Origin of the sequence: Natronospirillum operosum, assembly GCF_004768465.1 — a bacterium.
GTDB lineage: Bacteria > Pseudomonadota > Gammaproteobacteria > Pseudomonadales > Natronospirillaceae > Natronospirillum > Natronospirillum operosum.
Map to the genome: position 1 here is coordinate 48,399 of NZ_SRMF01000007.1, position 52,718 is coordinate 101,116.

Here is a 52,718-nt window from a genome sequence, read left to right on the forward strand (position 1 = left end):
TGGGTTTTAGTCGACAGATGACGGTCGACAGTAGACAGTGGGTTTTAGTCGACAGATGACGGTCGACAGTAGACAGTGGGTTTTAGTCGACAGATGACGGTCGACAGTAGACAGTGAGGGTTTGACAACCCTTGGAGGTCGTTTAACGATTCTACCGTCTACCGTCTACCGTCTACCGTCTACCGTCTACCGTCTACCGTCTACCGTCTACCGTCTACCGTCTACCGTGCACTGTCTACTAAAAGACTGAACCCCCCGTTTAAACTTCCTGACTATCATCACCCCGGCCACGGGCACTACACTTGAGTCCAGATGTTCATTTGGAGAGTGCCCCATGTCTGCCCCGGATCGTATGCCCACCTATTTTATCTCCCATGGCGGAGGCCCCTGGCCCTGGATGAAGGATCAGTTGGGTGACGCCTATGCGCCGCTGGAGCATTTTCTGCGTGCGTTGCCGGAGCAGTTGCCGGCGCGGCCGAGAGCGCTGCTGGTGATTACCGGCCACTGGGAGACGCCGGATCTGCGGGTCAGCAGTGGTGAGCGCCCGGGCATGATCTACGATTACTACAACTTCCCGCCGCACACCTACGAGATAGAGTACCCGGCTGCGGGCGACCCCGAACTGGCCGAGCTGATCAGTCAGCGTCTGCAGGCGGCGGGCATCACCGTTCGCCAGGACCCGGCGCGCGGTTTCGATCATGGCACCTTTGTGCCGCTGGCGGTGAGCTGGCCCGAGGCCGATGTGCCGGTGGTCATGCTGTCCATGCTGGACCATCGTGACCCGGCGCAGCATATCGCCATAGGCCGGGCTCTGGCCTCGCTGCGTGATGAAGGCGTGCTGATCATCGGCAGCGGTCTCAGCTACCACAACCTGCGGCTGATGAACGCAGCCGGCGCCGAACCGTCACGCCAGTTCGACAACTGGTTGCAGCAGACTCTGACAGGCGCCATCGGCACCGAACGCTCACAGGCACTGACGCAATGGGAAGCCGCTCCGGCAGCCCGTATCGCTCATGCTGAAGAGGACCACCTGGTGCCGCTCTTTGTCGTCGCCGGCGCCGCCGAAAATGACCCGGCGGAATGTGTCCATCATGAAGAGGGCGCCTTTGGACACATCACCGTATCCAGCTTTCGGTTTGGGTAAGAAGTCGCCAGAGGACAGAGAGAGTACCCTGTGCATTGACTGGTCACTCTCCTGAGTCCTGGGCGGCGAGAAGGTCAACCAGGCTTTTTACTGTTTCGTCAAAGGGTTCGTCCCAGTGAGCAGAGAAGTGTTTGAACAAGAACTTGATCAGGCGAGCCTTCGCGGCCGGGCTCAACCGAATACTTCTTGAGTCCAGTTCCTCAAAGGCGGCTCTGGAGACTGCCTCGACAAGCTCCAGATCCCTCGGGCTGGCTTCTTGCCTGTATCCCACAGATAACCCGTCCGGGCTCCCCTCTCCTGTCGCCAGCCATTCCAGTGGCACCTTGCTGACGCGCGCAATGCCAACCAGCTTGCTTCGAGACGGGTCTGAGCGTCCGGCCTTCCACTTTCGTAGTACAGAGCTCGAGACGCCAATCTGTTTTGCTACAATTGTAGCGCCCCCAGCACGATTAATCGCCAGGGCAAGACGGTCCCCAAATGTGTTGAGGTTGTCGGGTTGAGCTTCTGCCTCCTTGTCTTCCGAGGTTTGACGCGTCATGTAGTCACCTGTGATTTGTTGATCTAACTGGATCAAATCCAATATCATCACGAATGGATCGTTTTTCTTGTTGATCGATACATATATGATTGACACGACACATATGTATCGTTACTGTTCGAGTATGGGCACAACAAAACTCGACAGGGACGGTAAGCACATGCCTCAACGAAATACTCTCCAAAAGCCACTGCAACATGAATGGATTCATCATGGTGGTCTGCGCCTGGCGTTGGCGAGCGCCGGCAGGAGTGCCATACCTTGGTTGAGAACCAGTCTGATCTGATTGCGCGCTTTGATCATGCACTGCCCGCTGCTGATCTTGAAGCAGCATGGCCGGTAGCAGGACGAACATCACGTTTTACATTGACCAACCCCAATCGTAGTAGAGTACATCATACATTACATGATCAAAGTGGCCTTGTTTCGCTCCTTGAGTCTCCGTATCCAGATTCTGTTGGTTTTGGCATTGCCCATGACAGGTATGCTGTGGCTGGGTATGACAAATTTTCTCAGCCAGTGGCAACTGTACAACGAAATGCGCCAGATTGACCGCCTGGTCCGTTATGCCATCCACGGCGGGGAACTGGTTCATCAACTACAGCGAGAGCGCGGGGCATCCGCGCTGGTGCTGAGTGGTGGCAACAGCAGTGATCGGGACGCTCTGATCGCACAGCGCCGGTTAACCGATAGTGCGGAGCAGGATCTGGATGAACTTCTGGACGGTCTGGATGCGGCCAGTATTCATTCTGATTTCGGGCGTCTGATCCGGCAGGAGCAACAACAGCGTGAAGGCTTGCATGGCATACGCACCGCGATTGATAACGGCCAACTCAGCCTGTCCAACAGTACCGCATGGTATTCGGACATTATTGACCACCTGCTGCACAACATTATTTTTATCTCCACCGTGACCTCCGATCCGGAGACAGTACTGCAGTTGCGGGCCTACATTGATTACCTTGAAGCCAAGGAACGGGCCGGACTGGAGCGTGCCAACGGTGCAGCTGGTCTGACTGCGGGTCGATTTGATGCAGAGCAACATCAGGCGTTCCAGCGCCTTGTGGCAGAGCAGAACCTCTATCTCTCACTGGCCATAGGGAGCCTGTCGCCGGAGCTTTCGGAGTTTCATCAGCGCACCCTGCGGGACGCTGATAACGATGAAGTGGTGCGCATCCGCCAGTTGATCCTCGACGGCGGGCTGAGTGGCGAACTGGAGCGCGTTGAGCCCAATCATTGGTTCAGCGTGACCACCGCTCGTATTGACCGGATGAAGCAGGTCGAGGATCAGATTGCGACGGCTATAATTGCCCGGGCCGATGAACTGAGGCAGGAGGCGCGGAACGCCCTGATCCTTCATTCGTCGTTGGGATTCGCTGTCTTGTTGCTGACCGTCGGACTTGCCCTGCTGCTGATTCGTGGCATTGTCACCGCGCTGGCCGCTGTGGCCCGGCAGGCAGAGCAACTTGCCGCCGGAGATCTGACCGGCAGGCTCGAAGCCGGCGGGCAGAACGAGATTGGGCAACTCCAGAACGCAATGATACGTATGACCGATACTCTGTCGCAAACCCTGCATGAAATTTCCAGCGCCGCCGACTCTCTGGCAACCGCTTCCGAGCAGGCTTCTGCCGTTACACTTCAGACCAGCCAGGGCGTGCATCAACAGCAACAGGAGGTTGACCAGGTGTCCACCGCGACACAGGAGATGGCTTCTTCGGTCAAGGCTGTCGCGGAAAATACCAGTAGCGCGGCGGAGCAGTCACAGTTGCTGGACAGCAGTGCGCAGGCCAGCCTGGACGAGCTGAATAACGCTGTGACATTGATCAACGGCCTGACCGAACAGGCCACACAGACGTCCGACGCGGTCGGGCGGCTGCAGGAGCAGTGTCAGTCCATTCGCACTGTGCTTGATGTGATCCGAAACATCGCCGAGCAGACCAATCTGCTGGCGCTGAATGCCGCCATTGAAGCGGCAAGGGCCGGTGAGCATGGGCGCGGATTCGCCGTTGTAGCCGATGAGGTGCGCACCCTGGCGCAACGGACGCAAGGCTCGACCGGCGATATTCAGACCATGATTGAGCGTTTGCAGCAGGAGTCGGATCAGGCAGTTAATTATATGCAGCTCAGCCTGGAGCAGTCGCAACAGGGCGCGGAGACCATTCAGCATGCGTCTGAACGTGTGAACCAGATTGTGCAGGGGGTTGTCGCTATCCGCGACATGAATACCCAGATCGCGACGGCAGCTGAACAGCAAAGCCTGGTGGTGGAAGAGGTCAATCAGAACATTGTGCGCATCAGTGATGTCGCCACACAGACCAGCGCCGGGGCAGAGGAAACAGCCGCCACCAGTCAGGAACTGGCGAAGCTGGCGGAAACCCTGCAACAGCAGGTCCGACAATTCAAACTGTCCTGACCTGTCGATGCGGTTGCCGGACTTCACGCCTGACGAAACAGCGCTGTCTGGTGTGACGGGTCGGCTTTCATCCAGGCCAGCAGGCCGAGAGTTGCCAGCCCCAGCGAGACGAAGGCGACCCCTTTCACCAAGTAGAGCCAGATGCTGACCACATCGACAGCGATCCACAGTACCCAGCCTTCGGTTTGGCTAACGTCAAGCCGTTCTGATCAAGCAGGCCGTGACAAGGCGCCTCTCCGCTATTACTCAACCGTGGGTGTGATGTAATATTCACCTCGGATACGTGCCGGGCGCCACCGTCCTGAGGGTTGTTGGTTAACGCCGGTCATAGCGTGATCATTAAGTAATGGGGTATTAATGGGTCAGTATCACGGCGACTCCGGCACGACCAGCGGTATTGGCGCAGTATCGAATGAGGTGCCAGCCGGCAGAGATGCCTGGCGATGGTTGCTTCTGGGTGGGCTGATACTGACGCTGTTTTATGTTGTGATTCCCTACGGTCGCCTGGCCAGCGCGGTTTACGTGGTCACCACTGCGCTGGCGGCGATCGCCGTTATCCTTGCCGTGAAACGCCGGCTGCAGCTGTTTCGTCCGGCGGCGTGGCGCCTGATTGCGAGCGCGCTGGCGCTGGCCGCGTGCGGTCATGCGGTCTGGTACTGGCTGGATCTGCGTGGTCTGGAACCCTTCCCATCGCTTGCCGATGCATTCTATCTCGCTGTCTATCCGCTGTTCATGGCCGCTCTGTGGATGCTGGGGCAAGGCAGTGGACGGGATGAAGGTGCGCTAAGCGATGCACTGATTGTCGGTATCGCGGCGGCCGTTCCGGGTTGGGCGCTGTTGATTGCGCCGTACCTGGAGGACCCCAACCTGACTCTGGTGCAGCTGCTTGTGGCCACGGCGTATCCGGTTGCGGATCTGATTATGTTGCCGCTGGCCCTGAGGCTGGTTTTTCTGCATCGAGGCAGAGTTGCAGCCCACCTTTTCCTGCTTTGGGGCATGTTGGCCTATATGGCCGCTGACTTGTTGTACGCTCATGGAAATTCGGCGGGCTGGTATGGGCCTGGTGGCCTGACCGACGGTCTGTGGCTGGTAGCCTATGTGCTGATTGTGGCTGCGATATGGCATCCGTCGGCGGCGTCCGAGCTGCGCTCCCATGTTTCCATAGCCGAATTGTCGGGACGACGACTTGTCGTTCTTGGGGCGGCGTCCATGCTGGCGCCGTCAGTGATTCTTGTCACCGCCGGTGTCGATGTAGAGGTGGTCCGTGTCGCCGCCATCGGTTCGATACTGCTGTTCCTGCTGGTCATGCACCGCATGGCAGGATTGATGCGAAAGACCCATCGCCAGGCCGATGAACTGGCAAAGCTGTCGCGCACTGACCCATTGACCGGTGCTGCCAACCGCAGGCAACTGGACGTCGAACTGGAACGGGAAATGTCCCGCGCCCGGCGCTCCGGCCTGCCCCTGACACTGGCTTTCATCGACCTGGATCACTTCAAACGCTATAACGACACCCATGGGCACAATGCAGGGGATGCCCTGTTGGAAACATTGGTGGATGGATGGCGCCCAGTCCTGCGCGACCTGGATTTGCTGGCTCGTATCGGCGGCGAAGAGTTTGTCGTGGTGATGCCCGATACGGACGTTGATGAAGCCCGGCGTGTGGTGGAGCGAATGCGGCAACGGATTCCTCAGCAGCAGACCTGTTCAGCCGGTATCGCCGATTACAGAGCCGGCGATACGGCAGAGATGCTCCTGGCCCGGGCCGATCGTGCCATGTACGCGGCAAAGCATAACGGCCGGAACCAGGTTGCCCTCGCTGAAAAGGAAAGCCCGCACTAGCTCACATACTCGCTGGTCAATCTGTGCGAGGGCCTGCCGGCTTTCAGCCAGGCCAGCAGCCCGAGTGTAGCCAGCCCCAGCAGGACCACATACAGCAGCGAGACAAAGGCGACTCCCTTGACGAAGTAGAGCCAGATGCTGACCACATCGACAGCGATCCACAGCACCCAGCTCTCGGTGCGCTTGCGCGCCATCAACCACATGGCCACCAGGCTGGTGACGGTGGTCGCGGCGTCGATCAGCGGGAAGGCTGCCGCTTCCGGAAACAGCGTCGGCGCCCATTCATGCACCCGGGTCATGACAAGGCCGAGCGCCGCCGAGAGCACGACGATAACGCCCAGCCACTTCAGCAGCGTGGGCACCGGGCTGAAACCGACACCTTCCACCCTGCCTGCCTGAATGCCGGACTGTGCCCAGTACCACCAGCCGTAGGTGCAGGCGGCCAGATAGACCATCTGTTCGGCAGCGGCCGAATACAGCCGAATCTGATAGAACAGCACCATGAACAGCAGCACACTGACGATGCCCACGGGCCAGGTCAGCACATGGCGCTTTGCTACCAGATAGACCGATGCCAGATACAGCACGGTGCCGAAAAACTCGATATAACTCAGCGGGTAACCAAGCACGGTGACCAGAATCATTTCCACACTGAATAAATTGCTCATGCCACCACGTTCTCCTTGGGTTGGGGCGGGTTCCTGTACTTGCGAAAGTGTCTCAGTATTTCGGCAACCTGGGCGGCACGCGCTTCCACGGTGCCCTGCAGCAGGGTGAAGGGGATCTCGCGCTGCTTCAGGTCGGCAATGATCTGCTGCTGAAAGGCCCGGCGCTGCATGTCTCCGGAGCGGTCCCATGTGTCCTCGTAGGGTATATCCGCAGCGCAGACAAGGGTCAGGTCGTAACGCGTTGCCGCCTGGTCTGCCAGGGCGGCCAACTGCGGCGGTATGGCGCCGTGGTAGTGGCGGGCGAACTGTGCGGTGGTGAGCGCATTGGTGTCGGTGAACAGGTAGTGGTCTGCCTGCAGCAACAGGGCCTCTTCCCGTGCCAGATGCCCCTCGGCGATGTCCACCAGTTGTTCCGCGCTCAGGCGGCGGTTGATCTGATGCTGTGCCCAGTACTCGCGGCCGTATTCCGGCATCCACAGGGTATGGAACTGCTGCGCCAGTCGCTCGCAAAGCGTGGTCTTGCCGGTGCTCGGCGCACCCAGAACGGCCACCTTGGTGATCAGGTCCCGATAGACCAGGGGATCGAGATAATCACGATACCTGAAAGGGTGTGGTCGGATGCGGCTCGCCGAAATGGGCACCTTGATCCGCGTTGGGTCGACCTGGCGGTCCACGGCGCCGAGCGCCCGGCTGATGTGGTCGCCATAGGGCTCGCTGGAATAGAAATGGGTGATGCCGGAGATGCCCAGCGTGTCGATGATATAGCGCTCATGGGCCCGCATGATGTCGTCGGTGTAACCGACCTGTGTCGGGCCCTCCCACGCCTCGATTACCTGCAAGGCAGGGTAGAGTTCACGGAGCCAGCGCGCACGCACGGGGAGAGGAATGTCGGTGACGTCCGGGGCATCGTAGATCAGCACGACCACCTCGTCCATTTCCGCGAGGGCCGTTTCGATCACCAGTTGATGGCCACGATGGAAGGGCGCGTATTTGCCCAGCGCCAGCCCTCGTCTGATCTTGCGGTCCGCTTCGAGTCGCGTCTTCACGCCCGATGCCATGGGCCACTCCCTGTGCCTGTTCTGTAGTAGCTGCCCGCCCTCGGGGGCGGAACCACGACAGTATCTGGACACACGCAGAAGGCGTCAAGCGGCTACAGGCTCTGGATGTGAACCAGCGCTCACTGTGCCGAGTGCGATTGTACACTCAGACAGCAGCAAGCGCTGGGTATCCTGTTGCCCTAGGCCTTCTGCACCGCCTCAGCCTGCTGACCCTGCCCCTGACTCATCAGCTCGAAATGGTGCATGGTCATGTCTGGCTCCATGCAGGCCATCAGGCGGGGCCCGCTGGGGAAGTCGGAAAAATGCGCATTGGCTTTTTCGAAATCCGCCATGGATTCCCACACAATGTGGTGACACAGCAGGCAGGGGTCTTCTGTCGAGCGGTAGGTGCGGTGCTCGCGCATGCGGCCAAATTTGGCGGCTTCCTGTGGTACCTTCCTGGCCAGCTCAAGACCTTCATCAGCGCAGTCGGGCTTGGTGCGGAACAGGACGATTTCAGTGACGTGCATGGCAGTAGAACCTCGTGTTGTTGAATGGAGCTCTACTATGACGCAGACCACTGACAGCACTGTGTCAGTGCCGTTTTCAGGAAGCTGCGGTTCCTGCCTCTTTCTGTGAGATCGAACGCAAATAAGCCGCCAGAGTGACGCCGGGTGGCAGCGGTGGCGCATCTTCTGCGGCTTGCAGGGCTTCAATGCGATCCAGACGGAAGTCGCGGTAGTCGTGGCGCTGGTGGCACCAGGCCCCCAGCGTCCACTTGCTGCCCCAGAAGGACAGGTTCAGTGGGTGCACCATACGTTCGGTCAGTTGCTGCTGCCCGTCTCTGTAGTTGATCTGCAGGGCAGTGCCCTGGCGAATGGCGTCTTTCACCGAGTCCCAGTAGCCCGCCTCCACTGTGCGCTCGAACATTACCGGGGAAATCACATTCTCGAACAGCAGATCCAGCGCTGGCCCTCTGGCGGTGGCTTCCATCTTGTGCAAGAGGCTGGCTGCCGCCTCGGACATCCTGGCGCCGGTCCATGAGCGCACCAGCTTCACGCCGGTAACCAGAGCATCGAACTCCTCCTGGGTGACGGCCAGTGGTGGCAGTTCAAAGCCATCGAGTAACCGATAGCCCTGTCCGTCATCGTAGTAGACCGGAATGCCTGCCGCCGACAGATCGTCAATGTAACGATAGATGGTGCGCACCGACAGGCCCATCTCTTCGGCCAGGGTGCGGGCAAACAAGGGCTGTCGGCTGCGGATCAGGTTGGTCATCTGAAACAGCCGATCTGATTTTCTCATGCAGGTCTCTCTTGCTGTGGCCTCCGGCCATCATAGCCTGCCACCGAACAGCAGGAATATCACTACCAGCAAAAGAACCATGGTAACGATGAGCCCCAACTGATTCGATACAGGGCAGAACTGGGCGGCCCTTGGTCTGGTCAGGTGTCATTGACCAGACGCTTGCCCAAACCCACGACATGGTCATCGCCATAACCCAGAGCAGCATAGAACTCGATTACCCCAACATTGGTGGCTCTGACCTGAAGATTGATCTTGGGGCATCCACGTTTTTTCAACAGTCTCTCTGCTGTCTCCATCAACTGCCGTGCGTAACCATTGCGCTGATGCATTGGGCTCACCGCCAGATAGTTGATCCAGCCCCGATGCCCCTCATAACCCGCCATGACAGTGGCCACCACTTCGCCATTGATTTCTCCGATCAGAAACAACTCCGGATCGACCCGCAGCTTGCGGTTGATGTCCTCGTCCGGGTCATTCTGTGGGACGGTCAGGCCGGTACCCTGCCACAGCGTAATGACGGCTGATCTGTCTGCTTCCTGAAAGGGTCGGATATTCATGTTGTCGGATGGGATCCTGAACAAGTGGCTGCAAGGTAGGTGGGCCTATCGTAATGCCTGGCGAATGGCTTCTTCAACAGGCACATAATCACCGTCTGCCTTGCCTTCGAGCTGAAATGGCATCTGCAGGTAGAGCGGCGGCTGGGCCATGAATCTGGGTCCAGTACCCCGGTTGAGTTGTGCCGCGTGAACGAGAAAGGGATGACACAGAAATACGGTACCTGCCGGGCCCGTTGCCAGAGTTTCCTTGTACCCCTCTGTAGTGCCGAGATCAAAGGATTCAAGGCCTGCCTCTCCAGCGGGGGCCAGGATGCGTGCGACCTCCTGGTGGGAGCCGACCCGGATGCGTGTTGGTGCGTCCAGCGGGCCGACATCGGAAAACAGGAACAGCATCAGCAATGCCCGGTCGCGGGAGAAGATATTGATGCGCCAACTGGAGAAGTCATTGGGATCGGCATCAGGTCCCGCGAAGCTCGCATCGACATGCCAGCCAGTATCGCCGGTGTCTTCATCGGCAGGGAAGCGCACGGGAAAGGTACCCAGACTGTAGCGTGGCTCCCAGCGACCTGGGCCGACCAGTTGGTCGAAGGCAGTGTGCAGCGCCGGAGTGTTTGCGGCCGCCACAAAGGGTTCCTGATCGTAATCCCACAGCCAGACCACGGGCGCCTTCCAGGTGGCGGGGTCATTCGGATCACAGCCGGTATCGGCCCACAGAATGTCTCGACACTGCCTGGCCAGATCCGGAGCAAAGGCATTCTCCAGCTTGATGAAGCCATCCGTTACAAACTGCCTGATTTGCGCTTCTGTCAGCATATGAGGCCTCTTCATTGTGCTGTTGCAGTAATCCTCGGCAGCTTGACTGACTCTGGCGGGCGGCAATTGTAAAAAATGGACATCCTGAGGTCCCGCGTCGCCTGTGCTGTCACAGCCCGGAATTGTTCAAAGGCTTCGCTATCTCGTTCTACTTCGACAGCCGCAGCCGCAACGGCTTGGTGTTCTCTCGTTGAATAATACCCTTCGCTTCAAGGTCCAGTTGCGTCCCCTTGAGCCACCATCCGGCCTTGGCCCCATCGGGGAACAGCGATTGCGGCAACAAAGGGAGCAGTTGAGCCTTGGCTTCGGCGACAGTCAGCCCCGGTGAGGTGCTGGGCAACACGGACAGCAGCGCTTCCTTCATGGCCATATACTTGGCGCGATCCACACGCTGCACGCGACCCGGAGAATTGGGGTTTTCAACTTCAATCTTGTCAGTGTCACCGGACATCGAGATCTCCTTCAATAAAGTCCAGCCTGGGTGTTCGAAAACGCATCGCCGCCCAGGCCAGCAGAAGTTTGGCAAAAAACGAAAAGTTATGGGTATTGGGGTTGGGAACATCGTCCGGGAGGGCAACACCTTCCGGTCGACTGCGGGCCATGGTTCTGAGCTCCAGGGTGGGCAGGGTTTCCGCTGGCCAGAGACCTCCGTACAGACTGAGCCAATGACCCTGGGTAAACTCCAGAAACACAGGGGTATTGCAACAGCCAGCCACGACACGACGTGTTTTCGAATCCTTCGACAACCGGTGTTCACGCAGCAGGTGCTGCCCCCTGTTCCACCGAATCCTGTCTTTTCTGTACAGCACAAACCGGGTGGCCCCTTTGTCATCTACCAGTGGCGGTGCGTCAGGCAGAGACTGCAAATCAGCCCCCGCGCTCTGGCAGTCGGCACAGAGACACTCCGTACTGACAATGGGCTTGCCCTGAAGCACCAGAGCCACCTGCTCACAATTGCAGGTCAGTTCTTTCTCGACCATAAACCCCTCTCTTGATCCGGACACGGGAAACCGCGAATGGTGCCCCTTCTGTAATGGTCGAGTGAGATACCTTCGATTAGACAGTCGCCAGTGTTTCCTGATACGGATCAAAAACCATGAGCTGATTCTGGCCCTGTGCTGTGGTCAGAATAGCAGCGTTGTAATATGGTCGTTCGAGACTGACTGAAGTTCTGGCTGCCCGGTCAGGCCGCAGTGGTTATGGTGAGTTCCATGAACACACTGTTGGGATCTTCCCTGTAGTCCGCAAAGGGCGGGCAGTACTGAAAGCCGAATTTCTCGTAGAGCCGGCGCGCGGGTTTGAAAAACTCCATGGAGCCCGTCTCGAGGCTGAGCTTGTGATAACCGCGCTGTTCGGCTTCCTGCAGGATATGGGTCAGGAGTTTCGAGGCCAGGCCGCTGCCTCTGAGTGAGGATGAGATCCGCATCGATTTGATTTCCGCATGGGTGGGTGTGAGCTCCTTCAGGGCCCCACACCCGACCAGATCGCTATCAACCCAGGCCGTCCAGAAGGTGACATCAGGCTTTTTCAGCCCATCCAGGTCCAGAGCATGGGTGCTCTCGGGCGGGGAGGTTGCCCTCATGTCGGTGAGGTGTTCGTCCAGAAATGCCGCTATTCTGGGGTCTGACAGATCATCGATTCTGATTTCCATTATTTCCTTTCCTTGCAGTGCCTGACAGATGACGGATCGTCCGCCTTGGAAGGCTGATAATACGACCCCAGTGCCAATAATTATGCTCAGGTTTAGATTGAATTTCCAATGATGGACGTCATGGCGACAGTCAGCGCCGGACTCGTGCCTGGTCGGATGTGCGTGTCGCGCGGTCAGGCAATAATCAGTTGGCCGCCGAATCCTATAAGTAATGCACCGAATACTCCGCGCTGCAAACGCTGCATTATCGGGTATCTGGTTAGCCATTGTCTGAGCAATGAAGCAGTGATGGCATAAAACGTATCAAACAGAATGCCAACACCAACAACAAGCAATCCGAGGATCAGGAATTGCAGCAGAATGTCGCTTCGTCCTGTGTCCAGGAACTGGGGCAGCAGGACAGAACAGAAGAGCAACGATTTGGGGTTCAGCAGGTTGGTCAGCAGACCGCGCTTGCAGGCCGCTTTCAGGTCTGCCGAGGGAATGGGGGGCAGGGTCGAGTCTACGGCAGCGAGATCTGGACCCGAGCGCAGGACCTGAATGCCCAGCCAGATCAGGTAGCCGGCGCCAGCCAGCCGGACGATATCCAGGGCCCAGGGGCTTGCGGCGAAGATGGCGGCAAGCCCGGTCGCCGCCAGCAGAACATGGGCACCCCGTGCCATGGCCAGCCCCGCTGCAGTGGCCAATGCCGGCAGGCGCCCGTTGGCGACACCGGTTTGCAACACCAGGATCATGTCCGGCCCCGGCAACAGGTAGATCATGACCAGTGAGCCGACAAATAACCACAACTCCACGACGCAGTCTCCAATGTTTGATTATTCCTGCGTCAGTTTATGGGGTGTCCTCCAGACATGTCCTTGCGTAGTTGACCAACAATTGGGTTAATATTGGCACACTGTGCCTTTATTTTTACTGTTGCTTTATATTTATGCCAAAAAGAACTCTGGACAACCTTGATCGACGGATTTTGGCCGCGTTGCAGCGCGATGCCCGCCTGACGAATGTTCAGCTTGCCGAAGAGGTGGGACTATCGCCTTCGCCCTGCCTGCGTCGAGTGCGCAGACTGGAAGCCGCAGGGATCATTCGTGGTTACCATGCCGAGTTGGGCCGCAGTGAGACAGGGTTTGGTCTCACCGTTTTTGTAGGCATCAAGGTGGAGCGGCATCACGAGGAGCAGGCGAGTGCTTTTCGGAAAGCCGTTCAGGCCCTGCCGGAGGTGATCTCCGCCCATCTGGTATCAGGGGAGGCCGACTTCCTGCTCCAGGTCGTGGTACCTGACCTGGCTGCCTATGAGTCGTTTCTGACCGAGACATTGCTGAGGCTGCCCTGGGTAAGTGATATACGCAGCAACTTTGCCATCCAGACGGTCAAGCCGGCCGGCCCATTACCGTTGCAGCAGCTGCCGCGAGAGGAGGATACCTGAACGGCAGAGCCGCCCGGACAGATGAGGCCCAGAAGGCGTCAGGGGGGCATTGCACCCCCTGAACCATGCCGGCAAAGGCCGTTAGCGCTTGTAGCGCGCCCGGCGCTCCTGAAGTGCCTTGAGCGCATCCACTTGCAGTGGCAGGCCCAGGGCCCACTGGATGTCGCTGCGCCGGTGCCCCATGTCCTCGAGCATATGGTCGTCATAGGCCAGCAAGGGCTGGAAGCGCTGCCGGAACTGGCGCCGCCGCCGGTAGCGCCACCACCAGAGCTCAAGTGCATGGATAAGCCCAAGCGGCGGCGTGGCTGGCATATAGAGCGCCAGTCGGGTTGGCGGGGTTGGCGCGTTGTCGTCTTGCGACGCTTCATGCTGCAAGGGTTGGTACTGGTTCATATTGCACCTCCGTTGGCCGCCGCAGGTAGGGCGGCTGCGGCAACTCACTGTTTTTGCTGTTTGTGAATGGAGGGTCGCGACCTCTGTGTGACAGCATGGCTGAGCTCTATTGATCAAACAAACGAAAAGAACTACAGTTTCAGTTAAGAAAAATTGAAAGATTCGAGCATGACAGAGATGCCTTCACTCACCGGCCACCGCGCCTTGCCCCTGCTGGACAGCGATGTGCTGCGGACCTTCGTGACCATTGCCGAGAGCGGCAGCTTCACCCGCGCCGCCCAGCAGGTCTTTCGTACGCCGTCGGCGCTGAGCATGCAGATCAAGCGTCTGGAAGAGACCCTGGGCCAGACGCTGTTCATCCGCGAAGCCCGGCAGGTGCGGCTGACCCCGGAAGGGGAGGTGTTGCTGGGTTATGGCAGGCGCCTGCTCAAGCTCAACGAGGAGGCGGTAACGCAGTTTCTGGCTCCGTCACTGGAAGGGCGGGTGAGCCTGGGCACCACCGACGATGTGGGCACGCGCATTTTGCCCGGCGTATTGGCCCGGTTCGCCCGTTCGCATCCGGCCGTGCATGTGGATGTGGTAGTGGGCAACAGCGCCACCATGTTGCAGCGTCTGGACGCCGGCGAACTGGACCTGATTCTGATCACGGCCGGCAACCCGGGTCAGGAGTCACGCGGCGAGATCGTGCACAGCGAGCCGCTGGTATGGGTCGGGCGGGAAGGGGGTGTGGCCGTGCAGCGCTCACCCCTGCCGGTGGCGCTGGCGCATCAGGGTTGCGCCTGGCGGAGCATGGCGCTGGATGCTCTGGACAATGCCGGCATCGCTTACCGCATTGCCTACACCTGTGAGCACTCCGCCGGGCAGGAGGCGGCCATGCTCGCCGACCTGGTGGTGTCACCCTACCCGCGCAGTCTGATTCGTGCGCCATTGCGGCGTATCGAGCAAGATCAGCTGCCACCCCTGGGTGACTACCAGATAGCACTGGTCAAGCGCAGTGACCTCAGCGAGACCGGTGACGCCCTGTCGGGCTATGTGGTGGATGCCTTTGGTGAGCGCCACCACTGACGGATGTCCTCACCGTTGCGCTATTGTATCGCTTTCTGAAAGACGCCGGGTGTAACCCCCATCATCCGGCGAAACCAGCGAGTGAGGTGCGCCTGATCTGCAAATCCTGTCAACATCGCCACTTCACTCAGGGGTCTGTTGTCCCGGATGAGACTCGTGGCGAGCCGCACACGGGCCTGACGTTGATAGGCGTGCGGTGTCATGCCCGTGGACTTCTCGAAAGCGCGATAGAACCTGAAGGGAGGCAAGCCCGCAGCGCCCGCCATTTCCGTCAGGCTGAGATGTTTGTCCAGGCTTTCATCAATAAACCTTCTGGCCATATCGATGGCACGACTCTCTGAGCCAACGACGTCGTCTGTTCGGCCATTTTTCACATAGCGCTCAAACAGTCTTGTTGTGAATGCCAGGTATTGCTCTTCACGGTCTGCCTGTGGCCCGTCAAACTGTGAACAGCGGTGGACGCCATAGAACAATGACGAAAGTTCCCGGTCATTGATGATGGGTCCCATAAAATCCAGAGAACTTTCTGTTCCTTCCGTACCGACAAGAGACCTCAGGTGAGCTGTATCGACATACAATGTGCGCAGGTTCCATCCTGCACTGTCTACAGGCCAGCCAGCATGGGGTTCGTCCGCTTCAATTGCATAGAGGTCACCCTGGCGCGCGGTAAAGGTCTGGCCGCGCATCTTGATACGAATGGCACCTCGAGTAATCAACGACAAGCACGCGGTATCATGTGTATGAATATCATAAGAGAAGTTGGAAAAATGACCGCTGAGCAACTCAGCCTTCAGGTCGCGGGCGCGCCAAAACGAAATTGCGTTGTGTTCTCTTCTCTGCTGCATGAATAGGCACCATTTAGCTCATTGGCTTGAGATGCAAAGTGTCTCCTGGTCAGTCTAGCGTGTTTACATCGAAATTCTCGGTGTGGGTCAAACCAGCACTCCGATACCGCGCAAAGCGAAACGCTGTCGAAAGCACTGATCATCCTCGTGTACCCACAACCTGTCTTGAACGCTATTGCAAAGCCCTTGCCTGCAGGCAGATGTGCCTTGCCACCTGGATGCAACAGCGTTCAAGACAGGTCACGGCGCAGAAGAGATCATCACTGACATGGCTACTGCTTTTTGTGGAGGGATCAAATGACAGATACTTTTCGTGACCGGGCACCCATACCAGAACGTTGCGTTATCGTGGTCGATGATGAACTGGCGGCGGGACAGGCAGCCAACGCGGCAGCGGTAATCGCACTGACGGTAGGACAAAGGCACCCCGGCCTGGTTGGTGCTCCGTTGATCGATGCCTCCAATCATGAACACCCGGGGTTGATCCCGATCGGCATTGCGGTGCTGGCCGCTGGGCAGGATGATCTGGTTGAAATTCGCCACAAGGGCATTATCGCCAACTGCGATATCGTTGACTTCCCCATACAGGGGCAACAGACCAAGGATTATGCGGCGTTTCGGGACGCGGTGGCGCAGGTTGAAACTCGGGATCTGCGCTATGCCGGTATTGCCCTTGTAGGTGACAGCAAGCCGATCAGGAAAACTGTCGCCAAGTGCAGGCTGTTCAAATAGAGGTATAGCAGACCCCGTTAGCTCACCATTCGGGAGAGCCTGTAGCTCTCCCCGTCCTCTGCGATGATCCGGACGGAGCCAGCGGCGGCCAACGTCATAAGTTCTTCCAGCGACACCCTGGCAGACGACAGATCTACCGTTCGCTGCGGCAGGTCATGGGTGTCGATGGGTTGGCGTTTGTGAGGTTCGGCAATGATTTCCTTGTTGGAAATGTCGACCTGTCCGGCCATCAGCAAACGCATGTCCTGAATCAGATGGGCAGCCAACTGGTCATCGGAAATATCATCGCCGGGAATATCGAGGCGAAAATCCTGTGCAGAGAGACTGCCCCCATTGGTGAAGTGGACTGTGAAGTCAAATTTGACTCGCTTGTCGGCCATGCGTGCCTCCTTGGGTTCTGTTCACGGGTCTGATACCAATGACTGCTGTTACCCGTCTGACGCAGCCTCTGCTCCGGCCGGGCGATAGCGGATCTGAACGACACCGGACGGGAAGGTTGTCGTGGCAACAAGTTCCAGCGGGACGGTAACCAGTTCGTCAAAGATTCTGGGGCCGGTTGACCACAGGCAGGGGTTTACTGCGAACCTGAATTCGTCGACGAGCCCCTGGGCGACAAGGTTGCGAGCCAGTTCACCGGCTCCTGTTACCACCAGGTTGCCTTGATGCTTTGCCTTGAGATTGCCAATGCTGGCCGCCAGGTCGCCTTCAAGGAGGGTGGCGTTCCAGGTCAGCGGGTCGTTCAGTGTATTGGACGCGACGTACTTCTGCATGCTGTTCATGCGGTGCGCGTACGCCTCGTAGCCTGGAACAGAGGCCAGTTGCGGCCACACTGCAGCCAGGCCTTCGTAGGTCTTGCGCCCGATCACCATCGCATCGGCTGCCTCCCACATCTCAAGTGATGCCTGAACCCATCCCGGATCCATGGTCAGCCACCCATTTGGGGTGGGTTCGGGTGCCTCAAATGCGCCATTGACGGTGACGGACGCGACAAAAATCAATTGCCCCATGATTGGACCTCCAGTTGAAATAATAGTGCCGGTAAGTCGCATGGTTGTCGAATGAGGATAATCGATTTCGACACCGAACTAGTATCGGCGACCGATATCACTCAGATCATCCCGATAATGCGCCATCACGGAGCGCTCGGATTGCCCGTCTATTCCGGAGCGATCCAGCCCGATATCACGCAGTTGTCGGTCTGACAGACTGGAGACGTCTGGTTGCGTCAGTTGCTTGCGAAGATAATGCACCAAGCTGATCCAGAGGCGGGACAGCAGCTTGAAAGCGTCAGGCTTTCCAGAACGGTTTAGTTGCTTCACGCAGCAGGTCTCCTGTAGTCAGGCCCGTATCCTGTTCGGTGCGGGCTATATCCATTTCCTGCAGCTCCGTGCGCAAACGTGAACGAATGTTGTGGCGCCGGTGCCATTCCCTGATAGTGGCTCTGACACACCCTGTAAAAGACTCGGCGGCAGAGGTGGTGTTCTGTTTGGTGACCATGGTGACGCTCCTGTCATCCGGTGTGGATAGGAGCTGTTATGCTAGTTCCTGGTCAGTTGGCAAAACAGATTCAGAAAATGGCAATTATTGCGGTACAGATGGCTGTCACTGGCCGACTGTTATGGTCATAATGTGCTCAACTGTGCCGGTTCATCAGCCGGGTGCACTGTTAACCTGTGCTGTCAGAACTGGCATAACAGATTGAATGAGCGCTAATCGAGGCATTACAGATTGATATGACAGTGACCGAGTCAGTGCTCTATGAGGGCCTTGCCGAGCGGGTACAACAGCAAATTCAGCAGGGGCTGTTTCAGCCCGGTGAACGCCTGCCGTCTGTACGCAAGCTGGCCGAGCGTGAATCGGTCAGCGTGTCGACCGTGCTCGCCGCCTATGAACGGCTGGAACGTCTGCGGCTGATCGAGGCGCGCCCCAAGTCGGGTTATTTTGTGCTGCACCAGGCGCGTGAACAGCTCTCGGAGCCGTCCATCTGCAGCCCGCCGGCGCGGCCGGTACCGGCGCATATCAGCCCGCTGATGATGGATCTGATCGATACCCGCAAACGTGGTCGCCTTAATTTCAGCACCGCCATGCCGGCTCAGGACACGAACATTGGCAGAACACTGAGACGCACCTTCGCCCGCCTGTCCCGGGAGGGCAAATTCCTGCACAACGGCGGCTACGGGGCACTGGATGGTGCAGAACCCCTGCGCAGGCAGATTGCGCTGCGGTCGCTGGATGCCGGGCTGACGGTGTCTGCCGATGATATCATTGTGACAGTGGGTTGCCAGAATGCCATCTCGCTGGCGCTCAGGGTGGCCACCAGACCCGGCGATGTGGTGGCCGTGGAGTCGCCCTGCTATCTGGGCTTCCTGCAGATGATAGAGGCCTATGGCCTGAAGGCCATAGAGATACCGTCGCACCCTTCGGATGGCCTCAGTCTGGAAGCGCTGCAGCTGGCGCTGGAGCAGTGGCCGATCAGGACCCTGATCAGCGTGCCCAGTTTCTCCAATCCGCTGGGCAGTTGCATGCCCACGGCCAAGCGGCGTGCTCTGGTCGACCTGCTGGGAAAATATGATCTGACCATGATCGAGGACGACATCTACGGCGAAATGTCATTCTTTACCGGCCAGCGGCCCACGGCGGTAAAGGCCTTTGATCGTGATGGCCGCGTCATGCTCTGCTCGTCGCTGTCCAAGTCCATTGATCCGCAACTGCGGGTGGGCTGGATCATGCCCGGACGGCACTACAACGAAGTGCTGCACCAGAAGTACATCACCACCCTGTCATTGCCGGAGCTGCCACAGCTGGCAGCCGCCGAACTGATGGCGGGGGGCCAGTATGACCGCCACCTGCGCCATTGCCGTGAACTTTACTGCAGTCGGCTGGCAGAGCTGACCGACCTGGTGGCAGAACACTTTCCCCCGGAAACGAAGGCCGCCCGCCCCCAGGGTGGCATCGGCCTGTGGCTGGAACTGCCGCGCCATGTGGACGCCACCCGACTTTACTACCGGGCCCGCGAGCATGACTTTGCCTTCTCGCCGGGGGAGCTCTTTGCCGTCGACAACCGCTACCAGCACTGTCTGCGCATCATCTTTGCCCAGCCCTGGACCGACGAACGCAAACAGGCCATTGCCCAGCTCGGTGCCTGGGTGAAGGAAGCCATTGCCGTGCCACCGGTGAGCCAGCGGCTGCCTTCGGAGGTGTCGTGATGGCTGCAGCCGGAACACACCAGGCCATAAGCCACTGTACCGGGTTGCCGGGCGTGCAGGCGTTGACGCTGAGGTCTGATCACAGCTTTCCGCGCCACTCCCATGACCAGTATGGCGTGGGTTACATTGTTCGCGGCGCGCAGCGGTCATGGAGTGGTCGTGGCCAGGTGGAGGCCGTCGCCGGGGATCTGATTACCGTCAACCCGGGTGAAATGCATGATGGCAGTGCGCTGACGGACGGTGGTCGACAATGGCACATGATCTATCTGGACCCGGACCGGTTTCCGGCTCAGTTGGCGCAGGAGGGCGCCTGTACCGAGGCAGAGCTGACCCGGCCGGTTTTCCGCCACGCTGCGTTGGCAGGGCAGTTTCGGGCGGCTTTCCGCGCCCTGGCGAACCCGGCATGTTCAACTGAAAGCAGGGAGGAGCAACTGGTGTTGCTGGTCTGCAGCCTGTTTGCGGAACTGGGCGCGCAGCCTGCCAGGCGGGGCTGTGCGGCCCCCAACCTGAAGCCGGTGCTGGAATACCTGCATGATGCACCGGAGATGTCTGTATCGCTGGGGGATCTGGCTCGCCAGGCAGATCTCAGCCGTTTTCAGCTGATCCGGGCGTTCAAGGCACAACTGGGCATTACGCCGCATGCCTATCTGTCCCAGTTGCGCGTCAATCAGGCCCGGCGTCTGATCAGCCAGGGCCTGCCAATCGCCGAGGCCGCCCTTGCCGCAGGCTTTTCGGACCAGAGCCATCTGAACCGGGTGTTCAGGAACCAGTTCGGTATCACCCCGGGCCGCTGGCAGCGCGCTGCCACGGCCTGAGCGGCGCGCAATATCGTCCAATATTTCCCCGTGATGTCAGAGCATTCTGATCGGATCCAATTGCAAGGAGCCGATCATGTCTGCAGATTTTCTGGTGACGTCTCTGATCATCATCGCCACGCCGGGTACCGGCTCGCTCTACACGGTCGCTATCGGACTGGCGCAGGGACGTCTGGCCAGCTTCCATGCCGCACTCGGCTGTACCCTGGGTCTGCTGGTTCATATGGCGGTGGCCATTTCGGGGGCGGCGACTGTTTTTCATACCAGCCCGCAGGCGTTTTCAGCGCTGGCGCTGCTGGGTGCAGCCTATATGCTGTATATGGCGGCCTCGATGCTGCGCAGCAACGGCCTGATGCCCGCAAACGGCCAGGCACCCGAGCGTCACGGCAGCCAGATCATTCGGCATGCCATTGTGATCAATCTGCTCAACCCCAAACTGTCGGTCTTCTTCCTGGCCTTTCTGCCGGCCTTTGTAACCGCTGCCGATGGCCCGGTGACGCTGCAGCTTATAGGGCTGAGCCTGTGGTTCATGGGGCTGACACTGCTTGTGTTTGCCCTCTATGGCTGGTTTGCGGCCCTGTTCAGCTCGGCCCTGATGCGTCGTCCCAGAGTACAGTTGGGCATGCGTCTGGGTTTTGCAGGCGCCTTTGTGGTGATTGCCGTTCAACTGGCAGCCAGTGCGTTGTCCTGAGCGCTTTCGGGCTATAGCTCCAGGCGACGCAGGAGTGTGGCGACGAGCTCTTCGGGTGGCGCCGAGACATCAAAGAGCTCGCCCAGCTCGCCGCCTGTGGCCTGCGACAGGATCTCCCGCTCTTCCGCGACCGTCTGCAGCTCGAACTCCGTCTCGTCGATGGCCCGTACACCCTGGCGCCGCTCGATCCGCGCCAGGTTTTCTGCCCTGGGCAGGGTCAGGAGAAAGCAGCGCATATCGGCATCGGCGTCGACGTCCAGCAGCCGGGTACGCAGGTCGGCGAGTGCCTCGGGGGTGCACCACAGGTGATTGATCACAAAGTGGCGATAGCCAAAGCGCCGATGGTGCGCGACCAGCAGTGCGATTGTCGCATGCAAGTACTCTGTTTCATCGGCTGGGGGTGGGTTGGCGGCGACGAGATGGTCGCCATCCAGCATCACGCAGCTGTCGATGCTTTCCGAGAGCGCTTCGGCGAGCGTCGATTTGCCGATGCCGAGCGGGCCATTGAAGACAATGATCATGTGCAGTGAGTCCTTGTTGTTCACTTGTCCCGAGGGTTGGAATTGTTCTCTCTTTTTCTGTTTTTTGGCAAGCCCCGCAGCCCGTTTTTCAGGTAACCACCGGGCGAGTGCCCGGTGAACTCCCGAAAGCTGCGATTGAAATGGCTCTGATCCGCGTAACCCGCTTGCAGTGCAAGGTCCGTCAGGTCCTCTGCACCGCCGTGCTGAAGCTGCTGGAAAGATTGCTGGAACTGGCAGAGCCGCCTGAACCGGTTGGGGCTCAACCCGACATAGGTATTGAACAGTCGTTGCAGTCGGCGATCACTCACTGCGCAGAGGTCCTTTATTTCGCGCAGGGTGTCCTGCTCGGGGTGAGTCAGGATCATGTCGACGGCCTGACGGATGATCTCGCACAGCTCCCGGTTGCGGTGAATGCGCCGCAGCAGATAGCCCTCGACCAGTTCGCACAGGCCGGCTGCCGCGGCATCCGGTTTTGCTGCCAGGGCGCTCAGCGCAGCAGTCAACTGGTCGGCGGCGTCTGAATCGACTTCCGACAGCGAAACAGGTCCCTGCATCAGTCGGTCCACCGGCACCCCGAACACGGGAGCCGCCATGAATGGACGAAAGAAAACCGCAGCAAGCAGGCATTCGTTGCCATGAAGCTCGAAATCGCGAGGTGACAGGGTTTGGCTCTGCAGCCAGAACCGGCAACTGCCCCCTGCCTCACCCAGACAGACAAAGGCCGAAACCCCGGCCGGCAGCACCGGCCAGCCGGGCTCGCCTGACGACCGGTAGTGCCAGGTCAGCAGGGTGCTCAGGTAGGCCGCAGTACCCGAGCCTGGACGATGATAGCCATGGTCCATCTGTTATCCCCAGGCGTTCGCCTTTCGTCTGCGGTCGGCCAATACTCCGCCAAGCCACACGGATGGATAGATCAAGAGCATCAGCGTGACGGGAAACCACAGGGGCGCCCGGTCAATCATGACGCTCATGCCGATCAGAGTGATCAGCATTCCGATGGTACCCAGAATCAGGCAATGCAGCATGGGTTTTTGCCGTGCGATCAGCGCTGTCAGATACGCGCCTGCTACCATGAACAGAGTACGGTAAAACAGCGCCACAACTATCATCCAGGTGACATGCAGCCCTTGGTCCGGCGGCGGGAACACGCCTGTACTTTCCAGCAGGATATCAATCAATGTGGCCGGTATCGCAGTCACCAACAGCCCGCCCACGACTGCACCAATCGAACGAGAAACTGTGCGTATCATGAACAAGCTCCTACGCCGATCGCGGTCGATAACACAGGCGAAGCATCCCGTGTTCAAAGCGGTGCGTTTCGGTCAGCTCCATCCATTGCGGTGCGTCAAACAGACGATGGCCCTCCCCGAGAACGCACGGGCACAGGCGAACCTGTATTTCATCGACCAGGCCGGCATTCAACAGACGCTGGGCTACCGATACACTGCCCCATACAAGGATCGACGCGCCGGTGCCTTGCTTCAGCTCACTAGCTGCCGCAACGGGGTCGGCGACCAATGTGGCTGCAGGAAAACTGCCCCAGGGGGCCCGTTCCAGCCTGTTGGAGACCACGACCTTTTGCAGTGCATTCAGCTTTTCTGCGAATCTGGCCTCCGCGCCGCCAGCATGGGGCCAGTACGCCTCGAGCAGCTTGTAGGTTTTGGCGCCGAGCAACAAGGTGTCCACCGAGTCGAGCGAAGCTTCGGCATCTTCGATGTAGGTGCGATCACCAAGGGCCGCGTACTCGGCAATAAACCCGACACCGCCTTCCTTGTCGGCGATGTACCCATCCAGAGACATATAGTGCTGCAGAATCAGTTTACGCATAGCCCTTCCCCGCTCTGATCAGTTGTTCGATGTTGATTTTCTTCATCTCCATCAGCGCTTCGGAGGCTTTCTGTGCAGTATCATGGTCACTGAGAATTTCCGGCAGGATGGAGGGCAGAATCTGCCAGGCAACCCCGAAGCGGTCCCGTAGCCAGCCGCACATCTGTTCCTGGCCCCCGGTGCTCAGGGTTCGCCAGTACCGATCGATTTCTTCCTGGGTTTCGCAGTAGACCGTCAGTGAAACGCCTTCATCAAAGTCGAACGTTTTGGGGCCGGGCAGTTCCATCAGCAGGCATTGCTGTCCCTTTCGCTCGAGAGCGGCGTAGCGCTGTGCACCGTTGCTGTCACCCGGCCTGATCCGGGGAAACAGGCAGGCGTAAAGCTCCAGTGCCTCGTCCATCCGGTCACGCTGGTCACCACCGAAGTGCAGCACCGGCACTATGCGTTGCGCTTCTCGGGCACTGGCATCAACAAGGAGATACCAGGCCACGCCCCAGCGATCCTGAACCCAGACGCTGTCCTGGGGCCAGAAGACGTCCGCGCGCTCGGACAGGACTTGTCCCCCGGCTGCCAGGCCCGCTGTCAGCCTTTGCTGTTCTTCCTCGTCGCTGCAGACATAGCGAAAACTGATGGACGGGTTGGGGCTGTACTGCGGCCCGCCGTTCAGGCTCACAAAGGGCTGGCCGGCAATCTCGAAATCCACGGCCACCGGGGTGGCCGCGACAATACGCGCGTCTGGAAACAGGTCGCAGTAGAAACGGGCGGCGTCTTCACCATCGCCGTCAAACCAGAGACAGGGCGTGATGGGTTTGGTTTCTGCGTTGTCGTTCATGCTGATCTCCTCTCGCGATGACTTCCCCGCCGAATTTACTCCAGTGCATTGCGCAACTATTGAACAAAAACGACGCCAGGGGAACAGGCGAGAGTGCTTCCTTCACTGCATGCGTGCGGCTAGCGCCAAATATCGATATCCCTCAGGTCATCTCTGTGATGGGGCATTATGGAGGGGTCGGACAGCCCGTCGACCCCGGCGCGATCCAGCCCGATATCGCGCAACAACCTGTCTGAAAGCCCTGAGACGTCTGGCCGCCTCTGCCGGTTGCGACGGTAACGAACCAGGCTGACCCACAAACGGCGCAGCAGGGTGGAGGCGTCAGGCTTTCCAGAATGGCTTGGTCGCTTCATGACGCAGCTCCCCGGTTGGCAAACCCACATCCTGTTCGGTGCGGGCGATATCCATTTCCTGCAGTTCCGTGCGCAACCGTGAACGGATATTGTGGCGCCGTTGCCACTCCCTGAAAGTCGCCCTGACGCGCTCAGGGAAGGGCACTGCAGCTTTGGATGGGTGGTCAGAGCAATAGCGTAGGTTGTTCATAACGTAACCTCATGAAATATGAATTGAGGCAGGCCTGCAATTGCTATTAAACTGCTCTGTAGTGGTACTATCCATCAGTCTTTAATGAAGGCGGCGTTCAGAAAACATGAACATAAAGCTGGATAAACTGCGCTCGTTCGTGCTCGTGGCCGACGAGGGCAACCTGACGCGGGCTGCCCGGCGGCGCCACACCACGCCCTCGGCTGTCAGCGAACACCTGCGGCAACTCGAAGGCCAGTTCGGCCTGCCCCTGTTTGATCGGTCCAGCCGGGGCATGGAGCTCACACCCGAAGGCCGCAAGCTGCTGCCCTCGGCCCGTCAGGCCCTGATGCAGATCGCGGAGCTGGACGAGATTGCCCGCACACTGCGCTGTGAAGCGCCGACGACGCTGGTGCTGGGGCTGAATGCGCCACCGGAATATCTGAAAGTCGACCAGCTGCTGCGTCAGGCGGCGCAGGAACTGCCCGAGGCGCAGCTGGAGCTGATTACCAGCAATTCCTATCTGATTGTCGACCAGGTGCGCGAGGGCAAGATGGATCTGGGCTTCATGTACGGTGATCCGAAGCATGACGTCCTGAAAGCCATGCGGCTGATGGATGTCGAGTTCTGCGTGGTCGGCCCGCCCGACAGCGAGCTGAGTGCCCTGCCGTCCGATCCGGAAGAGCGCCGGTCACTGCCCTGGATCTGGGCCTCCGACAAGTGCCCGATATCGCACATGATGCCCGACATCATCGGTTTTGAGCGCGAGCAGACCCGGGTGGTGTCCACTTCAGAAGACGAGCATGTCACCCTGTCCATGATCAGGGCAGGCCTGGGTTATGGCGTGGTGGAGAAGGAGATGGCACAGCACTGGGCGGACCGGGGCAGTGTGCGTATCCTGGCTGGGCCACCGACCACAACCAACCTCAACCTGGTGGTGCGTCGGGATCAGGCAGAGCGCAAGCCAATAACCGCCGTTGTCGAAATGATCAGCCGGCTCTGGCAGGACAGCACTACCCTGGCGGCAGAGGTGGAAGCTGTCGATTGAAGGGCAACTTGTCAGGGTTGACCACCGAGTAGATGCGGAGCACCCGGCCGCCCTCCGTTTCGAGCACCGTCACTGAGCGAACTTCGCCGTCCACCCAGAGTATTGCGCCCGGCTGACCATTGACCGGCACCAGAGTGACATGCCAGCGCCCGCGCCAACTGCGCGCCAGGCCCATGGCCATTCGCGTTGCGGCTCTGATTCCATGCACCGGCTGACTCGCTGCCTGGGCCTTGCCGCCACCGTCCGCGACCCAGCACACCTCCTCGGCCATCAGGCGGGCAAAGGCTTCGCTGTCCTCGCTCATCATGGCATCGATAAAGCGGGTAACGACCTGGCGCTGCTGGTCGGCGTCAACGCGATAGCGCGGCCGTTCATCGCGCAGCCGGGCCCGGGCTCGGCTCACCAGTTGGCGGCTGGCGGCGGCGGTCTTGTTCAGGATGCCGGCAATATCTTCATGGCTGTAGTCGAACACTTCACGCAGCAGAAAAGCCGCACGCTCTTCTGCACTCAACGCTTCCAGGGTGACCAGAAAGGCCATGGACAGATCCGATGCCAGGGTCATCGTGGCCTCGGCATCCTGTTCTGTCTCATCCAGAAGCGGCTCGGGCAACCAGGGCCCCTTGTAGGTTTCGCGGTGACGCTTCAACTCGCGCTGTCGATCAATGCCCAGGCGGGTGACCACGGTGACCAGCCAGGCCTCCGGATCACTCAACCCGGCGGTATCGACAGCCCGCCACTTGAGCCACGCCTCCTGTACGACATCTTCTGCCTCCACGCGGCTGCCCAGCAGTCGATAGGCCAGGCCGAACAGGCGGGTGCGGGTGGCCTGATAGGTATCGATGGTGCTCATGAGTTTGCTGTTCACGAAGTCGGTCCATTGCATCTTTGCAGCACAGACGTTTGAGCGCCAGAAAATGTGACAGGACGCGGAGGGAAGACGTCTTGTCACATATCGATAGCGCCACACGTCCTGGTCAGGCCAATACCGGCAAAATACCGATTCAAGGAGCATTCCATCATGACTGTACGTCTGGACTATTTAAAGCACGCCGCCCCCGAACCGCTCACCGCCCTGTCCGGGCTGAGTGGCTATGTGCACCACAGCGGGCTGGACCCGCAACTGATGCAGCTGGTACAGCTGCGCGCTTCACAGTTGAATGGCTGCGCCTACTGTGTGGAGATGCACACGCTGGACCTTGAGGCATTGGAAGAAAAGCCGGCACGCCTGTATCTGCTCCCGGTGTGGCGGGAGGCCGATGTGTATACCGAGGCCGAGCGTGCGGCGCTGGCCTGGGCCGAGGCGCTGACGCAGCTGCATGTCGGCCAGGACCTGGATGCGGATTATCAGGCCCTGACGCAACACTACTCACCCCAGACCATCCTGCAGCTAACCTTTGCCATTGTGGCCATCAACGGCTGGAACCGCTTGAGCGTGGCTTTTGGGCGAGATACCGGCACCTATCAGCCGGGTGATCTGGATGGTTTTCTGGCTCAGGCACTGGCCAGGCTGCGTGCGTAAAGTGCCGCGCCTGGCACTGGATGGCATGTTCAGACTCCCGGGTCAACCCCCGTCATCTCGATGGAAAAATCCCACAAACGCTTTGCCTTCTCCAGGTCTTTGCTTGCGGGGCTTGAATCTACCTGCTGTGCAGGGCCGGCTCCTTCACTTCGTCTCCCAGGGCCAAAGTATTGCCCTCCCTCAACGTCTTTTGCCGTGGCAGCGAGGAGTGTAGGCCAGGCTCCCTGTGCTGATGAGTTCATAAATGGTTTGAGTAGCGGTACAACCAGTTGGAGCAGTATCCCTATGAAACCGTCCACGTAGCGGTAGAGTTCGGTAGAGGCCATGCCGGGATGACAGGCAACGGCCATGACAGAGACGTTTTTCTGGCGCAGCCGGCGGTCAAGTTCATAGGTAAAGAGCAGGTTGGCAAGCTTGCTGGCATAGTAACGCCTCCGTGGGTGGTAGTCCTTTTCTGCCTTGATGTCGTCCAGGAACAGCTCACCCTTACCCAGTTTGTGACCGATACTGGAGACCGTCACAATTCGGCTGTTCGGCGTTGCCAGGAGCTTCGGCAGCAGATGCCCGGTGAGGGCAAAGTGCGCGAGGTGGTTGACGCCAAACTGAGACTCGAAGCCATCCTGGGTAATTGCCTTTGGATTCCACATGATCCCGGCATTGTTGACAAGAACATCGAGCTTCGGTTCCTGAGAAACGACCGCTGCCGCTGTGCTCACACTTGAGAGATCAGACAGGTCCAACATAACCAGCTTGGTATCAGCGTCTGGATAGGTCGCGAGGATATTGGCTATCGCTGCTTCCCCCTTCTCTGCGTTGCGGCACCCGAGCAACACTCGTGCTCCTTTCCCGGCCAGCTCTTTTGCTGCTTCGAATCCGATGCCAGTATTGGCGCCCGTTATGAAGACTGTCTTGCCGTCCTGGTTGGGCACATCGGCTGCTGTGAAGTTGTTGATCATGGGTGCTCCCAAGTGAGAAGACATGGCTTGATGTAAAATTCACATGAACAAGGTGATGCCGGCACCTGTCAGCCGGGTGACCTTGATGGTTCAGGCGCTGGCCAAACTGCGCTCCTGAGGCATCAGTGACTGCCACCAGCGCGTACCGGTCACCAGTTGACGCATATTCAGAATGTCACCCGGCACGGGCGTCGCCAGCCGAACATTCCTTTCGTCAGCCACCCGGGCGACTCGTTCAAGGGGCTCATACCAGGCATGGAAGGCCAGATCAAAGGTGCCGTTGTGGATGGGCATCATGGTATGCCCCTGCAGATCGATGTTCGCCTGCACACTCTGTTCCGGCGTCATGTGAATCTCGGGCCAGTCCCGGTCGTAGGCGCCGGTTTCGATCATGGTCAGATCAAAGGGGCCATAACGCCGGCCGATCTGTCCGAAGCCATGGAAATAACCGGAGTCACCACTGAAAAACAGGCTTTCATCGGGTGTCTTGATGACCCAGGAGCCCCACAGGCTGCTGTTGCCATCGTTCAGGCCGCGGCCGGAGAAGTGGCGCGCCGGGGTGAAGGCGATCAGTCCCTGGCCGACATTGAGTTCCTGCCACCAGTCAAATGACAGAATGTCTGTTGGACGAACACCCCAATCGATCAGGTTCTTTTCTACACCCAGAGGGACCAGAAATTGCCGGGTCTTGCCCTTGAGTTGGCGGATCGTGGCCTTGTCGAGATGATCATAGTGGTTGTGCGAAATCAGCACCTTGTCAATCGGCGGCAGGTCAGCGACAGTGATCGGCGGGCGATGAAAACGCTTGGGGCCAATGAATGAGAAGGGTGAAGCCCGTTTTGACAACACCGGGTCCAGCAACCAGAACTCGCCATAGACCTTCAGCAACACCGAAGAGTGCCCCAGCCTGATCACAAACAGGCTGTCATTGGGCAGTTGCCGCAGTTGCTCCTGGTCAAGGTCCCGCACGGGCAGTGCTTCATCCGGGGAGGCATCCACCTTGCGTTCCATGATAAAGCGCTTCAGCAGACCGAAGAAGGTTGCGGAGGTGCCCAGTGGCATTGCTTCTTCATTGCGGAATCGACCGTTGCGGAAGTTTTTCCGCATCGGCTCATTGCGTACGACCATTTGGTTGTGCATGGAAGACCCTCCCATAGTCAGGACAAAACCCAGAAACATAATTCAGAGTATCCTGTTCATTTAGAATTCAACAAATAAACTACACCGTGCAGTTTACATGTTGATAATGAAAAGTAAACCGCCCAGTGTATATTTCATCGCAAGGGTTTATACTGGGACCCGAGTGCAGAGGTAGCCATGAAACTTTCAGAACAGAAACGCCTGAGTATCCTGCGGGCAGCAGAACGGCTGTTTTGCAGACACGGGGTCGAAAAGACCAGCATGGACCAGGTGGCAGACCAGGCCAGGGTCTCCAAACGTACCGTTTACAACCACTTTGACACCAAGGAAACGCTGTTCCACACCATTCTGCAGCAAATGCAGCAGCCCCTGGCTGAAGAGCAGGAAGTGGTGTTTGACCCGCAACAGGATATTGAGGTTCAACTGCGCAGTATCGCCGAGCAGGAGGCCCGACTGCTCTCCTCCGAGCAGGTTCTGAGCCTGGCTCGGGTTGCCTTCATGCACATGCTGCAGCGCCCGGAGCTCGCCCAGCAGTTCAACTCCGGCAAGCTTGGTTGCATGGTCTATCTGGACCGGTTTCTGCAGCAGGCGGTGGCCGCCGGTGTGCTGGACATCGAAGACATCGACCTGGCCGCCCGGCAGTTTGTCGCCCTGCTCAAATCCTTTATCTTCTACCCGCAGCTGTACGGCCTTGAGGCGCCGGACATGGCCCGGCAGCAGTACGTGATACAGCAGTCTGTCGACATGTTTCTCGCCCGATACCGCGCTCGCTGAGTCCGCAATGGCCGGCGCTTTACCGCGCCTTGCGTTCGGAGTACCGGTCCGTCAGCGTATCGACATGGGGGCGCATCAGCAGGGTGGTGCGCACCAGCCCCGCAGTCGGATTCCTGTGGGCAAAACGCTGATCAAGAGCGGGCAGATGGTCGGGGTCAGCGAGTGTGCGCAGGCGCATAGTCATTCCTCGTCAGATATTGAAGCAGAGACAGGGCGCCCAGCGCCACCAGGCTGAGCGCGGCGGAAACAGCCAGAGCGCCGCTGCCGAGCCGTTCGATCAGCAGGGCGAACAGAAACGGGGAGAACGCCTGGCCGAAACGGGCCGGCGCCATCAGCCAGCCCTGGCGTCGGCCATAACCCTGGGGACCAAAAATGGCCAGCGGCAGCGTCCCCTTGGCGATGGTCAGAATGCCGTTGCCGGCGCCGTGCAGCAGAGTGAACAGGGCGGCCACCGGGGCGCCGAAGGTCAGTACGGCCACAGCGCCCAGCGGGTGGGCAGCGCAGGCCAGGCGCGCAGAAAACAGCGGATGGAAGCGCCGCAACAGGGAGAACTCCAGCAGTCGGGCGGCCACCTGGGCTGGCCCGACCAATGCTGCCAGCCCAATGGCGGCGGTGGCGGTCAGGCCCACTTCCTGTAACAGTCGCGGCAGGTGCGCCGCCATGGCGGTGCTGAGAACCCAGGTAATGGTGAACACCAGTGCCAACAGGAACATCGTAAGGCGTGGCGCGACCTGGTGAGGCGGCTGTTGCTCGGGGCGACTCTGGTCGGCCTGAACCGTTCTGGGCAGCAACAGGCGGTTGAGCGGCAGGCCTATCAACAGATGCGCCGCACTCCAGACAAGACAGGCCACCCGCCAGCCGAACTCGGCATCCATCCAGCCGGTCAGCGGCCAGCACACGGTGCTGGCAAACCCTGCGACCAGGGTTATGCCTGTAATGGGGCCGCGCGCCTGGCGCCCATACAGGCCAGTCAGGGTGGAAAAGGCCGCTTCGTAGAGGCCTACCGCCATGCCGACACCAATGATCGCCCAGGCGACCCAGAGCATGACCGGCCCCTGAGCCAGACCGAGAACCAGCAGGCCGATGGCGAACAGCAGGCTGGAGGTTGCGAGCAACCCCCTGCCGCCGTGCAGATCGATCCGATGGCCGGCGGCAGGGCCGAGAAGGGCTGTAATGATCAGGGCGAGAGAGAAAGCGCCAAAGACACTACCGGTTGATACACCAAGATCCCGTGCCATGGGCACCGCCAGAATGGCCGGCAGGTAATAGGTGGAGCCCCAGGCCAGGGTTTGTGTCAGGCCCAGAGTAATGGTCACCTGGCGTTGCGCGCTCATGGGCGACATCTCCAGGGCAGGCCTCTTGCGTCAATGCGTTGACCACCTAGGCATCGATCATCGATGTATGTGGTCATAAAATATATAGTCACAAAAAAAGCCATGCTGTATCCCTCTCTTCAGCGGCGCTCAGCGGCTGATTTGCTGGCAACAATGCAGTCGGTAGCTTCCAGCCAGGCGTCCACCGCCACCTTGAACGCCTCCCGGCCCTTGTCCGTCAGTGCATACACCTTGCGTGACCGGCCCTGAACCACCTCGCTGGTGGCGCTCAGATAGCCGCCCGCCTCGAACTCGTTGAGCATGGGGTACACGGTGCCCTCCGACGGGCTGCAGCAGCCGCTGGTGCTCTTTTCGACCGCCTGCACCACCTCATAACCGTGCATGGGCTTGCGGTGCAGCACGCTGAGCACAAAGAACTTGGACAACGACATCTTTATGGTGCCGCGCCAATACTTCGGGTCACTGTAGTCCGGCACCTGGCGGTTACCGGCACGGGCTGATCGGGTTGCTGCGTTCATGAGGTTGAACTCTATGCCTTGGTGTTCGAGGTGTCAAGCAGGCAGACAACTCTGGTATGCGAAATTGCGGGGCTGGTGTTCTAGGCGGTAGAGGTGATCGGCGATCGGCGATCAGCTCTTGTGCAAATAGTGGGATATTCTGTCCGTGCCCAATTGATCCAGCGTGATCTGGCCAAATCGTTGCAGCATCAATGCCTCGGCCTCATCCATGACGTCCTTCAGGGCGGCATTGACGGCCTGCTCAATCACGCAGTGGCTGTGCTCGTCGGTCAGGCCGATGGTGAAAACACTGCCCTCGCCAAGCGCATGGTGGATATCCAGCAGTGTGATGTCGGCGAGAGGCTGCGCCAGTTGCCAGCCGCCATGGTGCCCCCTGGCTGAAGTGACATAACCCGCCTTGCGTAAAAGTGCCATGGTACGGCGCACCACCACGGGGTTGGTGGATATCATCCCTGCCATCTCTTCGGACGTGACCGGCCGGTCAATGGCCGCCATATGCACCAGTATGTGCAGCACCCGGGACAGTCTGCTGTCTTTTCTCATGGTTCACCTGTATCAACCTGCGCAGCTTATCATGACACTGTTCGGGTTACATGTGTTGCCTCCTTTCGCGCTATCATGTAACAATAAAAGTTACTTTGTTGCTCTGTGGGTCTGGTCGCCCACCGTGCGTTCATGGTCAACCTGTGAGAGGCGTTCCAATGACAACCGATTCTCCCGTGATCGAGCATTTCTCTGGCACTGCTGGTGCTTATGACGAAAAAAACCGGCCCCTGTCGAGCATTGCCGATACCCTGCACTTCCTGACCGCCCTTGTTCTGCAGCGTGCGCCTGCCCGCGCTCGTGTGCTGTGTGTGGGCGTTGGAACCGGTGCTGAAGTACTGTCACTGGCGCAGTCATTCCCGGAATGGACCTTTGTCGGCGTCGATCCCGCCCGGGGCATGCTCGAGGTCTGTGGCGACAGGCTTGAGCAGGCCGGCGTGCGGGAGCGCTGCGAACTGATTCAGGGCTATGTTCAGGACGTACCCGAAGACGAAAGCTTCGACATCGTCTTGAACATTCTGGTGGCGCATTTTGTGAAGCGTGAAGACCGCCCCGCTTTCTATCAGGCCATGTGGCAGCGCTTGCGCGCCAACGGCTTCCTGGTCAGCGCAGAAATCAGCTACGACCTGAGCGCCGATGCCTTTCCCCTGATGCTGAAAAACTGGGAAACCGTGCAATCCTTGATGGGTGCCAGCGCCGAATCACTGGACAATCTTCCCGTGGTGCTGCGCGAACAGCTTGCGGTTATCTCGCCAGCAGAAACGGCAGCGCTGCTTGAACAATGTGGCATCGATATGCCTGTGTGGTTCTTTCAGGCGTTCATGATCAGCGGTTGGTACAGCATAAAAGCGGGCTGAGCGTAACCTCGTTTCATCGGCATTTCCGCGCAATCACCACCCTGACCCCGATTCAGTACCAGAAACAGCTTCGCCTGCAGGTGGCGCGCTCAATGCTGATGGGCGCCAGCAAAAACGTCACAGCCGTGGGCTATGCTGTTGGCTACGACAGCCCCTCGCAATTCAGCCGGGAATACAAAAGGCTGTTTGGCTACCCACCGGGTGAAGATGGGAAGCGCCTGGCAAAAATTCTGTCTACGGTTTCACACTTTGAACAAGACTGAACCTGGGGATAGTGTTCCCGACCCGTTGATGCACTAGCCTGACTCTGAACTTCGCAGATTACCAAGGACAGAGTCATGCAAAGGACGGTAGGGGCATGGGTGTTGTCTTCGATCTTTTTTGTTGTTGGGTCGGGGGTCGCAAAGGCATCGGAATGTACGCTCAATTTCACCTCGCCGGATGATGGCACGGTGGTCAGTAGCCCGAGCGTCACTATATTCGGCCAGGGTGGGGCCAGCGCTGATCTGGGCAACACTGGGAGATGAGCGCCCCGAGCGATAGTATCTTTATGAACTGGACGACTTCCCCCACCACCTCACCGGTGTCATTGACGACCGTGCCATCGCCACCGAACATCACGACGGCGCGGACCGAGTTTCTGTCAGCTACCCCGAAGACAATACCACCATCGTGCGGTACTACCGCGATACCCAGGCCGACCAATACCGAGAAGAGCACCTTGCTTACGAGCAGTTCCGGGCGCGTATCGCCTGACGCGACCGGATATCAATCAGACGCCTGGGATTGGGCTACTAAGCCTCCGGCCTCTCAGCCAGCACAATGAGAAAGTAGTAAATGGATAAGAAGTTACTTGTTGATAAATGGATTGAACTCCAGTCTTTGTCGCGAGACTCAGCTGAGGCAAATAACCTTATGTGGGCAGCAGAGGAATTTTTTGCTCTTACTGATACCGACCCCCAAGAGTGCTGGGATGTCATCCTTGAAGTAGTAAACAAGACTGACAACGAATGGGTTTTGATAAACTTGGCGGCAGGCCCGTTGGAGGATCTGTTGGCGTTGCATCCCAAAGAATCCATCGTCTGGCTCGAAAGGGAGGTTCCAAAGAACCCCAGACTGAAAAGCATTCTGTCGGGAGTATGGAAAAACCTGATCCCGGATGATGTATGGGAACGGGTTCAAACGCTGTAATTGATCGAGATATTTATACAGAAAGCCCCGGTTATCCTGTTGTTGGGCGTTCAGTGCACGCTCGAGGGATCAGTCGTATGCCAGGAAATACGGTTGCATCTGTGTTATAAGGTGTATCTTGGGAAGAGTTTAATAACAATCTGATATATATGGTTTATTTCATGTTTTATTCCTTATTTCTACTGCCCCGGGTGCATTTCATTTTAAGAAACATTACTTTCGGGGCTTGCAGAAAATGGGTTGTTTTTCCAAGCGTCGATAGCAACGTGAATGAGTGGGGAGGTCATCGAACAATGAATAACTATTGGGGACAGAAAACCACTGAATTATTAGTCGCCGATTCACGGTAAAATCCGACCATCATATAGAGTTGGTGCATATATGGGAATAGAAGTTATTGGGTGGTAAATAATATTATGTACATGAGTAACTTTCGCGACATGCCAGTCCCATTAAAGTTAATCTGCGGAATGAGCTTATCTATTCCAGTTCTAACTGCCCTGACAATAGTCTCAGGAGGATTGGGGGTGGTTGGCGACTCCCCAGAAGAAGGTTATGGGTTTGCCAGTAACTATATAGAATTAGTGCTGGTATTTTTGCTTACCATCCCCATTTCAGTGTGCGCTTTTTTTATGCTAAAGAGAAGCTCTCGCTCTAGAGCTTGGTACGCAGTTGGCTGGGTGCTTTTTGTACTCTCGACCGGAGTGTTTGAATCAAATCGAGAAAATATCGATTTGTTCTTAATAGGATCCTTGTTTAATTTATTGATTGGTGCAGTTGTAGTTGGGTACTTGTTTTTCGGGCGCCAGGCCAAATGCTATTTCCAGGGCGGCTCAGGCTAGTTTTGGTGAAGTGGATAAATTGCCGGGGCGCAGATCCAATGACTGTAATTGACAGGCTGCGAAAGGCATTTGAGCGCCGCGTTCGCCCTTCCAGAGTTCACAGTGAACAAGTCAATAGACAGGAAATGATATCTGTAGAATATTTCCTGGAAGGGCCTTGTGAGGGCAAGGTCGACAATGCGCTTTTAACAGAGCTTTAGAAGTTCGTTCGACACAGGCTTTAGTGGCATTGAATGAAGCATGGCAACGGGAGGAGGTACGGAAAGTAGAAACGATGACTGATAAGTATCCAAACGAGATAATGGCCTCGATTGCGCCATGGTAGTTGAAATATGAGCTATGAATATTACGTCGGCGAATTGAATGGCTATTTGAAAGCGCTTGGCCGAGTCTGCGGACCGAGACACTCTTTTGGTGTTAAAGCAGAACGACAGGGCGGCAGGTCAATCAGTGAGTTCGTTCAGCATATTTTGGCCGAACGAAACAAGTATCATTCAGAGGTGTATGTCGGCCAGGAAGTCATAAATAGAGATCAACTGTTTGATAGAATTGAATCGATGCTATTCGGCGGGCACATGAGAAACATAAAACCGAACAAAACACTAGGGATGACTACGCCACTGTATTTATTGAGGACATAAATGAATATTTCGGATTAATATCTACCTCCATTAATCAAGAGGGTGTTTTCCATCCATTATTGAACAGCACTGTATTTGGGATTGAGGTATTGAATGAAGAGTATGAGTCGTCATTTTATTTTGCTTTGGGCATCGAAGACTTGTATATATTTGTTTATTTTTGCAAGCGACGATGACTAATATTTTGATTAGGGAATGTCTGAATTAATCGCCACTCGCGATAAGATCCGACCATCGTCCATAAATGTAGATGTTGAATTTATAAAACGGATCTCGCAGAGCCGTTGTGCACATATATAAACTAATCTCGCTTGACCTGAACTTCCTGATACTTCATTAAAGCGAGAGAAATCATGAACAACATTAACATTACCATTATCGGACTCGGTGCCATGGGCACCGCAGTGGCGAAAGCCTTTCTGGAAAAGGACTTCACCGTAACGGTCTGGAGTCGCTCACCGCAGAAAGCGCAGCCTCTGGTGGCCCAAGGTGCGCGCCACGCCGAAGTGATCGACGAGGCTTTGGAAGCCAGTCCACTGCTGCTGATATCGGTGCTCGACTATCCCGCTGTGGACGACATATTTCGCCCCATGAGCAAGGGGCGTCTGGCCGGCAAGACAGTGGTCAACCTCACCAACGGTACACCCGAGGAAGCACGGAAAATGGCAGCGTGGGCAGACGCTCAGGGCGCTGACTATATTGATGGCGGTATCATGGTTACGCCGGAACTGATCGGCCAGCCCGAGGCCTTTGTGCTGTACAGCGGTGCCGAGGACTCGTTTCGCGCCGTTGAGTCGACACTCTCCATTCTGGGCAACCCGGCCTATGTGGGTGAAGATCCGGCTTTTGCACCCCTGTATGACTTGAGCCTGCTCAGCGCCATGTTCGGGATGTTTGGCGGCTATCTGCATGCCGCCGCACTGCTGCGCTCGGAGAAGATCCCCGTGTTTGAGGGGGTGCCCATGATCATGGCCTTGCTCAAGGCCATGATCGAACTCTTTCCCGAAATCGCCCGCGAGATCGACAACCGGGAATACCCCACGCCCAGTTCGAACAACGCCATGATGGCTACGGCGTTGCGCAAGGTGCTGGACGGGAGCCGGGAACAGGGCGTGCGCGGTGCCCTGATGGAGCCTGTCTGGCAGCTGTTCCACCAGGGCACGCAGAGCGGGCAGGGAGAGCGTGATATCTCGGCCCTGGTGCCTCTGCTGTTCGCGGCTCACTCGGAGGGCTGATCACCCAACTGCTGGATGATCAGGTCTGCAACCACACGCACCGATGGCAGTTGACCGCGTCGGTGCGGCATCAGCAATGTGGAGGTGATCTTGCCGGCGGTCCAGTCCGGCAACACCCGAGTGAGATGTCCGGCGGTGACTGCCTGGCTGCAAAGGCGGCTCGGCAGGCAGGTGATGCCCAGTCCGGCCTTGGCTGCCTCCAGCAGGGGGGTGGTTTCGTTGGCGTAATAGCGGGCGGGCAGGGTAACGGTTTGTGTCTCTCGCCCGCTGTTGCTCAGTGTCCACCCGGTATCGCCTGGCGCCGGGAACAGCCCTTCGGCGTTCTCCAGGTCCGATGGCTGCCGGATGGAGCCCAGTTGGGCCAGGTAGGCTGCCGAAGCGACCAGCCAGAACGGGTCGGTACAAAGCCGGCGCTGTACCAGGCCGGAATCTGGCAGGGGGTTCATGTGATCCCTGATAGCGATATCAATGCCCTCCTGCACGATATCCACGAAGCCGTCCGTGATATGCAACGCAACCCGAATTTTCGGATAGGCGGCAGCCACTTCCGGCAACAGTGGCGCCAGAAAATGCTGCGCCGTGGGAATGGAGGCGGTCACTCGAACGGTTCCACTGGGCTCGGCCAGCCGGCCAAAGACAACATTTTCAGCTGCCTCTGCCTCAATCAGCATGGCGGAGGCGTGCCGGTAAAGCGACTGCCCCAGCTCGGTCACGGTAAAACTGCGCGAGGTTCGGTGAATCAGGCGCACTCCGGCTTGCTGCTCGAGCTCCTTTATCCGTTTGCTCAGCGTTGACTTGGGCACACCCAGCTTGCGGCTTGCGGCGGTGAACCCTCCGTGGTCCACCACTTGCACGAATACTTCCAGGTCATTGAGGTTCAGTGTACTCATGGGGTCCTTGAATTCAGTGTGTTTGCTGCTTTGCGGGCAGGTTGGTGCACAGATCCAGGCGACAATGCGGCGGGCTCCTTGAGCACATCAATGACCGCTCGCAAGGCAGCGGGCATATGGCGGTTCCTGGGAAAGTACAGATAGAGGCCCGGCCAGTCGGGGTTCCACTTTTCCAGCAGGACCACCAGTTCCTTTGACGCGATCTCGTCGTGCATCAGCGGTTCCGCAAAGTGCGCGATGCCCAGCCCGTTCCTGACCGCCCTCATCATCACGCCCGGGTTGTTTGTGGTCAGTGTGCCTTTGACATCAACGACCAGGCGTTCCTCCTGTTGACGGAACTCCCACTCATAGCGACGGCCGCTTTGAAAGCGGAAACCGATGCAATTGTGCCCCAACAGATCGGTGGGTGTCCTGGGTAAACCGCGGCGGGCTATGTAATCGGCTGATGCAACAGTGACAAAGCGGAAATTCTGCACCATGGGTATGGCCACCATATCCTGCGGTATCGCATCCCTGAGCCTGACCCCCAGATCAAAACCCTCGGCCACGATGTCGAGCAGGCGGTTGTCCACGATCAACTCGATCTCTATGTCGGGGTACCGCTGCTGAAACTCGAGATCCAGTTTGTCGAGCAGGATGGGTGCGGCCACTTCGTTCACGCTGATTCTTACCCGGCCGCGAGGCTGTTTGTCATCGGCATCCAGGTTTTCCACCGCATGATTGAGGTCGCTCAATATCACATTGACCTGGCCAAAGAGGGCATGACCAGATTGGGTCAGCGAGACACTGCGTGTTGTGCGGTTGAACAGCCGCGTCTTCAGCCGGTCCTCAAAGGTGCGTATCAGATGGCTGAGCGTGGATGGCGTCAGGTTCAGCTCTGCCGCTGCCTTCTTGAAACTCAGCTGGGTGGCAACCTTCTGGAAGGCCAGCAACTCGTTCATGGGTGGCAGCGACATTAGTGGCTCCTGTCGAATAACGTATAAGGATTATAGCTATTTTACTCATAATCGTTAGCGCTGATACTCGAAATGCAGGTGAACCGTCATTACGACTTCACGCAATCGAGAGAGAAGCAGGACCATGAGCAAGAAAATATTTCTGGTGACCGGTGGCAACAAGGGCATCGGCAAGGCCATCACCACCCAGTTGGCGCAGGCCGGCCACACCGTTTACCTGGGTGCACGCAAGGTTGAGGAGGGCATGAAGGCGGCAGAAGAACTCAAGGCGATCGGAGATGTGCGCTTTGTGCAGCTCGACCTGACCGACCTGGGCTCACAGGCGGCAGCGGCCGAGCAGATACAGTCACAAAGCGGGCATCTGGATGGGCTGATCAACAACGCCGGCATCATTGCCGACTATGGCATGGCGTCCGGTGTGCGTCTGGAAAACCTGAGAACAACCTTTGAAACCAATTATTTTGGCACCATCATGGTGACCCAGCACATGCTGCCACTGTTGCGTGCCGGCAGCAGCAAGGTGATCGTCAATGTCTCCACTGGCCTGGGTTCCATTACCCAGCACGGTGATCCATCCTGGCCCTTTCACGGTGTTACACCGCTGGCCTACAACTCGTCCAAAGCGGCTTTGAACATGTTTACGGTGCTGCTGGCGAAGGAACTGAGAGACGAAGGTTTCAGGGTGAACGCCGTCAGCCCCGGCTGGATCGCCACTGACCTCGGTGGCGACAGCGCGCCCGGCACACCTGAAGAAGGTGCGCAAATCGCCGTGAAGTGCGCGCTTGAAGGGCCCGATGGCGCAACCGGTCTGTTTCTGACTACCGGTGGTGTTATTCCCTGGTAGTGAGGTGTAAACAAGAACGACGACTGGCCCGCTGGGCGAATGCCCAGCGGCTGCTCTGTGCCTGTATCAGAGAGCGAACTCGGCTTTGGGCATTAGTTGCATGATTCGCTGCTCCGCAGCGGCCAGGCTTTCCGCCTTGGTGTCTTCACTGATCGCCAGACCTTCTGCATGAATAAACTCTATATCGGTGATGCCAATGAACCCGAGAATCTCTCGGAGGAAATTGGTCTGGGCGTGATCCTCACCGTATACACCGCCGCGGGTGATGAAGATGTAGGCCTTTTTGCCCTTGATCAGGCCTTCGGGACCATCCGCAGAATAGCGGAAGGTGACGTCGGCGCGTGCAATATGGTCGAAATAGGTGTGCAACACCGACGGAACCTGGAAATTGTACATCGGTACCCCAAGGACGATCACGTCGGCATGGTTCAATTCCTCAATCAATGCATCCGACTGCGCGACCACTTCACGCTGTACCTCCGTCATCTCGGACGGGTTGGTTGCGAAGGCCTGGAATCGAGGCAGATCAAGATGTGGAATCGGGTTTTCGGCCAGATTTCGATTAACCACTGTTCCCTCAGGGTTCAGTTCCTGCCAGTTTTTCACGAAGTGGTCGATAAGGGCGGACGACTGTCCATGCTCATTGAACAGACTGCTTTGGATCTTTAGTAAGGTGCTCATGCTATAGCCTCTAGGCAAGGTGATCATTGACTGGGGCATTTCAGCATTGATTCAGTTGACAGATAAGTGTAAATATTAGCTTCAAACTATCACTTGAGTAGATATATGAGCGCCAAACCTGCCACTACACCGCATATCACTCTGGAGCAATGGCGCACTCTGGTCGCCGTGGTCGACGAAGGGGGTTATGCACAGGCGGCTGAGGCACTGCACAAGAGCCAATCCTCAATCACCTATGCTGTGCAGCGGCTGGAACATGTGCTGAATGTGAAGGTCTTCTCCATTGAAGGTAGAAAAGCGATTCTGACCCCGGTGGGGCGAATGCTGTACCAGCGTGCACGCCAGTTGCTTGAGGATTCATTCAGCATGGAGCGAGCGGCGGGCAAGGCCTCGTCGGGTTGGGAAAGCGAGATTTCCCTTGCGGTGGAGGTGCTGTTTCCCACCTGGTTGCTGCTTGAATGCCTCAACCGGTTTGGTGAAGTCAGCCCGCAAACCCGGATCAACCTGCACGAAACCATCCTTGATGGCGGTACGGAGTTGTTGCAGCAAGGCCGGGTCGATCTGGCGATTCTGCCGACGATTCCGGCCGGCTATAACGGCAATGTCCTGCGACGTGCCGTGCGGTTCATTCCCGTTGCCCACCCCAGCCACCCCCTGCATCAGTTGCAACGGGAGCTGTCCCTGCGTGATCTGCGCAAACACCGGCATATTGTGGTGCGTGACAACTCTGTCAGCCGCAACGACAAAACGTACACATTGGAGGTGGGGCAGGGTTGGACCGTGACCAATATGGCGACCTTGATTGGTGCGGTATCCCGTGGCTTCGGTTTCGCCTGGCTGGCGGAGGACAAGATTCTCCATGAACTGGATGCAGGTGTTCTCAAGATATTGCCGCTCTGTGACGGCCACGAAAGATTTGCAGACCTCTATCTGATCTTGCCTGATTCCGAAGCAGTCGGGCCGGGCGTTGCCCGTCTCACACAAATCATCAACGAAAGAACCGAAGTCGCCTGCATTGCCCATGGAGCAAGTGCAGGTTTCCGCTGAGCCAACCGATCGCCTGAAGCGAGGTTCTGCTGTTCAATAAAGAGAATTCTTCAGGCGCTGGGGCAGCTCCTGATCGTACTGCTCGCCGTCGATTTCCGATTGACTCAGCGCTTCAAGAATCGCTCCCGTACTGGGCAGACTCTTGCGATCAACTTGCCGGGCTGGGTCCCATAGTCCGGCTCTCAAAACAGCGCGAGCGCACTGAAAGTAGACGGACTCCACATGCACCACAAGCACGGTTTTCGGCAACTTCTCGGCAACGGCAAAACGACCGAGCAGTTCCGGGTCGGTGGTAATCCGTGCGTGCCCCATGACGCGCAGAGCTTCCCCGACGCCGGGTACAAGAAATATCAGCGCCACCCGAGGATCGGTGACGATATTGCGCAGTGTATCGATGCGATTGTTGCCTCGCCGATCGGGCAGCAACAGGGTTTTATCGTCCTTTACCTCGACAAATCCTGGTTGATCGCCTCGGGGCGATACGTCCAGGCCGCCAGGGCCACTCGACGCCAAAACCATAAAGGGCGAGGCCGCAATGAAAGCCTGATAGTGCGGATGGATGTAGTCAACTTCCTTGCGCAGTGAAGCGACTGCGGGGGTGCCGTAGAGTGCTTCCAGCGCCGCTGAATCCGTTATCTGGAAAGGATCTTCATTCATGGCTTCTATGGACTGTTCCCTGTTGCCCCCAACCATAGCATCCGGAAGCAGCCAAATCATCCAGCGGGGTTCGGGAGATTCGTGCTGGCGGAGGCAATCTGGAGTGTCTGGGCAACAGAAACGCGCGACCATCACTGCATACATCTTGCGTAATGACCATTGGTCACTTAATATGACCACTGGTCATTAACTGGAATGTCATGATGGATACCCGTACCCTTCCCTGGGCAGTCGTTACCGGTGCATCGAGCGGTCTCGGAGAGGCTCTGGCACGCGACCTTGCGGCACGTCAGCACAATATCGTTCTTACCGCACGCACGGTGGACGCAATGGAGCGCCTGGCAGGCGAACTGCGTGAACTCCATGGCGTTGCGGTGCATGTGGAGTCACTTGATCTGTCGGTACCAGGCAGCGCCAATACCTTGTGCGAGCGCCTGGACAAGGCGGGCATTCAGCCTGACGTGTTAGTCAATAACGCGGCCTTCGGCATCGCCGGGCCGTTTATCGATCACGATGACGACCGGCTGCGCGCCATGCTGCAACTCGATATTGTCAGTGTGACGGAGCTGACTTTGTTGCTTGGTCGGCGCATGGCACAGCGCGGACACGGCAGGATACTCTTCGTCGGCAGTCTCGCTGCGTTTCAGCCCGCCCCGGCCCTGGCCGCCTATGGCGCGGCGAAGGCCTATCTCCTGTCATTTGCCGAAGCGTTGCATATTGAACTGGCGCCGACGGTCAGTGTCACCATCCTCTCGCCGGGCCTGATGGACACCGGGTTCAACACAGCCTCGGGCTATAGCACCCCGGCCAACCTCAGGCGTACGATTCTGCCGCCCGCGAAAGTGGCACAGATCGGGCTCAATGCCTTGTTCGAAGGTCGCTCCGGGGTTGTTGCCGGTCGGATCAACAAGATAATGGCGTTCAGTAGCCGCTTGTTGTCACGGCATTTTTCCGCTAAAACAACCTATCGAATGGGTCAAGAGCATACAAAAGCGACCAATGGCTAAACGCGCCTATGGACATGACGACAAGCAGGAGAGGCGCGAGGTGATACTGAACGCCGCTGCCGATCTCTTTGGAGACGGTGTCGGCGAACTGCCGTCAGCCGCCGCAATCGCCAAAGGCGCAGGCCTCGCCAAGGGCACCCTGTACCTTTATTTCAGCACCAAGGAGACCATCTTCTCGGCGCTGCTGCTCAAGGGCTGGGGCAGGGTCGCCGCTCTTACCGAAGAGATTTTCGCGTCCTCCCTTGCTCCGGCAGCCAAGGTCGATACCTTCCTTTCTACCTATGTCTCCTATCTCGACCAACACCGTGACTTGTTGCGGCTCGACGCGCAGAGGTCGGCACTGGAACGTAACCTGGAAATGGATACCCTGATCGCGTCCAAGAAAGAGTTTGTCGAACAACTGATTCGAGCCGGAGGGCTGATAGAAGCTTCTCTTGATCTCCAGAGTGGCCAGGGTGTTCAACTATTACTGCGAACTCATGCTTTGACCTGTGGGTTATGGCAATCCTTCAACCCGGATACGAAGATACCTGCCTCACCCGAGTTTGCGCTACTCCAACTGGACTTCACGGAAGAGCTGTCCCAGGCGCTCGCTGAATACTGGCGCGGTGCCCTGATGGTTCAGCGTGAATAGTCAGCCGTTTGCGCCAAAGGATACCTTCAGGAACTGCCGCAAACTCACCGATCGGCAGAAAGTGTCAGGCTTTTCTGCTGCTCCAGCACACGAAGCCGTTCGGTCAGCACCTGGCTGATGGAGGTATAGGCACTGCTGCCCAAGGCAAGACGCAAAGGTGGCTGTTCCGCATCTGCCGCTGCGATCATGGCATCGACTGTCCTGGCAAGGTCACTCTTGATGGTAAAGGTGCCGGACGAAAAATCGCCGGAGGTAAACACCCGTCGGACCTCACCGACAGAAGTATCTTCATAGCAGGCCAGGGGCTGAGCGAGGTCCAGACCCACAGCGAAGTTGGTTTCCGTCGGGCCCGGCTCCATGATCAGGCAGTCGATTCCGAATGCTGCAACTTCCTGGGCGATGGACTCGATAAAGCCCTCGATGCTCCACTTGGTTGCATGATAGAGGCTGAAGCCCGGATACGCGGTTTGTCCGCCCTCCGACGATATCTGAACGATGCGGCCACCCTGTTGCGCCCGAAAATAAGGCAAAGCGGCACGAACAAGCTGAATGGAGCCAGTAAGGTTGGTGGCGATCTGACGCTCAATCTGCGTATCACTGAGTTCTTCCGCCGCGCCAAAGAGGCCATAACCCGCATTGTTTACCAGCACATCGATGCGACCGAGATCAGCAAAGGCGGCATTGACCACCTCGTGCACCTGCTTTGTATCGGTGACATCAAGCAGCCCAATCCAGAGACGATCGCCGTATTGCGCCTTCAGATCATCAAGACTGCCGTGCTTGCGTAATGTCGCAGCAACGGTGTCACCACGTGCCAGCAGTTTCTCGGTCAGCAATCTACCCAGGCCTGTTGAGGTGCCTGTAATAAACCATGTCTTTTTCATCTTCAGTCTCCTGTTAAAGGGTATTGCAAAGCAGCAGGTCATTGTAGGCGAGCCAGACATATGCAACTATCCGTTTAATATTGGATTGCCAGATGTAAATTTCACATGAATAAGAAGCCGGATCTGAATGTGCTTGCTGCTTTTGCGGCCATTGCGGCCCATGGCAGTTTTCGCAAGGCCGCAGATGAGTTGGGTATGCCGCCATCCACGCTGAGCCACATGATGCGCACATTGGAAGCACAACTGAGTGCACGGCTATTCAACCGAACCACCCGAAGTGTTGCCTTAACGGATGTCGGAGCCAGGTTACTGAGCCGTATTCGCCCACTGCTGCGTGACTTTGATACCGCATTCGAGGAGATTGAAATACAGCAGAACCGGCTGAGCGGCACGGTTCGAATCAATTCAAATGAACCTGCCGCCCGCATGTTGCTGCACCAGGTTGTTCCGGTTTTTCACCAACGGTTTCCGGATATTGAGGTCGATCTTGTTACCGAAGGCCAACTGGTGGATATCGTGGCAGGGGGCTTTGATGCGGGCATCCGTTTGGGTGAAGACGTACCTCAGGACATGATTGCGGTGCGCTTCGGCCCGCAGATCCGCTTTCTGGCCGTTGCGTCACCCGCTTATCTGGCGGCAAATCCGCCGCCACAAAGTCCTGATGACTTGCAAAAGCACCGCTGTATCCGTCATCGTCTGCCCAGTGGCAAACTCTATCGCTGGGAATTTGCAAAGGACAGGGAGGAAGTTACAGTCGAGGTGCATGGCAGCATCACCCTCGACCATTTGAACCTGATGGCCGACGCCGCAGCGGCCGGCATGGGTATCGCCTACCTCCCCGATCTGGTTGCCGGGCCTTATCTGCAACAAGGCAAGCTGGTGCCGGTATTGGCGGACTGGTGCCCAACGGGACCGGGGCTTTGCATCTATTACCCTGGTCACCGGCATGTACCGGCGCCATTGCGTGCGTTTATTGATGTGCTCAAGGCAGTGGATATTCCCGCTTCACAATAGACTCTGCAGTGATGTCACTGAATGACGACTTTGTCACGCGGCAGAGCTCAAGCTTTCCCCGGCCGCGACAATGGAGTCGAGCGCGGGACGGGGGGTCCATCCAAGCAGCCGGTGCGCTTTGTCCGAACTGAGCTCTGTGGTTCGCCCCAATTCGGGAACCATACCCGCAACCTGTGGGTTGAAGACGCCAATCAGCTTGAACAGCCAATCCGGCAGGCGACGAACCGAGACTTTCGAGGCCTGAGCACCGAAGGTCTCCTTGAGGATCCTTGCTATATCCAGGAACCACAGGAAGTCGCCGCTGGCGATGAAGCGTTGTCCCGCAGCCTCTGGCGCCACCATTGCCCGGATGTGAAGGTCAACAAGGTCACGGATATCAACAATGCCCAAACCTATATTGGGCAGCGCAGGCATTTTCCCTCTCAGCATGTTCGCAATCAGGCCCACGGAGTCGGAATACAGGCCAGCCAGGGCTGGCCCTTGAATGAAGCCTGGCAGAATGGTGACCAGTTCAAGGTCGATATCAGGCCTCCCGACGAAAGCCCATGCGTCCAGCTCGGCCAGTGTCTTGGCGCGCATGTAGTCGCCGACAGCAGGCTGGTCGAGGTCAGTCCAGGAAGACTCGTCGATAGGCTGGCCCGGCGGAATGGAACCCGGCGTCGGGCGGCTTGCGGCAAGACCGGAGGAGGTCAGCACCACACGCCTGACGCCTGCCACAGCACTGGCCTTGAGCACCCGCATCGTGCCGTCCCGCGCGGCGGAGATGAGGTCCTTGCCCGACATGGGTGATGCCTGATGCAAAACATAGTCGACACCTTCGAGCGCATCCGCCCATCCGTCGTCTTTGAGGAGGTCAGCGCTGTAGAGCTTCAGGCGAGCAAGTCCGCTGGTGTATTGCGCCAGGCGTGTCCGTAACTCAGCCTCACTGTTCATGGATCGCACCGTGGCACGCACTCTATGGCCGTTTTCGAGCAGTCGGATGATGGTCCAACCCGCCAGATAGCCAGTCCCGCCGGTGACCAGGACGGTCGCCGGATCGGCTGTACTCATAGCGCTTAAAGCGTCTTCAGGTGCCATCTCTGTGATCTCCGGCCAGGTTTCACTTTATTGGTCTCCATTGGAGACTTTAGTATATTAAGGAGACCGCTCTGCAAATCAAGAAGGCACTTTAATGAGACTAGGGAACATCGATATCCCCAGAGACACCTGTCAACTGGTCGGCAACATTCTTGGGCGGGTGGGTGACAAGTGGTCCGTGCTAATCATCGTGCTACTGCGCGAGCGTCCGATGCGTTATTCTGAACTCGAGCGGCAGATTGAAACTGTTTCGAAGAAGATGCTGACACGTACCTTGCGCAATCTGGAACGCGACGGCTTCGTCAGCCGCACGGTCACACCGTCCATTCCACCGCGCGTCGATTACCAGCTAAACGATCTGGGCCGCGAGGTCATGGTGCCACTGGATGAACTGGCGCGCTGGGCGCTCAGTAACAAGGACAGGGTTGTCGAGGCACGGTTGCGCTACGATGCGACGCAAGATGAAAAAGAGTAGCGTTGGGCAAAAGAGTTGCCTTTCAACTGGTGTCCTGTCTGGTTAATTCGACACTCCTCTGCGATCCTTGGCCTGTGTTGACCTCCCTTGCTGTGGGTCCACCACACCGGCTGGATCGCCGCTGACCGGTTTTGACGGCCAGGTCGACAAGGCCTGGTCGGCAATTGCCCTTAGCGTCTCGTGGCTGAAGCCCGCTTTGGCTTGCACCGCCATACCGTGGGTCATGGTCATCACGAAGGCCGCCAGGGTTGCACAGTCAGCGTCTTCGGGCAGGTCGCCTTCTTCCTTTGCCCGCTCGAGGCGCTTGCGCAACGATGACTCGCCGGCCCTACGTGCGGCAATAAGAGTACGTCGCACCGGCTCGGCATCGTCGGAGCCTGCCAGAACTCCGTGTGTACCCAGGCACCCCTTGCAGTCCGGATACCGGGTATGCAGTTCGGCGGCACTGTAGAGAATATGGGCGGCCACTTCTCGCGAGGTCGGCAGCTTCAGGGCTTCCGGAAAGAAATTCAGATGACGTTCATAGTAGCGCTTCAGGGCTTGCCGGAATAAGGCTTCCTTGTTGCCGAAGGCCGAATACAGCGCCGGGCGCTCGACGCCCGCAGCCTGCGTCAGGTCGGTATAGGAGGCACCCTCGTAGCCCTTGTGCCAGAACACACACAGCACCGAATCCAGTACCTCGTCCACATCAAACTCGCGGCGACGTCCCATCACTTGACCTCAGATTTTTCATAACGATCGATATTAAAACCCTTGACAGCGTTTGTCCAATAACATAATAATCATTATGGTAATGATCGTTATGAAAAAGCGATCTCAACGAGGGTTCATTCAAGATCAAAGAGGTTTTCATGCAAACGGTATTGAAAGGCAAGGTTGCGCTCGTCACTGGTGGCTCACGTGGGCTGGGTGCAGTCATTGCAGAAACACTGGCGGAGCAGGGGGCTGACGTGGCCATCAGCTATGTCTCGTCGGCCGACAAGGCCAATGTCGTCGTCGAGAAACTCAGGGAGAAGGGCGTTCGTGCCATCGCGATTCAAAGCGATCAGGCCGACCTCGCTGCCGCCAGGCCTCTGATCGAGGCGGTTACCAGCCACTTCGGCAAGCTCGACATCCTCGTCAACAATGCGGCGATTGCCGTGCAGGGCAAGCTGGTTGATGACCCCGAGCTCGACACAGTCAATCTCGACCGGCAGTGGCAAATCAATGTCATGGGCGCCGTGGCGACGACTCGTGCGGCAGCGCCGGTGCTGTCAGACGGCGGTCGGATCATCTTTGTTGGCTCCCTTTTGGGCAGCCACGTCCCATTCCCGGGCGCTGCCGATTACGCGGGAACCAAGGCGGCAATTGCCGGGTATGCGCGGGGCGTCGCCCGCGATCTGGGTGGCCGCAATATCACGGTCAATGTTGTTCAGCCCGGCATCATGCCAACTGATATGGGTGCAGAAGTGTTGGGCGAAGGCGTTGCCGACGGAATCCTGCCCGACGTGATCCTGGATATGCACCCCATTCGCCGGATCGCGACGCTGGAGGAAGTGTCGGCCACCGTGAGCTTCCTGGCAGGACCGAATGCAGGCTACATCACCGGCGGTGCAATCAACCTGGCCGGTGGTTTCGCCATATGATCACTGCAGGCAGACCCGCAAGCGCAAGCAGCATCAACACTGAGGAGAAACGAAACATGACCACTATCGGCATTATCGGCGCCGGCGAGGTTGGCAGCCAGGTCGCCCGTGCGGCGATCGCGAGCGGCTACGAGGTTGTGATTGCCAATTCCCGTGGCCCTGAGACATTGGCTGATCTTATAGAGGAACTGGGCCCTTCCGCGCGCGCGGCCACAGCAGCGGGCGCTGCCACCGCAGGCGATTTCGTTGTGGTGGCCGTGCCGCTGAAACTCGACAATGACATGCCGGTGGCGGAACTGGCTGGCAAGGTCGTGCTGGACACCAACAACTACATGGCCTGGCGTGATGGCCACTTCCCCATGATCGAATCGGGCGAGAAAACCATCCACCAACTGCGCCAGGAGCAATTGCCCGACTCGAAGGTGGTTCAGGCATTCACTCACATCAAGGCACCGCGTCTTCTCATATCAGCCAGACCGGCTGGTACACCAGACCGCCATGCGATGTCGGTGTCCAGCAACTACCCGGAAGCTGTGGCGGTGGCGACACGACTGTACGATGATATTGGATTCGACACCGTCGACAACAGCCCACTCAGAGAGTCCTGGCGCTGCGGCCCCGGTCAACCGGCATGGAACGCACACGCGCACCAGACCAAAGCCGAGCTGGCTGTCAATCTGGCCAGCGCGCAGCGCAATGCGCTGGCCTGACGCTCAATACTGCTCTGGTGTCCAGGCCCACTCTCCTTTAATTGGTTTGTGGGCCGCCGGTCAGCGTGATGCAGTTGTCACTTACTTGGTGTCGATCTGCCCCAGCGCGCTTGCACGATCTTTCAGTGCCTCCTGTGCTTCCTGCCAGGCAGTGTCGACCGGGTTCAGGGCGGACATCAAATACGCCCAAGTCAGCCGTTGCACTGCCGCCAGAGTATCCGGTTTCTCATCGTCACCGGTTTCCCTGGCGTCATAACCGGGGATTCCCCCCAAACTGTGCTTGGCACCCTGCAAGGTCAACATCTGCTGTATGCCAGGAGCATCATGAAACGCATCGGTGTACCAGTCTGCACCTCTGACCGTCATGTAAGGGTTGACGTCCGCACTGCCCACAACAGACAAAGTGGGCGTAATCAGGAGGGTGTAATCCGGATTCAACTCGGTGAAATGCTCGCGGGCAAATTCACTCAAACTGTCCCCACCATTGCCCGGGGCTGCCAACAGCACCCCTGCCTTGATGCGCGGTTCAAACACACTGACGTCAACATCATCCCGGCGTTTGCTATCGGTTAGATGTGCCCCCAGCAACATGGCCGCTGTTTGCCCACCCATGGAGTGCCCCACCACAGCGATGGATTCCTTGTCCAGCCGGCCCTTGAGCAGCGGCAGACTGGCTTCCATTTCTTCAAGCTGATCCAGTATCAGCTTCATCTCTTCCACTCGGGTTCGCCAGAACAAGGGTGCGCCGGGCAAATCATGGGGATAGCCTGCCACCTTGGAATTTGCGTGCGTTGGTTGAATCACCACAAATCCGTGCTCGGCATAGAAGTTAACCAGGGGGCCATAGCCGTCCTTGGATGGAAGATACAGAGACGGGCCATCACCATGTGAAAACAGAATGACTGGCAGGTTGGCACCCTCAACCGGTGCGGTAATGCGAAGTTCCAATGGTTGTGGCCGGTCATTGGAGTGCAGTCGTACGGGTGCAATGGAAACAGTCTGTACTGCTTCATTCACGGGCAGGTAACGGGCAAGTTCGATTAAACGGTTCATGTTTGAGCTCTCCTGTTAAGACGAGCTGCAGAATAGAAAACCGGGCTTTCAGGATAAATCTTAAAGATCTAAACTCATTGTTATGAAAACCAATAACAATTGAGAAGATTGATCGGCCATGGACAAGATGCAGACCTACCGAGTGTTCTCGACCGTGGCGGAACAGCTCAGCTTCACCAAAGCCGCAGAATTGCTGAACCTGCCCCGGGCAACAGTTTCAACCACTGTACGAAGCCTTGAAACGCGCCTGGGTGTGCAACTGCTTAACCGCACGACCCGCAGTGTCTCACTAACCATTGAAGGCGAGCTATTCCTGGAGCAGTGCCTGAAAGTACTGAACGATGTGGATGAACTGGAAGGCATTTTCCGGCGCTCCGGACAGCTGCTCAGTGGTCGAATACGAATCGACATGCCGGTGAATTTTGCGAAGGAAATGGTCCTGCCTTACCTGCGCGAGTTTCGTGCGCAATACCCGGAGATCCTGATTGATCTGAGTTCCACGGATGACTTCATAGATGTTGCGAGCGAAAGCGTGGATCTCGTGATTCGCAGCGGGGCCTACGCCCAGGGCAACTTTACGGTCAAGAAACTGATGGATGTGCGCATGGGGAACTATGTCAGTACCCGTTATAGCGAGCAGTTCGGCATCCCCTCTTCATTGGCAGAACTCCGACATCATGCTCTGGTGTCTTATGCCAGGCGGCTCAGCAACCCGGAAGTGGATTTTGTCTATGAACAGGCTGGCAAGGTATACAAGACCAGGGTCATGAGCAGCATCAATGTGAACAATACAGTGACCTATACAGACGCCTGCCTGGGTGGACTGGGCATTGCTCAACTGCCGACGAAGGCGGTTCAGAAATACATAAACTCGGGTGAGCTGATTGAAATACTGCCGGACTATCGCATGCCGGACGGACGGATAGACCTGATTTATCTGCGCAACAAACAGCTCTCCGGGCGCGTACTGGCATTTATTGAGTGGCTTGAAGCCACGCTAAGTCATCCGAGTTAAGCAAGCCTGGAGAATCCCGCAGTTCCGTCTTGCAGGCGCTCCTGCAAGGGCCCTGCCACAGCATCCAGAAACTGCCGCACGCGCGGTGACAGCAGACGGCTGTGGGGAAACACAAACTGCACGGGCAAAGCAGGGGCGCTGTATTCGGTCAATATCGGTACCAGGGTGCCACGCTCCAGATCCTGCTGTGCCTGATAGCCCAGCACCCGGCAGATGCCCAGGCCGTCGCGGGCGGCGGCAAGCCCGGTATCGATCTGATTGGCACTCACCACGGGGTTGATGCGCTGCTCCCAGACCTTGCCCTCTACCTGAAACTGCCAGACTTCGCCGGAAGGTGAAAAGCACACCGTGGGCCAGTCTGACAGCTGCTCGGGATGCGTAGGCTGCCCGCGTTGTTCGATCAACGCCGGGCTGGCGCAAAGTACATAAGGCGTGCTGCCAATGGTACGCGCCACCAGCGAGGAATCGGCCAGGTGGCCAATACGCAGGGCCAGATCAAAGCCTTCCTCAATCACATCCACGACCCGGTCGAGCAGCGTCAGCTCTGCACTCATGGTGGGGTTCTGCTTCAGCCACTGGTTCAGCAGCGGTGCCAGGTGCAGGCGACCGAACATCACCGGGGCAGTAATCGACAGCTTGCCGGCCGGGTCGGCACGTCGACTGTCGAGCTGGAACTCGGCGGCCTGAACATCCAGCAGAATACGGCGG

66 protein-coding genes (1 of these 66 only partly in view) are annotated in these 52,718 nt (G+C 57.9%); 26 read left to right on the forward strand and 40 right to left on the reverse strand.

Going from position 1 to position 52,718, the window contains the following annotated elements; genetic code table 11:
• Window positions 1-334 precede the first annotated feature (334 nt).
• Entirely contained in the window at window positions 335-1,144 is an 810-nt protein-coding gene (locus tag E4656_RS14850; RefSeq protein ID WP_135484086.1) for a DODA-type extradiol aromatic ring-opening family dioxygenase, read from the forward strand.
• Window positions 1,145-1,187: 43 nt separating this feature from the next.
• Here E4656_RS14850 and E4656_RS14855 read toward each other — a convergent pair whose 3' ends face one another.
• Window positions 1,188-1,778 carry a helix-turn-helix domain-containing protein gene (locus E4656_RS14855; RefSeq protein WP_135484087.1) on the reverse strand — a complete coding sequence of 197 codons (591 nt, stop codon included), beginning with the start codon at window positions 1,776-1,778 and terminating at the stop codon, window positions 1,188-1,190.
• A gap of 165 nt (window positions 1,779-1,943) precedes the next feature.
• On the opposite strand from E4656_RS14855, the gene E4656_RS20265 reads away from it, so the two are divergent.
• Both E4656_RS20265 and E4656_RS14860 read left to right on the forward strand, forming a co-directional pair.
• Window positions 1,944-2,234: a hypothetical protein gene (locus E4656_RS20265; RefSeq protein ID WP_167856083.1), complete on the forward strand. Its 291-nt coding sequence runs from the start codon at window positions 1,944-1,946 to the stop codon at window positions 2,232-2,234.
• Window positions 2,182-4,095 (forward strand): methyl-accepting chemotaxis protein, encoded by a 1,914-nt coding sequence (locus tag E4656_RS14860; RefSeq protein WP_167856084.1) that lies wholly within the window; start codon window positions 2,182-2,184, stop codon window positions 4,093-4,095. The genes E4656_RS20265 and E4656_RS14860 overlap by 53 nt, the downstream gene beginning before the upstream one ends.
• 23 nt (window positions 4,096-4,118) lie before the next feature.
• Here the strand turns inward: E4656_RS14860 and E4656_RS20650 are convergent, their stop codons facing one another.
• Window positions 4,119-4,247, reverse strand: coding sequence for a hypothetical protein (locus tag E4656_RS20650; protein ID WP_276605982.1), 129 nt, complete (start codon window positions 4,245-4,247; stop codon window positions 4,119-4,121).
• Window positions 4,248-4,452: 205 nt separating this feature from the next.
• Here E4656_RS20650 and E4656_RS14865 point away from each other — a divergent pair, with 205 nt between their 5' ends.
• On the forward strand, window positions 4,453-5,937 hold the full coding sequence (locus E4656_RS14865) for a GGDEF domain-containing protein (RefSeq protein ID WP_135484089.1): 1,485 nt from the start codon (window positions 4,453-4,455) through the stop codon (window positions 5,935-5,937).
• On the opposite strand, the gene pnuC is transcribed toward E4656_RS14865, so the two are convergent.
• The 10 genes from pnuC to E4656_RS14915 all read right to left on the reverse strand — a co-directional run bounded on the left by pnuC (window position 5,934) and on the right by E4656_RS14915 (window position 12,765).
• Complete coding sequence (gene pnuC, locus E4656_RS14870) at window positions 5,934-6,605, reverse strand: nicotinamide riboside transporter PnuC (RefSeq protein WP_205849223.1); 672 nt, start codon at window positions 6,603-6,605, stop codon at window positions 5,934-5,936. The genes E4656_RS14865 and pnuC overlap by 4 nt on opposite strands.
• Entirely contained in the window at window positions 6,602-7,663 is a 1,062-nt protein-coding gene (locus tag E4656_RS14875; RefSeq protein WP_135484090.1) for an AAA family ATPase, read from the reverse strand. The genes pnuC and E4656_RS14875 overlap by 4 nt, the downstream gene beginning before the upstream one ends.
• A 179-nt stretch (window positions 7,664-7,842) precedes the next feature.
• Window positions 7,843-8,172, reverse strand: a complete 330-nt coding sequence (locus E4656_RS14880) for a putative quinol monooxygenase (RefSeq protein WP_135484091.1) — start codon at window positions 8,170-8,172, stop codon at window positions 7,843-7,845.
• 76 nt (window positions 8,173-8,248) lie between these two features.
• Window positions 8,249-8,947, reverse strand: coding sequence for a helix-turn-helix transcriptional regulator (locus E4656_RS14885; RefSeq protein ID WP_135484092.1), 699 nt, complete (start codon window positions 8,945-8,947; stop codon window positions 8,249-8,251).
• Window positions 8,948-9,087: 140 nt separating this feature from the next.
• Window positions 9,088-9,507 carry a GNAT family acetyltransferase gene (locus E4656_RS14890; protein ID WP_135484093.1) on the reverse strand — a complete coding sequence of 140 codons (420 nt, stop codon included), beginning with the start codon at window positions 9,505-9,507 and terminating at the stop codon, window positions 9,088-9,090.
• Window positions 9,508-9,552: 45 nt separating this feature from the next.
• The gene (locus E4656_RS14895; protein ID WP_135484094.1) at window positions 9,553-10,320 is read right to left on the reverse strand and encodes a phytanoyl-CoA dioxygenase family protein; all 768 of its coding nucleotides are present in this window, start codon (window positions 10,318-10,320) and stop codon (window positions 9,553-9,555) included.
• Between the two features lie 148 nt (window positions 10,321-10,468).
• A complete protein-coding gene (locus tag E4656_RS14900; RefSeq protein ID WP_135484095.1) occupies window positions 10,469-10,771 on the reverse strand; it encodes a DUF6958 family protein in 303 nt (100 codons plus the stop codon).
• Entirely contained in the window at window positions 10,761-11,300 is a 540-nt protein-coding gene (locus tag E4656_RS14905; protein ID WP_135484096.1) for a GFA family protein, read from the reverse strand. Before E4656_RS14905 ends, E4656_RS14900 begins: the two co-directional genes overlap by 11 nt.
• Before the next feature lie 203 nt (window positions 11,301-11,503).
• Entirely contained in the window at window positions 11,504-11,971 is a 468-nt protein-coding gene (locus tag E4656_RS14910) for a GNAT family N-acetyltransferase (protein ID WP_135484097.1), read from the reverse strand.
• 173 nt (window positions 11,972-12,144) lie between these two features.
• Complete coding sequence (locus tag E4656_RS14915) at window positions 12,145-12,765, reverse strand: LysE family translocator (protein ID WP_205849224.1); 621 nt, start codon at window positions 12,763-12,765, stop codon at window positions 12,145-12,147.
• Window positions 12,766-12,899: 134 nt separating this feature from the next.
• Here E4656_RS14915 and E4656_RS14920 point away from each other — a divergent pair, with 134 nt between their 5' ends.
• On the forward strand, window positions 12,900-13,394 hold the full coding sequence (locus E4656_RS14920; protein ID WP_135484215.1) for an Lrp/AsnC family transcriptional regulator: 495 nt from the start codon (window positions 12,900-12,902) through the stop codon (window positions 13,392-13,394).
• 81 nt (window positions 13,395-13,475) lie between these two features.
• On the opposite strand, the gene E4656_RS14925 is transcribed toward E4656_RS14920, so the two are convergent.
• Entirely contained in the window at window positions 13,476-13,787 is a 312-nt protein-coding gene (locus tag E4656_RS14925) for a hypothetical protein (protein ID WP_135484098.1), read from the reverse strand.
• Window positions 13,788-13,955: 168 nt separating this feature from the next.
• Between E4656_RS14925 and E4656_RS14930 the strand changes: the two genes are divergently transcribed.
• Entirely contained in the window at window positions 13,956-14,852 is an 897-nt protein-coding gene (locus E4656_RS14930) for a LysR substrate-binding domain-containing protein (protein WP_135484099.1), read from the forward strand.
• A gap of 20 nt (window positions 14,853-14,872) precedes the next feature.
• Here the strand turns inward: E4656_RS14930 and E4656_RS14935 are convergent, their stop codons facing one another.
• Complete coding sequence (locus E4656_RS14935; protein WP_135484100.1) at window positions 14,873-15,697, reverse strand: helix-turn-helix transcriptional regulator; 825 nt, start codon at window positions 15,695-15,697, stop codon at window positions 14,873-14,875.
• Window positions 15,698-15,994: 297 nt separating this feature from the next.
• Here E4656_RS14935 and E4656_RS14940 point away from each other — a divergent pair, with 297 nt between their 5' ends.
• Window positions 15,995-16,429: a DUF2000 domain-containing protein gene (locus tag E4656_RS14940; RefSeq protein WP_135484101.1), complete on the forward strand. Its 435-nt coding sequence runs from the start codon at window positions 15,995-15,997 to the stop codon at window positions 16,427-16,429.
• Between the two features lie 17 nt (window positions 16,430-16,446).
• Here the strand turns inward: E4656_RS14940 and E4656_RS20380 are convergent, their stop codons facing one another.
• The 4 genes from E4656_RS20380 to E4656_RS14960 form a co-directional block, all read right to left on the reverse strand.
• Complete coding sequence (locus tag E4656_RS20380; RefSeq protein WP_205849225.1) at window positions 16,447-16,809, reverse strand: hypothetical protein; 363 nt, start codon at window positions 16,807-16,809, stop codon at window positions 16,447-16,449.
• 48 nt (window positions 16,810-16,857) lie between these two features.
• Entirely contained in the window at window positions 16,858-17,436 is a 579-nt protein-coding gene (locus E4656_RS14950; RefSeq protein ID WP_135484102.1) for a dihydrofolate reductase family protein, read from the reverse strand.
• 78 nt (window positions 17,437-17,514) lie between these two features.
• Complete coding sequence (locus E4656_RS14955) at window positions 17,515-17,748, reverse strand: DUF1127 domain-containing protein (RefSeq protein ID WP_135484103.1); 234 nt, start codon at window positions 17,746-17,748, stop codon at window positions 17,515-17,517.
• Complete coding sequence (locus E4656_RS14960) at window positions 17,717-17,926, reverse strand: DUF1127 domain-containing protein (RefSeq protein ID WP_135484104.1); 210 nt, start codon at window positions 17,924-17,926, stop codon at window positions 17,717-17,719. Before E4656_RS14960 ends, E4656_RS14955 begins: the two co-directional genes overlap by 32 nt.
• 236 nt (window positions 17,927-18,162) lie before the next feature.
• On the opposite strand from E4656_RS14960, the gene E4656_RS14965 reads away from it, so the two are divergent.
• From E4656_RS14965 to E4656_RS14975, 3 genes are all read left to right on the forward strand, one after another.
• Entirely contained in the window at window positions 18,163-19,635 is a 1,473-nt protein-coding gene (locus E4656_RS14965) for an aminotransferase-like domain-containing protein (protein ID WP_135484105.1), read from the forward strand.
• Window positions 19,635-20,450 carry an AraC family transcriptional regulator gene (locus E4656_RS14970; protein WP_135484106.1) on the forward strand — a complete coding sequence of 272 codons (816 nt, stop codon included), beginning with the start codon at window positions 19,635-19,637 and terminating at the stop codon, window positions 20,448-20,450. Before E4656_RS14965 ends, E4656_RS14970 begins: the two co-directional genes overlap by 1 nt.
• A gap of 76 nt (window positions 20,451-20,526) precedes the next feature.
• Window positions 20,527-21,141, forward strand: coding sequence for a LysE family translocator (locus E4656_RS14975; RefSeq protein ID WP_135484107.1), 615 nt, complete (start codon window positions 20,527-20,529; stop codon window positions 21,139-21,141).
• Between the two features lie 11 nt (window positions 21,142-21,152).
• Here E4656_RS14975 and E4656_RS14980 read toward each other — a convergent pair whose 3' ends face one another.
• The 6 genes from E4656_RS14980 to E4656_RS20270 all read right to left on the reverse strand — a co-directional run bounded on the left by E4656_RS14980 (window position 21,153) and on the right by E4656_RS20270 (window position 24,864).
• Window positions 21,153-21,662, reverse strand: a complete 510-nt coding sequence (locus E4656_RS14980; RefSeq protein WP_135484108.1) for a Gar/GrdA family gentamicin resistance ATP-binding protein — start codon at window positions 21,660-21,662, stop codon at window positions 21,153-21,155.
• A 20-nt stretch (window positions 21,663-21,682) separates the two neighbouring features.
• Complete coding sequence (locus E4656_RS14985; protein ID WP_135484109.1) at window positions 21,683-22,504, reverse strand: AraC family transcriptional regulator; 822 nt, start codon at window positions 22,502-22,504, stop codon at window positions 21,683-21,685.
• Window positions 22,505-22,507: 3 nt separating this feature from the next.
• Window positions 22,508-22,912, reverse strand: a complete 405-nt coding sequence (locus tag E4656_RS14990; protein WP_135484110.1) for a hypothetical protein — start codon at window positions 22,910-22,912, stop codon at window positions 22,508-22,510.
• Between the two features lie 10 nt (window positions 22,913-22,922).
• A complete protein-coding gene (locus E4656_RS14995) occupies window positions 22,923-23,489 on the reverse strand; it encodes a dihydrofolate reductase family protein (RefSeq protein ID WP_135484111.1) in 567 nt (188 codons plus the stop codon).
• Complete coding sequence (locus E4656_RS15000) at window positions 23,482-24,321, reverse strand: VOC family protein (protein ID WP_135484112.1); 840 nt, start codon at window positions 24,319-24,321, stop codon at window positions 23,482-23,484. Before E4656_RS15000 ends, E4656_RS14995 begins: the two co-directional genes overlap by 8 nt.
• Before the next feature lie 321 nt (window positions 24,322-24,642).
• Window positions 24,643-24,864, reverse strand: a complete 222-nt coding sequence (locus tag E4656_RS20270; protein ID WP_167856086.1) for a DUF1127 domain-containing protein — start codon at window positions 24,862-24,864, stop codon at window positions 24,643-24,645.
• Window positions 24,865-24,970: 106 nt separating this feature from the next.
• Between E4656_RS20270 and E4656_RS15010 the strand changes: the two genes are divergently transcribed.
• A complete protein-coding gene (locus E4656_RS15010) occupies window positions 24,971-25,891 on the forward strand; it encodes a LysR family transcriptional regulator (protein ID WP_135484114.1) in 921 nt (306 codons plus the stop codon).
• Here the strand turns inward: E4656_RS15010 and sigJ are convergent.
• Window positions 25,857-26,756, reverse strand: coding sequence for an RNA polymerase sigma factor SigJ (gene sigJ / locus E4656_RS15015; RefSeq protein ID WP_205849226.1), 900 nt, complete (start codon window positions 26,754-26,756; stop codon window positions 25,857-25,859). The genes E4656_RS15010 and sigJ overlap by 35 nt on opposite strands.
• A 153-nt stretch (window positions 26,757-26,909) precedes the next feature.
• On the opposite strand from sigJ, the gene E4656_RS15020 reads away from it, so the two are divergent.
• Window positions 26,910-27,410 carry a carboxymuconolactone decarboxylase family protein gene (locus E4656_RS15020; protein ID WP_135484115.1) on the forward strand — a complete coding sequence of 167 codons (501 nt, stop codon included), beginning with the start codon at window positions 26,910-26,912 and terminating at the stop codon, window positions 27,408-27,410.
• A gap of 29 nt (window positions 27,411-27,439) precedes the next feature.
• Here E4656_RS15020 and E4656_RS15025 read toward each other — a convergent pair whose 3' ends face one another.
• Window positions 27,440-28,366 (reverse strand): oxidoreductase, encoded by a 927-nt coding sequence (locus tag E4656_RS15025; RefSeq protein WP_205849227.1) that lies wholly within the window; start codon window positions 28,364-28,366, stop codon window positions 27,440-27,442.
• A gap of 90 nt (window positions 28,367-28,456) precedes the next feature.
• Entirely contained in the window at window positions 28,457-29,506 is a 1,050-nt protein-coding gene (locus tag E4656_RS15030) for an MBL fold metallo-hydrolase (protein ID WP_240753994.1), read from the reverse strand.
• 177 nt (window positions 29,507-29,683) lie between these two features.
• Here E4656_RS15030 and E4656_RS15035 point away from each other — a divergent pair, with 177 nt between their 5' ends.
• A complete protein-coding gene (locus E4656_RS15035) occupies window positions 29,684-30,280 on the forward strand; it encodes a TetR/AcrR family transcriptional regulator (protein WP_135484117.1) in 597 nt (198 codons plus the stop codon).
• A 19-nt stretch (window positions 30,281-30,299) separates the two neighbouring features.
• On the opposite strand, the gene E4656_RS15040 is transcribed toward E4656_RS15035, so the two are convergent.
• The 4 genes from E4656_RS15040 to E4656_RS15055 form a co-directional block, all read right to left on the reverse strand.
• Window positions 30,300-30,458 (reverse strand): hypothetical protein, encoded by a 159-nt coding sequence (locus tag E4656_RS15040; RefSeq protein WP_205849241.1) that lies wholly within the window; start codon window positions 30,456-30,458, stop codon window positions 30,300-30,302.
• The gene (locus E4656_RS15045) at window positions 30,436-31,614 is read right to left on the reverse strand and encodes an MFS transporter (RefSeq protein ID WP_135484118.1); all 1,179 of its coding nucleotides are present in this window, start codon (window positions 31,612-31,614) and stop codon (window positions 30,436-30,438) included. The genes E4656_RS15040 and E4656_RS15045 overlap by 23 nt, the downstream gene beginning before the upstream one ends.
• A gap of 119 nt (window positions 31,615-31,733) precedes the next feature.
• Window positions 31,734-32,132, reverse strand: coding sequence for a PadR family transcriptional regulator (locus E4656_RS15050; protein WP_205849228.1), 399 nt, complete (start codon window positions 32,130-32,132; stop codon window positions 31,734-31,736).
• A 111-nt stretch (window positions 32,133-32,243) separates the two neighbouring features.
• Entirely contained in the window at window positions 32,244-32,675 is a 432-nt protein-coding gene (locus E4656_RS15055; RefSeq protein ID WP_135484119.1) for an Rrf2 family transcriptional regulator, read from the reverse strand.
• A 158-nt stretch (window positions 32,676-32,833) separates the two neighbouring features.
• On the opposite strand from E4656_RS15055, the gene E4656_RS15060 reads away from it, so the two are divergent.
• The 4 genes from E4656_RS15060 (at window position 32,834) to E4656_RS15075 (ending at window position 37,441) form a co-directional block, all read left to right on the forward strand.
• Window positions 32,834-33,532 carry a class I SAM-dependent methyltransferase gene (locus tag E4656_RS15060; protein ID WP_135484120.1) on the forward strand — a complete coding sequence of 233 codons (699 nt, stop codon included), beginning with the start codon at window positions 32,834-32,836 and terminating at the stop codon, window positions 33,530-33,532.
• Window positions 33,457-33,795 carry a helix-turn-helix transcriptional regulator gene (locus tag E4656_RS15065; protein WP_135484121.1) on the forward strand — a complete coding sequence of 113 codons (339 nt, stop codon included), beginning with the start codon at window positions 33,457-33,459 and terminating at the stop codon, window positions 33,793-33,795. Before E4656_RS15060 ends, E4656_RS15065 begins: the two co-directional genes overlap by 76 nt.
• A gap of 574 nt (window positions 33,796-34,369) precedes the next feature.
• The gene (locus E4656_RS15070; protein WP_135484122.1) at window positions 34,370-34,723 is read left to right on the forward strand and encodes a DUF6869 domain-containing protein; all 354 of its coding nucleotides are present in this window, start codon (window positions 34,370-34,372) and stop codon (window positions 34,721-34,723) included.
• A 1,836-nt stretch (window positions 34,724-36,559) separates the two neighbouring features.
• Entirely contained in the window at window positions 36,560-37,441 is an 882-nt protein-coding gene (locus tag E4656_RS15075) for an NAD(P)-dependent oxidoreductase (RefSeq protein ID WP_135484123.1), read from the forward strand.
• Here E4656_RS15075 and E4656_RS15080 read toward each other — a convergent pair.
• Both E4656_RS15080 and E4656_RS15085 read right to left on the reverse strand, forming a co-directional pair.
• Window positions 37,426-38,331 carry a LysR substrate-binding domain-containing protein gene (locus E4656_RS15080; protein WP_135484124.1) on the reverse strand — a complete coding sequence of 302 codons (906 nt, stop codon included), beginning with the start codon at window positions 38,329-38,331 and terminating at the stop codon, window positions 37,426-37,428. The genes E4656_RS15075 and E4656_RS15080 overlap by 16 nt on opposite strands.
• The gene (locus tag E4656_RS15085; RefSeq protein ID WP_135484125.1) at window positions 38,328-39,287 is read right to left on the reverse strand and encodes a LysR family transcriptional regulator; all 960 of its coding nucleotides are present in this window, start codon (window positions 39,285-39,287) and stop codon (window positions 38,328-38,330) included. Before E4656_RS15085 ends, E4656_RS15080 begins: the two co-directional genes overlap by 4 nt.
• A 124-nt stretch (window positions 39,288-39,411) precedes the next feature.
• Here E4656_RS15085 and E4656_RS15090 point away from each other — a divergent pair, with 124 nt between their 5' ends.
• Window positions 39,412-40,131: an SDR family oxidoreductase gene (locus E4656_RS15090; RefSeq protein WP_135484126.1), complete on the forward strand. Its 720-nt coding sequence runs from the start codon at window positions 39,412-39,414 to the stop codon at window positions 40,129-40,131.
• Between the two features lie 66 nt (window positions 40,132-40,197).
• Here E4656_RS15090 and E4656_RS15095 read toward each other — a convergent pair whose 3' ends face one another.
• Entirely contained in the window at window positions 40,198-40,812 is a 615-nt protein-coding gene (locus E4656_RS15095; protein WP_135484127.1) for an FMN-dependent NADH-azoreductase, read from the reverse strand.
• A gap of 105 nt (window positions 40,813-40,917) precedes the next feature.
• Here E4656_RS15095 and E4656_RS15100 point away from each other — a divergent pair, with 105 nt between their 5' ends.
• Window positions 40,918-41,859 (forward strand): LysR family transcriptional regulator, encoded by a 942-nt coding sequence (locus E4656_RS15100; protein ID WP_135484128.1) that lies wholly within the window; start codon window positions 40,918-40,920, stop codon window positions 41,857-41,859.
• A 33-nt stretch (window positions 41,860-41,892) separates the two neighbouring features.
• Here E4656_RS15100 and E4656_RS15105 read toward each other — a convergent pair whose 3' ends face one another.
• Window positions 41,893-42,516, reverse strand: a complete 624-nt coding sequence (locus E4656_RS15105) for a pyridoxamine 5'-phosphate oxidase family protein (RefSeq protein ID WP_135484129.1) — start codon at window positions 42,514-42,516, stop codon at window positions 41,893-41,895.
• 200 nt (window positions 42,517-42,716) lie between these two features.
• Here E4656_RS15105 and E4656_RS15110 point away from each other — a divergent pair, with 200 nt between their 5' ends.
• On the forward strand, window positions 42,717-43,523 hold the full coding sequence (locus E4656_RS15110; RefSeq protein WP_205849229.1) for an SDR family NAD(P)-dependent oxidoreductase: 807 nt from the start codon (window positions 42,717-42,719) through the stop codon (window positions 43,521-43,523).
• The gene (locus tag E4656_RS15115) at window positions 43,516-44,157 is read left to right on the forward strand and encodes a TetR/AcrR family transcriptional regulator (RefSeq protein WP_135484130.1); all 642 of its coding nucleotides are present in this window, start codon (window positions 43,516-43,518) and stop codon (window positions 44,155-44,157) included. The genes E4656_RS15110 and E4656_RS15115 overlap by 8 nt, the downstream gene beginning before the upstream one ends.
• 44 nt (window positions 44,158-44,201) lie before the next feature.
• On the opposite strand, the gene E4656_RS15120 is transcribed toward E4656_RS15115, so the two are convergent.
• Window positions 44,202-45,041, reverse strand: a complete 840-nt coding sequence (locus E4656_RS15120; protein WP_135484131.1) for an SDR family oxidoreductase — start codon at window positions 45,039-45,041, stop codon at window positions 44,202-44,204.
• A gap of 105 nt (window positions 45,042-45,146) precedes the next feature.
• Between E4656_RS15120 and E4656_RS15125 the strand changes: the two genes are divergently transcribed.
• Window positions 45,147-46,055, forward strand: a complete 909-nt coding sequence (locus E4656_RS15125) for a LysR family transcriptional regulator (RefSeq protein WP_135484132.1) — start codon at window positions 45,147-45,149, stop codon at window positions 46,053-46,055.
• 33 nt (window positions 46,056-46,088) lie between these two features.
• On the opposite strand, the gene E4656_RS15130 is transcribed toward E4656_RS15125, so the two are convergent.
• Window positions 46,089-47,132: an NAD-dependent epimerase/dehydratase family protein gene (locus E4656_RS15130; protein ID WP_205849230.1), complete on the reverse strand. Its 1,044-nt coding sequence runs from the start codon at window positions 47,130-47,132 to the stop codon at window positions 46,089-46,091.
• 94 nt (window positions 47,133-47,226) lie between these two features.
• Here E4656_RS15130 and E4656_RS15135 point away from each other — a divergent pair, with 94 nt between their 5' ends.
• Window positions 47,227-47,607, forward strand: a complete 381-nt coding sequence (locus tag E4656_RS15135) for a winged helix-turn-helix transcriptional regulator (protein WP_135484133.1) — start codon at window positions 47,227-47,229, stop codon at window positions 47,605-47,607.
• A 42-nt stretch (window positions 47,608-47,649) separates the two neighbouring features.
• Here the strand turns inward: E4656_RS15135 and E4656_RS15140 are convergent, their stop codons facing one another.
• Window positions 47,650-48,318, reverse strand: coding sequence for a TetR/AcrR family transcriptional regulator (locus E4656_RS15140; protein ID WP_135484134.1), 669 nt, complete (start codon window positions 48,316-48,318; stop codon window positions 47,650-47,652).
• A gap of 140 nt (window positions 48,319-48,458) precedes the next feature.
• Here E4656_RS15140 and E4656_RS15145 point away from each other — a divergent pair, with 140 nt between their 5' ends.
• Together E4656_RS15145 and E4656_RS15150 are read left to right on the forward strand one after the other, a co-directional pair.
• A complete protein-coding gene (locus tag E4656_RS15145; protein ID WP_135484135.1) occupies window positions 48,459-49,232 on the forward strand; it encodes an SDR family NAD(P)-dependent oxidoreductase in 774 nt (257 codons plus the stop codon).
• A 56-nt stretch (window positions 49,233-49,288) separates the two neighbouring features.
• Window positions 49,289-49,942: an NADPH-dependent F420 reductase gene (locus E4656_RS15150; RefSeq protein WP_135484136.1), complete on the forward strand. Its 654-nt coding sequence runs from the start codon at window positions 49,289-49,291 to the stop codon at window positions 49,940-49,942.
• Between the two features lie 81 nt (window positions 49,943-50,023).
• Here E4656_RS15150 and E4656_RS15155 read toward each other — a convergent pair whose 3' ends face one another.
• Entirely contained in the window at window positions 50,024-50,995 is a 972-nt protein-coding gene (locus tag E4656_RS15155; protein WP_135484137.1) for an alpha/beta hydrolase family protein, read from the reverse strand.
• A 118-nt stretch (window positions 50,996-51,113) separates the two neighbouring features.
• On the opposite strand from E4656_RS15155, the gene E4656_RS15160 reads away from it, so the two are divergent.
• Window positions 51,114-52,010: a LysR substrate-binding domain-containing protein gene (locus E4656_RS15160; RefSeq protein WP_135484138.1), complete on the forward strand. Its 897-nt coding sequence runs from the start codon at window positions 51,114-51,116 to the stop codon at window positions 52,008-52,010.
• On the opposite strand, the gene E4656_RS15165 is transcribed toward E4656_RS15160, so the two are convergent.
• Window positions 52,007-52,718 carry the 3' portion of a LysR family transcriptional regulator gene (locus E4656_RS15165; RefSeq protein ID WP_135484139.1) on the reverse strand. 206 nt of this gene lie beyond the right edge of the window, so 712 of the gene's 918 nt are visible here — the last part of the coding sequence; its start codon lies beyond the right edge, outside the window; its stop codon occupies window positions 52,007-52,009. The two genes, E4656_RS15160 and E4656_RS15165, sit on opposite strands and share 4 nt — an antisense overlap.

Excerpts from the sequence above, each read along its gene's own strand:
- E4656_RS15020 (WP_135484115.1), top strand. The coding sequence starts at position 26,910 with ATGACTGTACGTCTGGACTATTTAAAGCACGCCGCCCCCGAACCGCTC.
- E4656_RS15070 (WP_135484122.1), top strand. The coding sequence starts at position 34,370 with ATGGATAAGAAGTTACTTGTTGATAAATGGATTGAACTCCAGTCTTTG.
- E4656_RS15160 (WP_135484138.1), top strand. The coding sequence starts at position 51,114 with ATGGACAAGATGCAGACCTACCGAGTGTTCTCGACCGTGGCGGAACAG.
- E4656_RS14940 (WP_135484101.1), top strand. The coding sequence starts at position 15,995 with ATGACAGATACTTTTCGTGACCGGGCACCCATACCAGAACGTTGCGTT.
- E4656_RS14925 (WP_135484098.1), bottom strand. The coding sequence starts at position 13,787 with ATGAACCAGTACCAACCCTTGCAGCATGAAGCGTCGCAAGACGACAAC.
- E4656_RS15030 (WP_240753994.1), bottom strand. The coding sequence starts at position 29,506 with ATGCACAACCAAATGGTCGTACGCAATGAGCCGATGCGGAAAAACTTC.
- E4656_RS14910 (WP_135484097.1), bottom strand. The coding sequence starts at position 11,971 with ATGGAAATCAGAATCGATGATCTGTCAGACCCCAGAATAGCGGCATTT.
- E4656_RS15155 (WP_135484137.1), bottom strand. The coding sequence starts at position 50,995 with ATGAACCGTTTAATCGAACTTGCCCGTTACCTGCCCGTGAATGAAGCA.
- E4656_RS15125 (WP_135484132.1), top strand. The coding sequence starts at position 45,147 with ATGAATAAGAAGCCGGATCTGAATGTGCTTGCTGCTTTTGCGGCCATT.
- E4656_RS14890 (WP_135484093.1), bottom strand. The coding sequence starts at position 9,507 with ATGAATATCCGACCCTTTCAGGAAGCAGACAGATCAGCCGTCATTACG.
- E4656_RS15095 (WP_135484127.1), bottom strand. The coding sequence starts at position 40,812 with ATGAGCACCTTACTAAAGATCCAAAGCAGTCTGTTCAATGAGCATGGA.
- E4656_RS14985 (WP_135484109.1), bottom strand. The coding sequence starts at position 22,504 with ATGGACCATGGCTATCATCGTCCAGGCTCGGGTACTGCGGCCTACCTG.
- E4656_RS14900 (WP_135484095.1), bottom strand. The coding sequence starts at position 10,771 with ATGTCCGGTGACACTGACAAGATTGAAGTTGAAAACCCCAATTCTCCG.
- E4656_RS15075 (WP_135484123.1), top strand. The coding sequence starts at position 36,560 with ATGAACAACATTAACATTACCATTATCGGACTCGGTGCCATGGGCACC.
- E4656_RS15140 (WP_135484134.1), bottom strand. The coding sequence starts at position 48,318 with ATGGGACGTCGCCGCGAGTTTGATGTGGACGAGGTACTGGATTCGGTG.
- E4656_RS14950 (WP_135484102.1), bottom strand. The coding sequence starts at position 17,436 with ATGGGGCAATTGATTTTTGTCGCGTCCGTCACCGTCAATGGCGCATTT.
- E4656_RS15105 (WP_135484129.1), bottom strand. The coding sequence starts at position 42,516 with ATGAATGAAGATCCTTTCCAGATAACGGATTCAGCGGCGCTGGAAGCA.
- E4656_RS15050 (WP_205849228.1), bottom strand. The coding sequence starts at position 32,132 with ATGAACGCAGCAACCCGATCAGCCCGTGCCGGTAACCGCCAGGTGCCG.
- E4656_RS14860 (WP_167856084.1), top strand. The coding sequence starts at position 2,182 with ATGACAAATTTTCTCAGCCAGTGGCAACTGTACAACGAAATGCGCCAG.
- E4656_RS15150 (WP_135484136.1), top strand. The coding sequence starts at position 49,289 with ATGACCACTATCGGCATTATCGGCGCCGGCGAGGTTGGCAGCCAGGTC.
- E4656_RS15135 (WP_135484133.1), top strand. The coding sequence starts at position 47,227 with ATGAGACTAGGGAACATCGATATCCCCAGAGACACCTGTCAACTGGTC.
- E4656_RS15090 (WP_135484126.1), top strand. The coding sequence starts at position 39,412 with ATGAGCAAGAAAATATTTCTGGTGACCGGTGGCAACAAGGGCATCGGC.
- E4656_RS15145 (WP_135484135.1), top strand. The coding sequence starts at position 48,459 with ATGCAAACGGTATTGAAAGGCAAGGTTGCGCTCGTCACTGGTGGCTCA.
- E4656_RS15045 (WP_135484118.1), bottom strand. The coding sequence starts at position 31,614 with ATGAGCGCGCAACGCCAGGTGACCATTACTCTGGGCCTGACACAAACC.
- E4656_RS14875 (WP_135484090.1), bottom strand. The coding sequence starts at position 7,663 with ATGGCATCGGGCGTGAAGACGCGACTCGAAGCGGACCGCAAGATCAGA.
- E4656_RS14960 (WP_135484104.1), bottom strand. The coding sequence starts at position 17,926 with ATGGTCACCAAACAGAACACCACCTCTGCCGCCGAGTCTTTTACAGGG.
- E4656_RS14990 (WP_135484110.1), bottom strand. The coding sequence starts at position 22,912 with ATGATACGCACAGTTTCTCGTTCGATTGGTGCAGTCGTGGGCGGGCTG.
- E4656_RS15120 (WP_135484131.1), bottom strand. The coding sequence starts at position 45,041 with ATGAAAAAGACATGGTTTATTACAGGCACCTCAACAGGCCTGGGTAGA.
- E4656_RS15065 (WP_135484121.1), top strand. The coding sequence starts at position 33,457 with ATGTGGCATCGATATGCCTGTGTGGTTCTTTCAGGCGTTCATGATCAG.
- E4656_RS15025 (WP_205849227.1), bottom strand. The coding sequence starts at position 28,366 with ATGATCAACAACTTCACAGCAGCCGATGTGCCCAACCAGGACGGCAAG.
- E4656_RS15100 (WP_135484128.1), top strand. The coding sequence starts at position 40,918 with ATGAGCGCCAAACCTGCCACTACACCGCATATCACTCTGGAGCAATGG.
- E4656_RS14865 (WP_135484089.1), top strand. The coding sequence starts at position 4,453 with ATGGGTCAGTATCACGGCGACTCCGGCACGACCAGCGGTATTGGCGCA.
- E4656_RS15010 (WP_135484114.1), top strand. The coding sequence starts at position 24,971 with ATGAACATAAAGCTGGATAAACTGCGCTCGTTCGTGCTCGTGGCCGAC.
- pnuC (WP_205849223.1), bottom strand. The coding sequence starts at position 6,605 with ATGAGCAATTTATTCAGTGTGGAAATGATTCTGGTCACCGTGCTTGGT.
- E4656_RS14885 (WP_135484092.1), bottom strand. The coding sequence starts at position 8,947 with ATGAGAAAATCAGATCGGCTGTTTCAGATGACCAACCTGATCCGCAGC.
- E4656_RS14880 (WP_135484091.1), bottom strand. The coding sequence starts at position 8,172 with ATGCACGTCACTGAAATCGTCCTGTTCCGCACCAAGCCCGACTGCGCT.
- E4656_RS15040 (WP_205849241.1), bottom strand. The coding sequence starts at position 30,458 with ATGCGCCTGCGCACACTCGCTGACCCCGACCATCTGCCCGCTCTTGAT.
- E4656_RS14970 (WP_135484106.1), top strand. The coding sequence starts at position 19,635 with ATGGCTGCAGCCGGAACACACCAGGCCATAAGCCACTGTACCGGGTTG.
- E4656_RS15060 (WP_135484120.1), top strand. The coding sequence starts at position 32,834 with ATGACAACCGATTCTCCCGTGATCGAGCATTTCTCTGGCACTGCTGGT.
- E4656_RS14965 (WP_135484105.1), top strand. The coding sequence starts at position 18,163 with ATGACAGTGACCGAGTCAGTGCTCTATGAGGGCCTTGCCGAGCGGGTA.
- E4656_RS15000 (WP_135484112.1), bottom strand. The coding sequence starts at position 24,321 with ATGAACGACAACGCAGAAACCAAACCCATCACGCCCTGTCTCTGGTTT.
- E4656_RS15130 (WP_205849230.1), bottom strand. The coding sequence starts at position 47,132 with ATGGCACCTGAAGACGCTTTAAGCGCTATGAGTACAGCCGATCCGGCG.
- E4656_RS15110 (WP_205849229.1), top strand. The coding sequence starts at position 42,717 with ATGATGGATACCCGTACCCTTCCCTGGGCAGTCGTTACCGGTGCATCG.
- E4656_RS15035 (WP_135484117.1), top strand. The coding sequence starts at position 29,684 with ATGAAACTTTCAGAACAGAAACGCCTGAGTATCCTGCGGGCAGCAGAA.
- E4656_RS14930 (WP_135484099.1), top strand. The coding sequence starts at position 13,956 with ATGACAGAGATGCCTTCACTCACCGGCCACCGCGCCTTGCCCCTGCTG.
- E4656_RS14850 (WP_135484086.1), top strand. The coding sequence starts at position 335 with ATGTCTGCCCCGGATCGTATGCCCACCTATTTTATCTCCCATGGCGGA.
- E4656_RS14975 (WP_135484107.1), top strand. The coding sequence starts at position 20,527 with ATGTCTGCAGATTTTCTGGTGACGTCTCTGATCATCATCGCCACGCCG.
- E4656_RS15115 (WP_135484130.1), top strand. The coding sequence starts at position 43,516 with ATGGCTAAACGCGCCTATGGACATGACGACAAGCAGGAGAGGCGCGAG.
- E4656_RS14920 (WP_135484215.1), top strand. The coding sequence starts at position 12,900 with ATGCCAAAAAGAACTCTGGACAACCTTGATCGACGGATTTTGGCCGCG.
- E4656_RS15055 (WP_135484119.1), bottom strand. The coding sequence starts at position 32,675 with ATGAGAAAAGACAGCAGACTGTCCCGGGTGCTGCACATACTGGTGCAT.
- E4656_RS14905 (WP_135484096.1), bottom strand. The coding sequence starts at position 11,300 with ATGGTCGAGAAAGAACTGACCTGCAATTGTGAGCAGGTGGCTCTGGTG.
- E4656_RS15085 (WP_135484125.1), bottom strand. The coding sequence starts at position 39,287 with ATGTCGCTGCCACCCATGAACGAGTTGCTGGCCTTCCAGAAGGTTGCC.
- E4656_RS20270 (WP_167856086.1), bottom strand. The coding sequence starts at position 24,864 with ATGAACAACCTACGCTATTGCTCTGACCACCCATCCAAAGCTGCAGTG.
- E4656_RS14995 (WP_135484111.1), bottom strand. The coding sequence starts at position 23,489 with ATGCGTAAACTGATTCTGCAGCACTATATGTCTCTGGATGGGTACATC.
- E4656_RS15080 (WP_135484124.1), bottom strand. The coding sequence starts at position 38,331 with ATGAGTACACTGAACCTCAATGACCTGGAAGTATTCGTGCAAGTGGTG.
- E4656_RS14980 (WP_135484108.1), bottom strand. The coding sequence starts at position 21,662 with ATGATCATTGTCTTCAATGGCCCGCTCGGCATCGGCAAATCGACGCTC.
- E4656_RS14935 (WP_135484100.1), bottom strand. The coding sequence starts at position 15,697 with ATGCAGCAGAGAAGAGAACACAACGCAATTTCGTTTTGGCGCGCCCGC.
- E4656_RS14895 (WP_135484094.1), bottom strand. The coding sequence starts at position 10,320 with ATGCTGACAGAAGCGCAAATCAGGCAGTTTGTAACGGATGGCTTCATC.
- E4656_RS20380 (WP_205849225.1), bottom strand. The coding sequence starts at position 16,809 with ATGGCCGACAAGCGAGTCAAATTTGACTTCACAGTCCACTTCACCAAT.